This window comes from Marinobacter nanhaiticus D15-8W, assembly GCF_036511935.1.
In the GTDB taxonomy this organism is placed as follows: domain Bacteria; phylum Pseudomonadota; class Gammaproteobacteria; order Pseudomonadales; family Oleiphilaceae; genus Marinobacter_A; species Marinobacter_A nanhaiticus.
Genome location: NZ_AP028878.1, coordinates 57672 through 115342, shown reverse-complemented (window position 1 = coordinate 115342; position 57671 = coordinate 57672). Strand labels below are relative to the sequence as shown.

General features: G+C 59.9%; 51 protein-coding genes (2 of these 51 cut by a window edge). 20 read left to right on the top strand and 31 right to left on the bottom strand.

Going from position 1 to position 57671, the window contains the following annotated elements; translation table 11 throughout:
- From RE428_RS00515 to RE428_RS24390, 4 genes are all read right to left on the bottom strand, one after another.
- Positions 1-979, bottom strand: partial view of a chemotaxis protein CheA gene (locus tag RE428_RS00515; protein WP_004579510.1) — the 5' end (the start) only. It extends 1205 nt beyond the left edge of the window; only the first 979 of its 2184 coding nucleotides appear in the window; it begins with the start codon at positions 977-979; its stop codon lies beyond the left edge, outside the window.
- The gene (locus tag RE428_RS00510) at positions 976-1296 is read right to left on the bottom strand and encodes an STAS domain-containing protein (RefSeq protein ID WP_004579511.1); all 321 of its coding nucleotides are present in this window, start codon (positions 1294-1296) and stop codon (positions 976-978) included. The genes RE428_RS00515 and RE428_RS00510 overlap by 4 nt, the downstream gene beginning before the upstream one ends.
- Positions 1293-1661, bottom strand: a complete 369-nt coding sequence (locus RE428_RS00505; RefSeq protein WP_004579512.1) for a response regulator — start codon at positions 1659-1661, stop codon at positions 1293-1295. The genes RE428_RS00510 and RE428_RS00505 overlap by 4 nt, the downstream gene beginning before the upstream one ends.
- A gap of 71 nt (positions 1662-1732) precedes the next feature.
- Positions 1733-2464: a methyl-accepting chemotaxis protein gene (locus tag RE428_RS24390; protein ID WP_421930573.1), complete on the bottom strand. Its 732-nt coding sequence runs from the start codon at positions 2462-2464 to the stop codon at positions 1733-1735.
- A 721-nt stretch (positions 2465-3185) separates the two neighbouring features.
- Here RE428_RS24390 and RE428_RS00495 point away from each other — a divergent pair.
- Together RE428_RS00495 and RE428_RS00490 are read left to right on the top strand one after the other, a co-directional pair.
- Positions 3186-4775, top strand: a complete 1590-nt coding sequence (locus tag RE428_RS00495) for an oleate hydratase (protein WP_004579514.1) — start codon at positions 3186-3188, stop codon at positions 4773-4775.
- Positions 4776-4846: 71 nt separating this feature from the next.
- Positions 4847-5908: an NAD(P)-dependent alcohol dehydrogenase gene (locus RE428_RS00490; RefSeq protein ID WP_004579515.1), complete on the top strand. Its 1062-nt coding sequence runs from the start codon at positions 4847-4849 to the stop codon at positions 5906-5908.
- Positions 5909-6098: 190 nt separating this feature from the next.
- On the opposite strand, the gene RE428_RS00485 is transcribed toward RE428_RS00490, so the two are convergent.
- On the bottom strand, positions 6099-7667 hold the full coding sequence (locus RE428_RS00485; RefSeq protein ID WP_004579516.1) for a bifunctional GNAT family N-acetyltransferase/carbon-nitrogen hydrolase family protein: 1569 nt from the start codon (positions 7665-7667) through the stop codon (positions 6099-6101).
- A gap of 288 nt (positions 7668-7955) precedes the next feature.
- On the opposite strand from RE428_RS00485, the gene RE428_RS00480 reads away from it, so the two are divergent.
- The 4 genes from RE428_RS00480 (at position 7956) to RE428_RS00465 (ending at position 10664) form a co-directional block, all read left to right on the top strand.
- Positions 7956-9044, top strand: coding sequence for a methyl-accepting chemotaxis protein (locus RE428_RS00480; RefSeq protein WP_004579517.1), 1089 nt, complete (start codon positions 7956-7958; stop codon positions 9042-9044).
- A 4-nt stretch (positions 9045-9048) separates the two neighbouring features.
- On the top strand, positions 9049-9927 hold the full coding sequence (locus RE428_RS00475) for a nitrate- and nitrite sensing domain-containing protein (RefSeq protein ID WP_004579518.1): 879 nt from the start codon (positions 9049-9051) through the stop codon (positions 9925-9927).
- Positions 9928-10129: 202 nt separating this feature from the next.
- Positions 10130-10354 (top strand): hypothetical protein, encoded by a 225-nt coding sequence (locus tag RE428_RS00470; RefSeq protein ID WP_004579519.1) that lies wholly within the window; start codon positions 10130-10132, stop codon positions 10352-10354.
- 43 nt (positions 10355-10397) lie between these two features.
- Positions 10398-10664: a hypothetical protein gene (locus tag RE428_RS00465; protein WP_004579520.1), complete on the top strand. Its 267-nt coding sequence runs from the start codon at positions 10398-10400 to the stop codon at positions 10662-10664.
- Here RE428_RS00465 and RE428_RS00460 read toward each other — a convergent pair.
- The 8 genes from RE428_RS00460 to cyoA form a co-directional block, all read right to left on the bottom strand.
- Positions 10633-11463: a substrate-binding periplasmic protein gene (locus RE428_RS00460; protein WP_004579521.1), complete on the bottom strand. Its 831-nt coding sequence runs from the start codon at positions 11461-11463 to the stop codon at positions 10633-10635. The genes RE428_RS00465 and RE428_RS00460 overlap by 32 nt on opposite strands.
- Positions 11464-11850: 387 nt before the next feature.
- On the bottom strand, positions 11851-14457 hold the full coding sequence (locus RE428_RS00455; RefSeq protein WP_169334052.1) for a sensor domain-containing protein: 2607 nt from the start codon (positions 14455-14457) through the stop codon (positions 11851-11853).
- Between the two features lie 370 nt (positions 14458-14827).
- Entirely contained in the window at positions 14828-15442 is a 615-nt protein-coding gene (locus RE428_RS00450; RefSeq protein ID WP_004579523.1) for a Yip1 family protein, read from the bottom strand.
- Positions 15443-15726: 284 nt separating this feature from the next.
- Complete coding sequence (gene cyoE / locus RE428_RS00445) at positions 15727-16620, bottom strand: heme o synthase (protein ID WP_004579524.1); 894 nt, start codon at positions 16618-16620, stop codon at positions 15727-15729.
- Positions 16620-16946 (bottom strand): cytochrome o ubiquinol oxidase subunit IV, encoded by a 327-nt coding sequence (gene cyoD, locus RE428_RS00440; protein WP_004579525.1) that lies wholly within the window; start codon positions 16944-16946, stop codon positions 16620-16622. The genes cyoE and cyoD overlap by 1 nt, the downstream gene beginning before the upstream one ends.
- A gap of 1 nt (position 16947) precedes the next feature.
- Positions 16948-17574, bottom strand: a complete 627-nt coding sequence (locus tag RE428_RS00435) for a cytochrome o ubiquinol oxidase subunit III (RefSeq protein ID WP_004579526.1) — start codon at positions 17572-17574, stop codon at positions 16948-16950.
- The gene (gene cyoB, locus RE428_RS00430; protein ID WP_004579527.1) at positions 17574-19571 is read right to left on the bottom strand and encodes a cytochrome o ubiquinol oxidase subunit I; all 1998 of its coding nucleotides are present in this window, start codon (positions 19569-19571) and stop codon (positions 17574-17576) included. Before cyoB ends, RE428_RS00435 begins: the two co-directional genes overlap by 1 nt.
- Before the next feature lie 4 nt (positions 19572-19575).
- A complete protein-coding gene (cyoA, locus tag RE428_RS00425) occupies positions 19576-20520 on the bottom strand; it encodes a ubiquinol oxidase subunit II (RefSeq protein ID WP_004579528.1) in 945 nt (314 codons plus the stop codon).
- Between the two features lie 346 nt (positions 20521-20866).
- On the opposite strand from cyoA, the gene RE428_RS00420 reads away from it, so the two are divergent.
- Positions 20867-23695: an AMP-binding protein gene (locus RE428_RS00420; protein WP_004579529.1), complete on the top strand. Its 2829-nt coding sequence runs from the start codon at positions 20867-20869 to the stop codon at positions 23693-23695.
- A 107-nt stretch (positions 23696-23802) separates the two neighbouring features.
- Positions 23803-24834, top strand: coding sequence for a serine hydrolase domain-containing protein (locus RE428_RS00415; protein WP_004579530.1), 1032 nt, complete (start codon positions 23803-23805; stop codon positions 24832-24834).
- Between the two features lie 35 nt (positions 24835-24869).
- Here RE428_RS00415 and RE428_RS00410 read toward each other — a convergent pair whose 3' ends face one another.
- Positions 24870-25946 (bottom strand): M23 family metallopeptidase, encoded by a 1077-nt coding sequence (locus RE428_RS00410; RefSeq protein ID WP_081614545.1) that lies wholly within the window; start codon positions 25944-25946, stop codon positions 24870-24872.
- Between the two features lie 107 nt (positions 25947-26053).
- A complete protein-coding gene (locus RE428_RS00405; protein WP_004579532.1) occupies positions 26054-26230 on the bottom strand; it encodes a thioredoxin domain-containing protein in 177 nt (58 codons plus the stop codon).
- Positions 26231-26323: 93 nt separating this feature from the next.
- Between RE428_RS00405 and RE428_RS00400 the strand changes: the two genes are divergently transcribed.
- A complete protein-coding gene (locus tag RE428_RS00400; RefSeq protein ID WP_004579533.1) occupies positions 26324-26902 on the top strand; it encodes a hypothetical protein in 579 nt (192 codons plus the stop codon).
- Positions 26903-26936: 34 nt separating this feature from the next.
- On the opposite strand, the gene RE428_RS00395 is transcribed toward RE428_RS00400, so the two are convergent.
- Together RE428_RS00395 and RE428_RS00390 are read right to left on the bottom strand one after the other, a co-directional pair.
- A complete protein-coding gene (locus RE428_RS00395) occupies positions 26937-27338 on the bottom strand; it encodes a nuclear transport factor 2 family protein (protein WP_004579534.1) in 402 nt (133 codons plus the stop codon).
- Positions 27339-27538: 200 nt separating this feature from the next.
- Positions 27539-28645 (bottom strand): GGDEF domain-containing protein, encoded by a 1107-nt coding sequence (locus tag RE428_RS00390; RefSeq protein WP_004579535.1) that lies wholly within the window; start codon positions 28643-28645, stop codon positions 27539-27541.
- Between the two features lie 317 nt (positions 28646-28962).
- Between RE428_RS00390 and RE428_RS00385 the strand changes: the two genes are divergently transcribed.
- Positions 28963-29157 carry a hypothetical protein gene (locus RE428_RS00385; RefSeq protein WP_004579536.1) on the top strand — a complete coding sequence of 65 codons (195 nt, stop codon included), beginning with the start codon at positions 28963-28965 and terminating at the stop codon, positions 29155-29157.
- 39 nt (positions 29158-29196) lie between these two features.
- Here RE428_RS00385 and RE428_RS00380 read toward each other — a convergent pair whose 3' ends face one another.
- Positions 29197-29760, bottom strand: coding sequence for a phosphoribosyltransferase (locus RE428_RS00380; protein ID WP_004579537.1), 564 nt, complete (start codon positions 29758-29760; stop codon positions 29197-29199).
- A gap of 131 nt (positions 29761-29891) precedes the next feature.
- Here RE428_RS00380 and RE428_RS00375 point away from each other — a divergent pair, with 131 nt between their 5' ends.
- Entirely contained in the window at positions 29892-30506 is a 615-nt protein-coding gene (locus tag RE428_RS00375; RefSeq protein WP_004579538.1) for a phosphoribosyltransferase, read from the top strand.
- Between the two features lie 24 nt (positions 30507-30530).
- Here RE428_RS00375 and RE428_RS00370 read toward each other — a convergent pair whose 3' ends face one another.
- The gene (locus RE428_RS00370; RefSeq protein ID WP_051079757.1) at positions 30531-32273 is read right to left on the bottom strand and encodes an amidohydrolase; all 1743 of its coding nucleotides are present in this window, start codon (positions 32271-32273) and stop codon (positions 30531-30533) included.
- Between the two features lie 264 nt (positions 32274-32537).
- Here RE428_RS00370 and RE428_RS00365 point away from each other — a divergent pair, with 264 nt between their 5' ends.
- The 4 genes from RE428_RS00365 to RE428_RS00350 all read left to right on the top strand — a co-directional run bounded on the left by RE428_RS00365 (position 32538) and on the right by RE428_RS00350 (position 36574).
- A complete protein-coding gene (locus RE428_RS00365) occupies positions 32538-32945 on the top strand; it encodes a CBS domain-containing protein (RefSeq protein WP_004579540.1) in 408 nt (135 codons plus the stop codon).
- Positions 32946-33110: 165 nt separating this feature from the next.
- Positions 33111-33599, top strand: coding sequence for a MarR family winged helix-turn-helix transcriptional regulator (locus RE428_RS00360; RefSeq protein ID WP_004579541.1), 489 nt, complete (start codon positions 33111-33113; stop codon positions 33597-33599).
- A complete protein-coding gene (locus RE428_RS00355; RefSeq protein ID WP_004579542.1) occupies positions 33586-34329 on the top strand; it encodes a siderophore-interacting protein in 744 nt (247 codons plus the stop codon). The genes RE428_RS00360 and RE428_RS00355 overlap by 14 nt, the downstream gene beginning before the upstream one ends.
- A gap of 295 nt (positions 34330-34624) precedes the next feature.
- Positions 34625-36574: a sensor histidine kinase gene (locus tag RE428_RS00350; protein WP_004579543.1), complete on the top strand. Its 1950-nt coding sequence runs from the start codon at positions 34625-34627 to the stop codon at positions 36572-36574.
- 15 nt (positions 36575-36589) lie between these two features.
- On the opposite strand, the gene RE428_RS00345 is transcribed toward RE428_RS00350, so the two are convergent.
- Complete coding sequence (locus RE428_RS00345; protein ID WP_004579544.1) at positions 36590-37600, bottom strand: DNA topoisomerase IB; 1011 nt, start codon at positions 37598-37600, stop codon at positions 36590-36592.
- A 186-nt stretch (positions 37601-37786) separates the two neighbouring features.
- On the bottom strand, positions 37787-38893 hold the full coding sequence (locus tag RE428_RS00340) for a DUF2855 family protein (protein ID WP_004579545.1): 1107 nt from the start codon (positions 38891-38893) through the stop codon (positions 37787-37789).
- Positions 38894-38982: 89 nt separating this feature from the next.
- On the opposite strand from RE428_RS00340, the gene RE428_RS00335 reads away from it, so the two are divergent.
- Positions 38983-39621 (top strand): TetR/AcrR family transcriptional regulator, encoded by a 639-nt coding sequence (locus RE428_RS00335; RefSeq protein WP_004579546.1) that lies wholly within the window; start codon positions 38983-38985, stop codon positions 39619-39621.
- A gap of 5 nt (positions 39622-39626) precedes the next feature.
- Here the strand turns inward: RE428_RS00335 and RE428_RS00330 are convergent, their stop codons facing one another.
- Both RE428_RS00330 and RE428_RS00325 read right to left on the bottom strand, forming a co-directional pair.
- On the bottom strand, positions 39627-40763 hold the full coding sequence (locus RE428_RS00330) for a glutathione S-transferase family protein (protein WP_004579547.1): 1137 nt from the start codon (positions 40761-40763) through the stop codon (positions 39627-39629).
- 94 nt (positions 40764-40857) lie between these two features.
- Positions 40858-41478 (bottom strand): LysE family translocator, encoded by a 621-nt coding sequence (locus tag RE428_RS00325; RefSeq protein WP_004579548.1) that lies wholly within the window; start codon positions 41476-41478, stop codon positions 40858-40860.
- A gap of 170 nt (positions 41479-41648) precedes the next feature.
- Between RE428_RS00325 and RE428_RS00320 the strand changes: the two genes are divergently transcribed.
- A complete protein-coding gene (locus RE428_RS00320) occupies positions 41649-43349 on the top strand; it encodes an Hsp70 family protein (RefSeq protein WP_004579549.1) in 1701 nt (566 codons plus the stop codon).
- Complete coding sequence (locus RE428_RS00315) at positions 43346-44527, top strand: DUF805 domain-containing protein (RefSeq protein WP_004579550.1); 1182 nt, start codon at positions 43346-43348, stop codon at positions 44525-44527. Before RE428_RS00320 ends, RE428_RS00315 begins: the two co-directional genes overlap by 4 nt.
- 16 nt (positions 44528-44543) lie before the next feature.
- On the opposite strand, the gene RE428_RS00310 is transcribed toward RE428_RS00315, so the two are convergent.
- The 7 genes from RE428_RS00310 to RE428_RS00280 form a co-directional block, all read right to left on the bottom strand.
- Positions 44544-44753: a hypothetical protein gene (locus RE428_RS00310; RefSeq protein ID WP_040882321.1), complete on the bottom strand. Its 210-nt coding sequence runs from the start codon at positions 44751-44753 to the stop codon at positions 44544-44546.
- A 79-nt stretch (positions 44754-44832) separates the two neighbouring features.
- Positions 44833-45015: a hypothetical protein gene (locus tag RE428_RS00305; RefSeq protein ID WP_154660729.1), complete on the bottom strand. Its 183-nt coding sequence runs from the start codon at positions 45013-45015 to the stop codon at positions 44833-44835.
- 281 nt (positions 45016-45296) lie between these two features.
- A complete protein-coding gene (gene hrpB, locus RE428_RS00300; protein ID WP_004579552.1) occupies positions 45297-47780 on the bottom strand; it encodes an ATP-dependent helicase HrpB in 2484 nt (827 codons plus the stop codon).
- A 96-nt stretch (positions 47781-47876) separates the two neighbouring features.
- Complete coding sequence (locus RE428_RS00295) at positions 47877-48656, bottom strand: MipA/OmpV family protein (RefSeq protein ID WP_004579553.1); 780 nt, start codon at positions 48654-48656, stop codon at positions 47877-47879.
- Positions 48657-48730: 74 nt separating this feature from the next.
- Positions 48731-50176 (bottom strand): efflux transporter outer membrane subunit, encoded by a 1446-nt coding sequence (locus RE428_RS00290; protein ID WP_004579554.1) that lies wholly within the window; start codon positions 50174-50176, stop codon positions 48731-48733.
- Positions 50173-53340 carry an efflux RND transporter permease subunit gene (locus RE428_RS00285; RefSeq protein WP_004579555.1) on the bottom strand — a complete coding sequence of 1056 codons (3168 nt, stop codon included), beginning with the start codon at positions 53338-53340 and terminating at the stop codon, positions 50173-50175. The genes RE428_RS00290 and RE428_RS00285 overlap by 4 nt, the downstream gene beginning before the upstream one ends.
- A 4-nt stretch (positions 53341-53344) precedes the next feature.
- A complete protein-coding gene (locus RE428_RS00280; protein WP_004579556.1) occupies positions 53345-54547 on the bottom strand; it encodes an efflux RND transporter periplasmic adaptor subunit in 1203 nt (400 codons plus the stop codon).
- A gap of 159 nt (positions 54548-54706) precedes the next feature.
- Here RE428_RS00280 and RE428_RS00275 point away from each other — a divergent pair, with 159 nt between their 5' ends.
- Both RE428_RS00275 and RE428_RS00270 read left to right on the top strand, forming a co-directional pair.
- On the top strand, positions 54707-55345 hold the full coding sequence (locus RE428_RS00275) for a TetR family transcriptional regulator (RefSeq protein WP_004579557.1): 639 nt from the start codon (positions 54707-54709) through the stop codon (positions 55343-55345).
- Between the two features lie 104 nt (positions 55346-55449).
- On the top strand, positions 55450-56208 hold the full coding sequence (locus RE428_RS00270; RefSeq protein WP_004579558.1) for a FadR/GntR family transcriptional regulator: 759 nt from the start codon (positions 55450-55452) through the stop codon (positions 56206-56208).
- Here RE428_RS00270 and RE428_RS00265 read toward each other — a convergent pair.
- A protein-coding gene (locus RE428_RS00265) for an IlvD/Edd family dehydratase (RefSeq protein WP_085988676.1) crosses the window boundary here: on the bottom strand, positions 56205-57671 show its 3' portion. 339 nt of this gene lie beyond the right edge of the window; the window shows 1467 of its 1806 coding nt (coding positions 340-1806); its start codon lies off the right edge, out of view; its stop codon occupies positions 56205-56207. The genes RE428_RS00270 and RE428_RS00265 overlap by 4 nt on opposite strands.

Sequence of the window (57671 nt, the reverse complement as noted above, 5' to 3'; positions counted from 1 at the left end):
GCTTCTTGCTGCGGCGGGCCTTCACCTGTTGCTGCTTGGCCAGGGCGGCGTCTACCTGGCCCTGTTCGACGGCGCCCTGTTCCACCAGGATTTCGCCGATGGGTCGGCTTCCCTGCATCACCTTGCCGAAGTCCTGCAATTGCAGGCACTGGGCCAGGGCGGATTCGCTCAGTACGCCGGTCGCCACCAGAATCTCGCCCAACCGCTCAGGGCCTTCGGGCAACGCTTCCAGCAACGCCATGAATTCGTTCAGTGAACTGCCCGGCGGGACCAGGTGTAGTTCGTAGAGATCGCCGGCAAACTCGAACACGTCCTCGATGGCAGCCTGGCCGGCATCGGTCTTCAGATCGATTTCGAAACCCAGGTAGCAGGCCTCCGCGTCGAAAGCGTCAGGGGCCGGCAGGTTGTCCTGCAGCGTGGTAACGGAAACCAGCTCGCCCAGCGTGCCGAGAAAACGGATGAAACCCAGTGGGTCCATGCCGTGGCGCAGGGCGTCCTCATTAACGCGAATGGAGATATGCCAGGTACCTGTCGCAAGACTGCTATCGGTTTCCGCTCCGATGCCGCTGGTGGCCCCGGGCACCTGGGCAGACAGGGACTGGTAGGGCTCCAGTTCGGACAGCAGTTCGTCGCCTGTCGGCTTCAGGTCGTCGGCATCGGCCGGGTTCAGCACCTCGACCAGCAGGCTGATATGGTCACGGCAACGCAGCAGCAGGTCCGCCAGCGCGCTGTCCAGCTCGATCTCTTCGGCCCGCAGCCGGTCCAGTACGTTCTCCACCACGTGGGTAAAGTTCACGACGTGGTCAAGGCCGAACATGCCGGCCGAGCCCTTCACCGTATGAACACAGCGAAACAGGGCATTACGCAGTTCCTCGGCATCGCCGGGGTTCGACTCCAGCTCCAGCAGGATCCGCTCCATGTCCGAAAGCAGCTCGCGGCTCTCGTCCAGGAAGGTCTGTAGGGCCTGATCCATATTCATCGCTGGCTCTCCATCGCTGGAAGTAGCTCTGCCTTGGGCGCGACGCCAGCGAGGGAAAGCATGTCCCATACCGGCTGGCTGTAGTTGAGCACTTCGATAGCTTCATCACGGGGCGTGCGCAGGCGCTTGGCCAACAGCAGCAATTGCAGTCCGGCGGTATCGAGCTCGGTGACGCCGGACAGATCGATGTGACGCAGCTTGCCGGTATCGAAGGCGTTACGCAGGGCCTCGCTGACTTCACTGGCCTGGTAGATGGTCAGCTCGCCCTCAATCACGAGGCAGCCTTTATCCGCGTCGAAACGCGCCGATCCGTTCATGGGCCCACCAGCTTGGTAACGGCCGCCAACATCTGCTGCGGCTGGAACGGCTTGACCATCCACGCCTTGGCGCCGGCGGCCTGGCCCTGCATCTTCTTGTCCTCAGCGGATTCGGTGGTGAGCATGATTACCGGGGTAAACTTGTACTCCGGGCGGGACTTCACTTCCTTGAGGAAGCTCAGGCCGTCCATATTCGGCATGTTCACGTCGGAGATCATCAGGTGAACGCGCTGACCATTCAGCTTGTTCAGGGCGTCGCGCCCGTCACACGCTTCGATGACGTTGAAACCGGCCCCTTTCAGGGTGAGCGACACCACCTGCCGGATGGAGGCGGAGTCATCAACGATCAGAATACTTTTGCTCATAACAGTTGGACTCGCTTGTCTCTGGTCATGGCCCGGCCAATTGGCCAGGGTGGATTTGTGGCCTTACCGGCTCAGAAAAAGGTGATATCGCCTGCCGCTGCCTGACTGGGCTGCTTGCTATCGTGGGTACTGCGCTCTTCCGCCATGGCATAGGTCGCCTCCATGTCGCGCAGTGCGGTCGCCACATCGAGACTTCCCCGCCCATCGGTCATGCCCGCAGCGACACCATCGATGCTGTCGCGGACATGGCTGAGCATCTGGCTGATGCGGTCCTGGAACTGCAGCTCCACCAGGGAGCCTTCCACATCGGACTGGATGCCGGCATTGGTCTGCCGCAGGGATTCGGCGGACTCCACCAGGCGCTGGGCCAGCCCCTGGAAATCGGCGAGCACCCGTTCGATCGTGGCCTGCGAGGTTTGTACCGCCTCGCTGTCGCGGCCGCGGGAATCCTGGGCAGCCGTTACGGCCGCGCGAATGGCGTCGCCGATGTAATGCACCTTGGTACCAATGCGTTCACCGGTCTCCGCCGACAGGCGGGACAGTTTGCGTACTTCGTCCGCAACCACGGCGAAGCCACGGCCGTGCTCGCCAGCGCGGGCAGCCTCGATCGCAGCATTCAGGGCGAGCAGGTTGGTCTGGCCGGCAATGGTCGCCACGTCCTTGGCCATGTCGTCGAGTTCGTCGACAAAGGTATCCAACCCGTTGATCTGGCCCAGTAGCCCGTCCCGTTCTTCCAGTGACTTGCGCAGGCTGTCGACGACAGCGTTGAGATCCGTGCCGGCTTTGCCGAAGGTGGTGCCCATACCGCCTTCCAGGGAACCGGCGACGTCCGCCGCCATCCCGGTGGAGCGGCTAAGGTCTCCGGCCAGATTACTGAAGCGTCCGGTCAGGCCGACGATGGCCGACTCGGTCTGGGCACGGGCAGTCTCGATGTGCCGGGACCAGGTGGGCAGGAGCTGTTCCCCGGCGGCGGTGACGTTTTCGCGCAGCGTGTACTCATTAGGGGGATAGGCCGTGTTCGTCTCGGCCTGCTGATGAAATACGTTGGCCTGGCGGGACACTAGGCGCCGGACAACAACGGCTGATGCAGCGCTGACCAGCAGCATCGCTACTGCGACGAATAGTCCCGTGGTCAGTACAGGTATGAACACCAGCGCCGCCAGCGCGCTCGCCAGGCCGGGCGCCATGATCGCAGCGCCAAGGTATCCGGTTGGGAAATCAGGTTTCATGGTCAGGTACGGTCCCCTTAGTCTGGACCGTCATGATTCCCTTCCAGCCCGTCTGCAACAATCGGGCGCCACCGAGTTTCGTCTAGGCCGGGGCGCGGTCGCCGTAGTCCTGGGACTACCCCTGCGTCGGCGGCTTTCCAGGCCCGAATACCCCGAAAGATGTAGGTTTGCGGTTGTCTGTCCGGTGGGGCCCTGGACAGTTGGCCCACCATTGACCTCTATCAACATGCGGTGGGGGAGCTTCTTCTAGACTGGATGTCCTGTTTAGCCTGCTATTGGCATGAAGGAGCGTCCCATGTCCCCGCAATCCCCCCGGCTATCCCCTTACGCTTATTTCGTTGGCGGCGGCATCGCCGCCCTGGCAGGCGCCGCCTTCCTGATCCGCGATGCCGGGTTGCCCGGCGAGAACATCGTCATCATGGAAGAGCTGCCGGTTACCGGGGGCAGCATGGATGGCGCAGGCTGCCCGCGGGACGGATACGTCATCCGCGGGGGCCGCATGCTCAACCTCTCCTATCTGTGCACCTACGCCCTGTTCCGCTCGATACCATCCCTCGAGGAGCCGGCAAGGTCGGTCTACGAGGAGATCATGGATTTCAATGCCCGGGTCAAAACACACGCCAAGGCGCGACTGATACGGGACGGACAGATCCTGGATGTCTCGTCCATGAGTTTCAGTGCCGCCGACCGGATCGACATACTCAACCTGCTCACACACGAGGAAGCCCGTTACTACGGCCGCCGCATCGACGACTACTTCTCGCCCGCCTTCTTCCAGACCCATTTCTGGTACATGTGGGCCACCATGTTTGCCTTCCAGCCCTGGCACAGCCTGCTTGAATTCAAACGCTACATGCATCGTTTCATGCATGAGTTCCCACGCATCCATACCCTCGAAGGCGTGGACCGCACGCCCTACAACCAGTACGACTCGATGGTCCTGCCCTTGCTGACATGGCTGGAAGCCCAGGGCGTGAAGATCATGAATCACGCCCGGGTTACCGATATCACCTTCGAACCGACCATTACCGGCAAACGCGCTACGGCAATCCACTACCAGCATGGCGACGAGGCTGCCGTGCAGACGGTCGGCGCCAATGACCGGGTTTTTATTACCAATGGATCCATGACTGAAGGTTCGAGTCTGGGCGGCATGGAACGCCCGCCAACGCTGAACGACAAGCACAGCGGCGGTGCCTGGGCCCTTTGGGAAAAGCTGGCTGACAAGGACCCGGCCTTTGGCCGACCAAAGACCTTTACCGACCACCCACAACAGTCGAAGTGGGAATCCTTCACCATCACCTTCCGCGACACCACGTTCTTTGATCGCATGGAAGCCTTCACGGGCAACACCGCCGGAACGGGCGCGTTGGTGACCTTCACCGACTCCAACTGGCTCTTGTCCATCGTGCTGGCCCACCAACCACACTTCCTCAATCAGCCCAAGGACGTGCAGGTATGTTGGGGCTATGGTCTGTTCCCGGACCAGCCGGGCAACTTTATCCGCAAGCCGATGGCCGAATGCACGGGCGAGGAGATCCTCCGTGAGCTGCTATGTCACCTGCAGTTTGAAGACGACGCCGACACCATCGTCCAGACCGCGACCTGCATTCCCTGCATGATGCCTTTCATCACCAGCCAGTTCCTGGTGCGTGATCCCGGCGACCGGCCGCAGGTGGTGCCGGAGGGCGCGACCAACTTCGCCTTCATTGGTCAGTTCACCGAGATTCCGGACGATGTGGTATTCACCGTGGAATATTCGGTGAGATCGGCGCAGATGGCGGTCTACCAACTGATGGGGCTCGATCTTGAGATTCCGCCGATCTACCACGACCCGCACCCGATCAGCGAAACCATCAACGCCGCCAAAGCCCTGATGAGTTGATAACGCCGACACTGGAAAAGCCAGGCCCAGACACGCCAGACTGAATGCTCACGTGTTGGCAGGAGGTTGGTATGACATTACAGCCCGTTCGCGCAGCCGTAGCCGGCGACAACGGCCGCCCTTTCCGTATGGCCTCGCTCGAGTTGGAGGCACCGCGGCCCGAGGAGGTGCTGGTTCGATTGGTGGCGTGCGGCATTTGTCATACGGACGTCGGCATGACGGCCGGGTGCGCGGCACCCACGGTTTTCGGGCATGAAGGCGCAGGCATCGTGGAGCAGGTGGGGGCGAACGTTTCGAGGCTGGCTCCAGGCGACCCTGTGGTCCTGAGCTTTGATAGCTGCGGCAACTGTTCTGCCTGCCGGGCCGGTATGCCTGCAGCCTGCGATCACTTCATGGCCGCTAATTTTTCCTGCGCCCGACTGGATGGGAGCAACGCCCTGAGCGACGGTGTGAACGGGCACTTTTTCGGTCAGTCCTCCTTTGCCACGTATGCCCTGGCAAGCACTCGAAACGCCATCAGGGTAGACCGCGACCTGCCCCTCGATGTGCTTGCGCCCTTGGGCTGTGGCCTGCAGACCGGTGCCGGGACGGTAGTCCATTCGCTGTCGATCGGCGAGGATAAGAGCCTGGTCATTACAGGTGCCGGTGCCGTGGGGTTGGGTGCGCTGATGGCGGCCAAACGGGTTGGGGCCCGCCCACTTATTGTTGTCGAACCGGTGGAAGAACGGCGCGAATTGGCTTTGGCGCTGGGCGCAGATTACGCATTGACACCCGAAAATGCACTGGAGGGAGGCATTGCCGAACGCCTGGCAGATGGTGCCTCTTTCCTAATCGACACCGCCGGCGATAGTGCCGTCTTCCAGGCAATTCCGGATTGGCTGACCGACGACGGCCAGGTCGCGTATCTCACAGGCGCTGAGGGTGGTGGCCTGAAACCCAGCCAATCCGGCCGCTCGGTGATCCAGGGCGATGCCGATCCCCAACAGTTCATTCCGCAGATGATCGAATGGTATCGGGCCGGAGAATTTCCAGTGGATCGTCTGGTGACCCGCTATGCCTTTGAGGATATTGACCGTGCTTACGCAGATGCCGCAGCGAGCCGGGTGATTAAGGCGGTTTTGGTGATGGGCTAGAAGGTATTGGTGGCGGGCCAAAAACGATAGGCACCTTCGGCGCCTCAGAAGCTGAAGCTTCTGCTACACACTCGAGTGAGCCGCGAAATGTAGCCGATGCTTCAGCTTCGGAGCAGCCTGCAAGGCTGCCGAGACGTGCTGAGACTCAAAAAGCTCCTGGACCTCCCAATACAAGCGATGAGCGACGCACCTAATTGCCCCGCCAATTCACGCTATACAACTCATGCCGCCGATCATGCAGGTTCTTCACCGTACCGCTATTGCGGGCCGTGGTAATGACCTGGGGCCGCAGGTCGGCGAACGCCACCGTCTCTACGTTGGGTGTCGTATCCGCCGCGATACCGTCCCGGGCAAAGGGAAAGTCGCAGGGTGTCAGGATACAGCTCTGGCCATACTGCAGTTCCATATTCGGCACGTTGGGCAGGTTGCCAACGTTGCCAGACATGACGACGTAGAGCTGGTTTTCTACGGCCCGGGCCTGGCAACAGTAGCGCACCCGCAGGTAGCTCTGTCGCTCGTCCGTACAGAAGGGCACGAACAGCAACTGGATGCCCTGGTCCACCAGGTGACGGGTGAGTTCGGGGAATTCCGCGTCATAGCAGATCAGCACGCCGATCGGACCACAGTCCGTGTCGATAGCGCTCAAGCGATTGCCTCCCGAAATGTTCCACCAGTAGGCCTCGTTGGGCGTAGGGTGGATCTTGTCCTGGATATGCACCTGGCCATCGCGCAGGAATACGAAGGCCCGGTTGCGGATAAGCCCTTCGTCATCCTTCACCGGCGTCGATCCACCGATAATATTGATGTTGTGTCGCAGGGCCAGGTCGCGCATCAGCTCCTGGTAGGCGTCGGCATATTCGGTAACCGCTTCGATGGCCTCGGCTGGCGAGCCTTCGCGGCTTTCGATCGAGAGCAGTTGCAACGTGAACAGTTCGGGGAAGACCACGAAATCGCCCCTGTAGGTCGACACCACGTCTACGAAATAGGTGACGATATCGCTGAATTCCTCGAAGGATTTCACCGGACGCTGCTGGTATTGCACGGTCCCGATCCGCACCGTGTCTGGTGCCCGCTTACCATAGCGTTTCTGCTTGCCGGTCGCGCCGTTGCGCTCGACCTTGGGGTTGCGCCAGATCAGGTGGATGCCGTAACCCAACGAAGCATGATCGGCATCCAGGTAGTGGGGGATGATGCCGTGGATCTCGAACTCGTTGTGCAGTTGGAACGACAGCACCGCGTCCTTCTGCTTCTTGGCCTTGATCGCCTCCACATAGGCCTCGACCGTATCGAATTTCTTGATGCGCCGACTCAAAGAAGGCAGGCGCCCGGCAAACACCACACCCTGCAGTTCCAACGACTGGCACAGGTCCTTGCGCTGGTTATACAGCCGCTGGCCGATGCGGTAGCCGCGGTAGTCCGGATCGACGCAGACTTCCATGCCGTAAAGCCAGTCGCCTTCCGGATCGTGCCGTGAGGCATAGCCGTTACCGGTTATGGACGTCCAATCGTGGGGCGCCAGCGCGATCTCTCCGGCGATACGGAACGTGGCGCAGTAACCCACCACTTTCTCCCCGACCATCGCAACGAACTGGCCCTCGGGGAAGTTGTTCATCTGGCCGATCAACGGCCCCTCCGTATACCCATACATCCCGGTGCCTTCGTAGACCCGGCGACTGAGCGCAATGATAGCGGGCACATCCTGAAGCGTCGCCTGACGCACGATCAATCGCTCGTTGGGATCGGAAAAAGGAGGACTCATAGGCACCTCGAAAACGCGATGGTTGTGAGGTCATCGTTCGTGGAAAGGCGGTTGCGAGTCAAGCAGATTAGAGCCTTCAGCGAATCGATTAGAGCCGTCAGCCGGTTGCAGGACTCCTCAGGTTTACAAAAAGCAACGCATAAACGATTTCGGCTGGTATCGGAGTTGCTTTGATCTACCCATAGAACACGATATGCGGGATCTCACCGCTCGGCAAAGGCGCCGACATCCGGTCTGGAAACAGACTGGGTGCCGGCGCCTTTCTGCTTTTGGAGGCTGGAGAAAACAATGATGGCACTGACCTACCCGGCGGCAATGCTGGTGCAGGAAATCGGGCTTAAGGGCATGCTGCGGCTACTTGCGGCGCTCGGCGCGAGCAGCACCGCACTGGCGTTCCTGCTACCGGGTCCCTTGTCGGCGCTTGCACTGGGGATTTGCACCTACATGGCACTCGCCACGCTACATCGTGTGCAGGGAGAACTGGAGGCGCTCGGCACCAAGCGATCGACGGTCCTGATTGCGCCCTACCTCCAGTCCTTGCGAGAGGAACTGACGCGGGAAAACCGCCGACAACAGCTGCTCCAACAACGTCTTGACGAGATCGCCCACGCCTCCCGTGAAGTGGAGCAGAGCGCCGAACTGGTGACCCACAACGCGGAACAGCAAAGCGAGTCGGCGGATGTGGCGGCGGCTGCGGTAGAAGAGCTGAATGTCGCCATCGCCGAAGTCGCGCGTCTGGCAGATGCCTCCCGCGCCAGCAGCCTCGAAGCCAGTGATCAACTGGCCGAAGGTCTCCGGCAACTCGCCATTTTGGTGCAGGAGGTCGCCAACATGGCGCAGCAGACCCAGGTGACTAACGACCTGATCGCCGAATTGGACGGCTATTCGCTCAAGATCAACGACATGTCGAGCACTATCCATGGTATTGCCGACCAGACCAACCTGTTGGCCCTCAATGCAGCCATCGAAGCTGCGCGGGCCGGAGAGCATGGGAGAGGTTTTGCTGTCGTCGCCGACGAAGTGCGCCAATTAGCTCGTCACAGCCAGGACTCCGCCAACGAAATCAGCCTCAACAACCGGAAAATTCAGGATCACATTCGTACCGCCACCGCACAGGTTTCGGCGCTGACCCAAGCGGCCCAGACCGGCGTTGGTCATTCGGAGGCCGTTTCGACATTGCTCGAACAAATCCAGGGACGCATTGCCGAATTGACCGATCAAGTGGCCCAGGTCGCCGTCAGTACTGACCAGCAGGGCCAGGCGGTGGGGGAAATCGCTAACCTGGCCGATCGTGTCCGCACCGGAAATGCCGACAACCTGGAAGCAGCCGCCCAGGCGCGCACCATTGCTCACCACCTTTCGCAACTGACGGGATAACCTCATGGCAACGGTAGACCTCGGATTCAGCTTTGTGATTTTCCTTGGCGTGACCTTGGCCCTCCTGCTCACCTTGCTGCATTTTCGGCAGCACCGACAGAGTCTCGCCCGACAGGTACAGCAGGTCCAGCAACTAAAATCGCTCCGTGCTCTGGTGGCGGGTCTTCAGCGCCACCGCGGACTAAGTAACGGTGTGCTCGCTGGCGACGAAAGCATGCGACCCGGGCTGGAGAAGACTCGCCGGGAACTGGATGGCCTCATAAGTGACATGCCGCTGGCACAATCGATCTACCAAGAGCGCTGGGTAGCCCTCGTGGACCATTGGCAACGGTTGCGGGAAGACCGCATCAGGGAGCCGGGGGACAACCTGGCCCAACACCACACGATTATTCGAAACGCCATATTCCTGCTGCAGGACGTGGCGGCTGCTGAGGGTATGCCCAGCGGCCACGAGACCTACGCCTGTATCTGGCACGACGTTATCCAGGCCGCTGAATGGGCAGGTCAGGCCCGGGCCCTTGGCACCGGTATGGCCGCTGCAGGGCGGAGTACGGCGGCGCAGCGGGTGCGGCTGCGTTTTTTCCACCAGAAGATCCGCCAACTCTCGGATAAGGCCTTTGCAACGCTGTCGTCCGGATCCGTCGCTCCCGAACCACACCTCGCCAGAGCCCAGGCCTTGGTCAACAGGCTGCTGGGCGATATCGAAACCGATCTGCTGGGCGACAGTATCATCGTCATCCCGGCTCAAACCTACTTCAGTAACGCGACCGCGACAATCGATACGCTGTTTGTGCTGGTTGATGACGCGCTGCACAGACTTGAGACTACAGGGGTGCGGCGCACCAGCGGTAAACCCGCCGCACTCCAATTGAATCCAGCTTAAACGCTTGTAGTGGCAGGTAGTCGCAAGGCCACCCTAAAGTACTAAACCGTTTGAGCCCTCCTCCCCTGATTTATTGCCTTGATGGTCGATTGTCCGGAATCACTGCAACCGTAGCATGGATACCGTGAGTTGCCGGCGAGGAACGCAATTCGTTTCCAGCGCCGGCGTTGACGGTGTTCGTCAGGATATCAAGGAGTGAATCATGCAAAACGTCAATGCACTGGTCGAAGAGTTGCGGGCAGCATTGCTGTCCGCCAATAGCCTCTTTATCAACCAGTTCAGTTCGGTCCAGGACAACATCGAGCACTTGCTGCAAAGCAACAGCCCACTCGATGGCGAGGTCAAGCAACTGCTTGAGCGTATGGACGATCGAATCGACGATCTGGTCAAGAAGGTCCGAGAGTTGAGTGATGAGATCTCGCAGTAGAGCCAGACAAGACAGCACATCCAGGACAAGACAGGGAGGCATCATGCCGGTGAGTACGGAAATTTCATTGGAACAGTTGATAGAGTCGCTGATCGGTTTCAACAAATCGACGCTCAAAACGCTGATTGCGCTGATGGAAAAGCTGGAGTCCGATCTGGTAACGCTCGACAGCGGAAGCCTGCAAGGAGAGGCGGAGGAATTGCTGCGCACCATTCTCGATGGCATCACCAAGACCATGGAATCGGTGCTGGCAATCCAGCAGGAGCTGCAAACGCGGATTATTGAGAGCTTTTTCCCGGCCCAGGACTAGCTGATGGCTTGTCGCTGTCACGAATCAACGTCGGATGGGGGCCGACATCTTGCCGGGGCGGGACGACGCCGTAGTTGCGGAAGATCGCGTCAATCTCGCCCCGGCCGCGCATCAAGTCGATCTGGTGGACAATCTGGTCGTAGTAGACTGCCTTCTCCGAGTGTTTGGGAATACTGAAGTACCGATCGTTGACGAAGTACTCCACATAGGCAAGCTGGCGCAGGTTTTTATCCTGGCGGAATTGTTCGATCTCGTGGATGTTGGAGGTGACCGCCACATCCAGGCGGTCATAAGCAAGCATGGTGCGTAGCTGATCGTTGTGGGTCGCATGGAATACGTCCAGTCCCACAGCGTTGTTGAATTCGTTGGAATAGAAGCTGTCGCGCAGGGCGCCGACCCGGTACCTGCGCAGGTCGTCAAACGCGTCCACTTCCACGTCACTGCCAACATGGGCGAAGTAGGCGATGGTACGCACCCGGTGGCCGTAGAGGATGGGTAAGAGGAAGGTTCTGCGCTTGGCATCCAGCGAATGCATTGGCAGGATATCCAGCCCGCCATGGCGCGCCATATGCAACGACCGGGCCCATGGATAGGGATGCCAGGTTACGGTGTGGCCGGCGTAGCGCAGCGCCCGTTCGATCATTTCCGGAACCGGCCCGTTACAGCCGCGCCCCTCTGGCGCCATCAGCGGCAGACGCTGGCGACAGTGACCCACGAAAGTATCCGCCGGAGCCGATACCGGTATCCCCGCCAGCGAGAGCAGTAGGGCCATAACCCGACCGAATTGTCTCAACGTCATCCTATACGCCCGCCTTTACGGCACCCAACGTGCCTGCTTTCCGCTGGCTGCCAGTATATCGATTAAGGTGTGGGGGCCACCGTTGTCGGTTTGTTACTGTGCTGCTTCGCACGTCTACCGCAGGGGCCTTCATTACCATTACACGACAAATGCCCATCAATGGTTCAGCCCAAAGCCTCGATTGCGCTGATAGTCCATCGTTCCATACGGCACTGGTTAGCGCATGGCGGCCGGAATCAGCTGAGGGCAATACGGGTGAAAGATATACTGCAGAAAGCTGTAGAACCCAAAGGTCATAAGCCGAATAAGAAACAACGGGATCAAAGGGTCAACGTGTAAAAGCCGCAAGGGAACGGATTGCCACCCGGACGCCTGACACCAGTCTCGTCACGACTGTTCGGCTGTTGAAGGATGAGTCAGCAGCGAAGCCAGTTTACTGCGGTCCATGGGATGAAACAGGCCGTACCCCTGCCCCCAGCGGAAACCGAGCGCCCGGATTTCCGCCAGTTGCTCCGGCGATTCCGCCCCCTCGGCCACGACGTCCATCCCCAACGCCGTTGCCAACCCGAGAACGGCTCGCAGGATTTCGCGGCTTTGCTGCTTGTCGGAGAGGCCCTGGATAAAGGAACGGTCGACCTTGATCACATCGAAAGGTAACTGCTGCAGGTAACTCAGGGACGAGTAGCCGGTGCCAAAATCGTCCAGGCAGGTCCGGACCCCAAGCGCCTGTATCTGGCCGAGGATAGCCGCAGCTTCGCGATCATGCTGGATAATGACGTTCTCGGTGATCTCGAGCCGCAGGTTGGCCCCGCGCAACCGGTATTTGTCCAGCATGGCGCCGACGAAGGGTACCAGGTCGCCAGAGTAGAATTCCTTGGGCGATACGTTGACGCTGACATAGAAATCCTGCGGCACTTCGGGTCGTTTCAACCACTCGCCCAGGGTCGCGCAGGCTTTTTCCAGGACGAAGCGTCCCAAGGGTGTGATCAGCCCGGTATCTTCCGCGACCGTGATGAATCTGGCCGTATCCACCCGCCCCATGACATCGTGCTTCCAGCGGGCCAGGGCTTCACAGCCGACGGGTTCGCCGACATCCAGATCGACGATGGGCTGGAACTGGACCGTAAGCTGATCCTGCTGCAGGGCAAGTCGAAGTTCCGATTCCAGGTACATGCGAGAAACTTCTTCCCCGCGCATACGGGCGTCGAACACCACATACTGGTTCTTGCCCTGGCGCTTGGCTTCGTACAGGGCAACGTCGGCATTGCGCACAGCCTGGTCGGCGCTCTGGCAGGCGGTCTCGTCGAGCACGATACCGATGCTGGAGCTGACATTAATCTCGTGCGGCCCCAGTTGGAACGGCTGATCCAAAGCACTGAGGATACGGTCGGCAATCTGTTCGACAGCGGCCTTGCCCTCCGTTTCCTCAAGTAGAAGCGTAAATTCATCACCACCAAAACGCGCCAGCGTATCGACCGGTCTCAGCAGAGACTGGATTCGCTCGACAAAAGCGCAGAGTAGCTGGTCACCCACCTGGTGCCCGAAACTGTCGTTGATCAGCTTGAAGTTGTCCATATCCATGACGAAGATGGCGAATGGCTCGCCAAATCGGGCGGCCCGGGCAACGACATGCTCCAGGCGATCCATGAACAAAGAGCGGTTTGCCACCCCGGTGAGACGGTCATGGAAGGCATCGTGCTGCAGCTGCTCTTCCATGCGTTTACGCTCACTGATGTTGCGATCGATCTTGGCGGCACCGCGCACCCGACCGTCGGCATCGGTGATTGGCGTCACCGCTACCGACACGTCAACCCGCTCGCCCGCCTTGTTAATCCGGACCGAATCGAAGTAGGTGACCCCCTGGCCCTTGGCAATGGCCGTCAGGACCATGCTCAGCTCGTCCTGGCATTCCGGCGGCATGATGACGGAAATGCTCTTGCCGATGATCTCATCTTCCCGATAGCCGTACATGCGCTCGGCCCCGGTATTCCATGAGGTGATCTTGCCTTCCATGTCGGTACTGACAATGGCATCGGGCGAGGCTTCGACGATGGCCGCCAGTAGGGAGCGCTCAGTTTCGCTGCGTTTGCGGTCACTGATGTCGACGCTGACGGAAACGCCCCCGGCGATATCTTCCCGCCTGTCCCGCAAGGGTAAGGCATAGTTGAGGACGGTTCGACGGGAGCCGTCAGGGTGCTCGATCCCCATCTCTTCACCCAACACCGATTCGCCTCTCACGATGGCGCGGGCCAATCCCATTTCGTAATCCTTGACCGGTCGCCCGGGTGACACCAGCGCGTCGCCCCAAAGCGCTTCAGCAGCTGCATTGACCTGGCTTATCCGGCCATCGGCGTCGGCAATCACGACGGCTAGCGGGAGCGCTTCGAGGACGGTGGTCAGGCGCCGACGCTCGAGCTCCTTGGCTTCCACTTCGCGACGGAGGGCTTCCTCGGCGAGTTTGCGGTCCGTGATATCGGTAAACGACGCCACAACCGGATAAGGTGGCGTATCGGTTGGTTGTTTGAGTGCGCGGGTATTGACGGACAGCCAGGAGACGCGCCCGTCGGCCCGGGGCATGCCCATCACGACGCCATTGCGCGGCTGACCGGTGTTGCGGGTGGTCTGCGTAGGATAGTCGTCCACCGGAAAGATGCTGCCGTCTTCGCTCAGGACGGTTCCGGCAATCTGGCCGGAAACGGCGCCTTTTTTCAGGGGGATATTCAGCAATTGCTCGGCACTACGGTTCCAGCCCGACACGCGGCTATGCTCATCATAAACGAGCAGCCCCTCTGCCAGGGATTCGGCGAGTGTGCGCCAACGGTTCTCGCTGTTGCCCAGTGCGGCCTGGACATCTTCACGCTCTGTCGCCCGTCCAATGGCCAACGCATTCTCGCACTCATGGCGGAGCACTGAGGCATCGGAAGTGGGCGAGGCGCCCTGCTCGTGGAGCTTGTCTACAACAGTCGACTCTCCGGTCGTCTTTGTTATCTTCATTTTTGCAGGCCTACGGCCCTCGACGGGGCCTAAAGGGTGAATGTCACCGACTACTGAACGAGACAACACTGTGCCTAACAACGGGAGGTTATCGAAAAGCGATTCATTTCGCCTACGTAAATGTAAACAGAAAAGGCGCATAGCACCGTTAAGAAAAGGCAATCCCGGAGACGGCTATCGCCCCAACCAGCAGCTGCAAGCCGTGGTAGGCATTCCGTTACATGTGACGGAAACGTAAGAGGCCGGCGAAGGAGGGGAAAGAGCTCCCGGGCGGGGAACCGGCCTTGGAAGCGCAAAAGCACGGCGTCATTTCCAGCGCCCCACGGAGTACGCCCAAGGCCTTATCAAGCTGTTATCCAACGGGCATCGACTAGCCGAACCGGAACAGCCAGGGCAGCAGGATCTGACCATAGCCCCAGAGCATTACCGTGATGGCCAGCAGCGCCTCGAGCACCAGGACGCCGACAGCCAGCGTCGCACTCGAGACGATGAAGCCCTTTTCGCTACTGATACCCAGGAAGTGCGGTATCCCCTGGTAAAGCACATAACCGGTCACACATAGACCGATGGTGCCTGCCAGCAGACATAGCCAGATCAGGGGATAGAGCGCCACCAGGCCGCTGAGGAACATGGGCGTAGCAATATAGCCGGCGAAGATAACACAACGACGACGGCTGGGAGGCGGATCGGAATAACGCTTGGCCATAGAGCGGATCATGCTGCCAACCGCGAATACAGCCGCAAGGATTGTAATATAGAAGGCTATACCCGCGTATAGCGCTTCAAGGTAGTTCAGCTTGATGGCGTGCTCGCCACCAAAGCTCCACCCGACCTGGGTGGTGCCGATATAAGCACAGATGACAGGCACTGCAGCCAACAGGAGGACATGGTGCGCATAGAGATGCGTGACCGTTTCCTCTTCCTTGCTGATCTGCGTCCATTCAGTACTCGGATGGGCCAGAAGTCCCCAGACATGTGTCAGCATACAAGCACCCCTCTCACCGGCGATGATCGCTTTCAACATTCAGAACGCTTCGAGTAACCCTGCAAGTCTCCGTCCGACGGGAGGATACGTTTCGGAAGCTTGTTAGAGTTGTTATCGCTTTCGGAGCCCCAAACGCCCGAAAAATACGACGCTTCGTCAACGGCTCTTACAGAATAAAACTAGCACAAGGATGGCGGGAAGGGGTTTGCTTAGATCAATTTGTCGATTAAGGAAAGGAAAGCCGGGCCAGGAGTCTGCGCAATCGAACCCGCAGACTCCCAATCTCAGGCAAGCGCGGCTGGAAGCAAGGATGAGACTGACATCATCACACTGAGGACCGTGATGGTAAGGATGGAAAAACCAAAGTTCTTCCTTGCCCACCTAACCTCATCCCGGGCCTGATAGCCTTGGAAACCCAGATAAAGCCAGTAGAGCCCCATGCCAAGCGCAACCACGAAGTAGCCCGCACCGGCGTAACCCGCCAGGCTCAGGGACAGGGCCGCTGCAATGAAGGCGATGGTGTAGCCGACGATGTGGTTCTTGGCCGTCTTCAATCCCTTGACCACCGGTAACACGGGAATGCCCGCCGCCTGGTAATCGCGGAAGCGGAAGATGGCGATGGCGTAGGAGTGCGGCATCTGCCACAGGCAGAAGATGATCAGCAGGGTTAACGCTCCGGTATCGAACTGACCGGTGACGGCACAATAGCCCACGACAGGCGGTACCGCGCCGGAGAGGCTACCCACCAGGGTCCCGTAGACCGATGTGCGCTTCGTCCAGAGGCTATAAAGCACCACATAGACGAAGAAGCCAAAGGCCGCGAGTCCCGTGGTCAACAGGTTGGTGCCGATCAGCAACAGGGCGAAACCCGCCAGGCCAAGCACCGAGGCAAAGCCCAGTGTCGTGGCGGGGGTAATGGTGCCCTGCACCAGCGGACGGTTGCGGGTACGCTCCATCAACGCATCGATATCGCGATCGATCACGTTGTTGAAGGCACAGCCGGACGCGATCACCAGCCCCAGTCCCAGCAGGGTCACCAGGAACAGGGCGGGATCGAACGCACCCTGGGCGGCCAGGAAAAAGCCGCCCATCACCGAGATCGTATTGCCGAAGATGATCCCGGGTTTGGTGAGTGCCAGGAACTGCCGAAGCACGTCGCCGACCGACGCGCCCGACATCACATCAGGTTGATGTGCAGGTGATACATAATCCACAGCGAACCACCGATGACGAGGGTGAGTATCACAGCGGTGAAGAACACGACGGAGCCCGAATCACGGCCTTCCTCAGTCTTCAGGTTCAGGTGCATGAACAGGATCAGTTGGAGCAGGACCTGCAGCACCGCCATGACGGCGATCGCGACGACAGTCGTCGCCTCGGAGAAACCACCAGTCATCACCATGCCGAACGGGATGACCGTCAGGATAATGGAGAAGACCAGCCCCCAGATGTAGGACTTGACGCTACCGTGGCTCTGGGCGTCGTGAGATGTGGAGGTGCTCATGTTACAGGGCTCCCATCAGGTAGACGAAGGTGAATACGCAGATCCACACGATATCCAGGAAGTGCCAGAACAGGCTCAGGCACATGATGCGCGGACGGGTCATATCGTTCAAACCCTTGCGCGGGAGCTGGATAAGCATGACCGCCAGCCAGATCAGACCAAAGGTCACGTGAAGACCGTGAGTACCGACCAAACCAAAGAAGGCTGACAGGAAGCCACTGCGGTCCGGACCGTACCCTTCATGAATCAGGTGCTGGAATTCGTAGATTTCCATACCCACGAAGCCGGCCCCCAGCAGGAAGGTCACGATCAACCAGCCCATCACCTGCTTCAGGTTGTCCTTATGCATGGCCAGCATCGCCATACCATAGGTGAAACTTGAGAACAGCAGCAGGAAAGTTTCGATCAGGACAAAATCCAGCTCGAAAATATCCTTCGGCCCCGGCCCACCGGCAGTACCGTTGTGGAGAACACCATAAACCGCGAACAGCGAACCGAAGATGATCAGGTCTGACATCAGGTAGATCCAGAACCCGTACATCTTCATGCCAGTCGCATCGTGGTGCTCATGCTCGTGGTGGCCGCCGTCGGCGGCCCCATGTTGACTATGTAGAACGTCGGTTGTCATTACGCCTGCATCTCCACCCGTTTGTGGTGCTCGCTCTCGATGCGCTCGACCTCTGCAGCGGGCACGTAGTAATCGATATCGTCATTGAACACGCGGCCAATGAAGGCGGCGAAGATACCCAGGAAGCCTACGCCTGCCAGCCACCAGATATGCCACACCAGCGCAAAGCCCAGCACAATGCTGAAGGCACCCATGACCGGTCCGGCCACCGTATTGCGCGGCATGTGGATATCCTGGTACTCGGTCTTGGCCGGGTCCGGGTTCTGCGCACGCCCTTCGTTCTTCTGCTTGTGTTCCCAGAAGGTATCGATATCGGTCACCTCGGGCAGGTGGGCGAAGTTGTAGAACGGGGGCGGGGAAGAAGTCGCCCACTCCAGGGTGCGGCCGTCCCACGGGTCTCCGCTGACATCCGCGTACTCCGGCTTATTGCGATTGCGGATACTGACGTAGAACTGGATCACGGTGCAGACGATGCCCAACAGGATGATGAAGGCGCCGACCCAGGCCAGCTGGAACCAGATCTGCCATTCCATGTTCTCGTAGGACTGCATCCGGCGCACAGCACCGAAGAACGCGAGAACGTAGAGCGGCATGAAGGCCAGGTAGAAGCCGACGATCCAGCACCAGAAGGAGCGTTTGCCCCATTTTTCGTCCAGTTTGAAGCCGAACGCCTTCGGGAAGTAGAAGGTCAGGCCCGCCAGCATGCCGAACACGACGCCGCCGATAATGACGTTATGGAAGTGGGCGATCACGAAGAGGCTGTTATGCAGCACGAAGTTCGCCGCCGGGACCGCCAGCATGACGCCCGTCATACCGCCCAGGGTGAAGGTGATGATAAAGCCCAGCGTCCACAGGACGGCAGAATTGAACTCCAGGCTGCCGCGGTACATGGTGAACAGCCAGTTGAAGATCTTCACGCCCGTAGGCACGGCAATGATCATCGTCATGATGCCGAAGAAGGCGTTGACGTTTGCGCCGGCACCCATGGTGAAGAAGTGGTGCAGCCAGACCACGAACGACAGTACGCCGATGGCCAGGGTCGCCCACACCATGGTGCCATAGCCGAACAGGCGCTTCTTGGCGAAGGTGGAAATCACCTCGGAGAAGATACCGAACGCCGGCAGGATCAGGATGTACACCTCAGGATGGCCCCAGGCCCAGATGAGGTTCACGTACATCATCATGTTGCCGCCCAGATCGTTCGTGAAGAAATGGAAGTCCAGGTAACGATCGAGGGTCAGCAAGGCAATGGTCGCGGTCAGGATCGGGAACGCGGCGATGATCAGCACGTTCGCCACCAGCGAGGTCCAGGTGAAGATTGGCATGCGGAACAGCGTCATGCCCTTGGTCCGCATCTTCATGATGGTGACGAAGAAGTTGATCCCCGTCAGCGTCGTACCAACACCGGATATCTGTAACGCCCATATCCAGTAATCCACCCCGACCCCGGGACTGTAGGCCGTACCCGACAACGGGGCGTAGGCCAGCCAGCCGGTTTTGGCGAATTCACCCACGAACAGCGAAACGTTTACCAGCACCACGCCGGCAGCGAAGAGCCAGAAGCTGAGATTGTTTAGGAAGGGAAAGGCAACGTCGCGGGCGCCGATCTGCAGCGGCACCACGAGGTTCATCAGGCCGATCACCATGGGCATCGCCACGAAGAAGATCATGATGACACCGTGGGCGGTGAAGATCTGGTCGTAGTGCTCCGGCGGCAGGTAGCCCTCCGCCCCGCCAGCGGCCATGGCCTGCTGGGTACGCATCATGATCGCATCGGCAAAGCCGCGGATCAGCATGACCAGGGCCACCAGGAAATACATGATGCCCAGTTTCTTGTGGTCGACAGAGGTAATCCATTCATCCCACAGGTACATCCACTTCTTGTTGAACGTAATCCATCCAACAAGCGCGGCGCCGGCCAGCGCCATAACCACAACGACCGAAACAATAATCGGCTCGTGGTAGGGAATCGCTTCAAGGGTTAGTTTTCCGAACATAGCTTTACTCTGCCGCCTCCGCGTTCACTGACTCTTTACCGTGTGCGCCATGACCGTGTGCGCCGTGTTTCTCCCCCCCGAGCCCAAGCTCTTGGGGTTCGCCGCCACGGAAGCTTTCGAGGATATTGTTGTAAAGCGCATCCGAAACATTCGAAAAGTACTGTACCGGGGCATTCCGGCTTGGCTCGGCCAATGCCGGGTAGCCGTCTTCATAACTCAAGGAATCCGGCGAGGTCTTCACTTCGTCGACCCAGTCCTGGAAACCTTCTTCGGAAAGGGCGTGGGCCTGGAATGTCATACCCGAGAACCCCGCACCGCTGTAGTTGGTCGAGCGACCGTCGTACGTGCCTTCCTGATTGGCGATCAGGTACAGATTGCTATCCATGCCCGCCATGGCGTAGATCTGGGTGCCCAGGGTCGGAATGAAGAAAGCATTCATGACCGAGCCCGAGGAAATACGGAAACGGATCGGACGGTCGACCGGCATGGCAACCTCGTTGATTGTGGCGACACCCTGCTCCGGGTAGATGAACAGCCATTTCCAGTCGAGGGAGACTGCCTGGATTTCCATGGCGTCCGCATCCGCTTCGATGGGCTTCATCGGGTCGAGATCGTGCGAGGTGTGCCAGGTCAGGATCGCCAGCACGACGATAATCACACAGGGGATGAACCAGACCACCACTTCGATCGCCGTAGAGTGGGCCCAGTTCGGCTTATAGGAGGCTTCCGGGTTGCCGCGACGGTAGCGATAGGCGAACAGTAGCGTCATCACGATGACCGGGATAACGACAATCAACATCAGCACAAAGGCTGTGATGATCAGGGTACGCTGTTCCTCCCCGATTTGCCCTTTGGGATCCAGCAGGGCCGAGCTGCAGCCTGACAGCAATAGCGGCAGCGCCAAAAGCAGCAACGCACCCAGGGCACGCAAGTAGCTCTTCTTTCTCATTTCTCAACCTCATTAGAGCAGGGCGGCTACACCCTGGTAACCCAGTATCCCTGTGGGTAATTCGCGGAAAAGTCCTAGCAGTCCAGTGAGGAACAAAGCGGGCCGGTCAGGGTCTCCAAAAGCAGGGATGCCTGACTCCTTGCGGAAATCGCGGCCAAATAGTGGAGCAGGCAATGGCCGGATACCAGTCGGCGCTTGAGCCAAGTCAATTTGCTCACCTTTGGCAAAACGGATTTCCGTTGAAACGGGTCCACTAAAGGCAGCTTTAAACTATTGAAAGACCAGCTAAACTGATCAAATAGCCATCAAACTCGAAGCCCCGCGCCTTCGCACGGAGCCGCATTCTATGACAAAACAGGAAGATCATGACACCCTCGAAGGTGTAATGATCCGTGCGGTCAACGAAACCCTGCAGCACAGTGCTGAGGGTGCCTCACGCGCTACAGACGCTACTCTCGACAGTCAACTCGATGCCGATCTCGGTCTGGATAGCCTGACCCGGGCCGAGTTACTGGTGAACGTCGAGCGGGCCTTCTCAGTTCAGCTTCCAGAAGAATTGCTGAACGATGCCGATACCCCGCGGGACATCCTCGATGCCGTAACCCGCCTACGCGGGGAACACCCCCGGGAGCAAACTCGAGGCAGCGCCGCCAGCCCTATCGGGGAAGACGCCAAGACCTCGGACAGGGAGCACTTCACCGCACCGGCGTTCCGCACCTTACAGGAAGCGCTGCTGTGGCACACTCGTGAACATCCCTTACGGACGTACCTCCACTGGGTCAAGAGTTACGAAGACATCCGTCCGCTAACCTTCGGCGACCTGCACAAGGGCGCCCTGCGTGTGGCCAATGGCCTGTTCCAGAATGATGTCAACCAGCGCGATACGGTCGCACTGATGCTACCCACCGGCCATGACTACTTCTACGGCTTCTTCGGCACGCTCTACGCCAACGCCATTCCGGTACCGCTTTATCCGCCTATGCGCGCCTCCCAGCTTGAGGAACATCTGCGGCGCCAGGCCGCCGTGCTCAACAATGCGCAGGCCAAGGTAATGATCACCGTGCCTGAAGCCAAACGCCTGGCCACGCTGATTAAAGGTCTGGTGCCGAGCCTGGAACACGTACTGACGCCCGAAGACGTCTGGGCCCACCACCCCCTGGATCGACCGGTGACGGGTGTCGATCCCGAGGACATCGCCTTCTTGCAATACACCTCCGGCAGTACGGGTGACCCCAAGGGCGTGGCCCTCACTCACACCAACCTGTTCGCCAACATCGGCGCCGCCAATGCCGTGGTGAACGTGAGCCAGGACGATGTCTTTGTCAGCTGGCTGCCGCTCTATCACGACATGGGACTGATCGGCACCTGCCTGTCCAGCCTCTGGTACGGAATGCACTTAGTCATCATTGCGCCGCAATTGTTCCTGACCCGACCACGTTATTGGCTTTGGGCGATTCACCAGTTCGGCGGCACCCTCTCTCCGGCGCCCAATTTCGGTTACGAACTCTGCCTCGCCCGGCTGGAGGACGAGGATATGGAAGGCCTGGATCTCAGCTCCTGGCGCGTAGCCTTTAATGGTGCTGAGGCGGTCAGTCCGGATACGGTGAAGCATTTCAGCGAACGCTTCGAGCGCTGGGGGTTCCGTCCCGAAACCATGTCACCGGTGTACGGTCTGGCGGAAAACTGCGTGGCGCTGACCTTCCCGGAAAAACCGCGGGACCCGGTAATCGACGTTATCGACCGGGATCGTTTTCAGGAACAGGGCGAAGCGGTGCCGGTCGATCCGCATAACGAGACGGCTCTGCGCTTCGTCTGCTGTGGCAAGCCGGTGCCCAATCACGAGATCCGCATCGTCGACAACGACGGCACGGTGCTGCCCGAACGTCATGAGGGCTCACTGCAGTTCAAGGGGCCGTCGGCAACCCGGGGCTACTATCGAAACCCGGAGAAAACAGGAGAGCTATTCGACGGCGACTGGCTCAATACCGGTGATCGCGGCTATCTCGCCGATGGCGAGCTCTACCTCAGCGGGCGAAACAAGGATCTGATCGTCCGCGCTGGCCGCAACATCTACCCCGGCGAGATCGAGGAGGCGGTCGGAAAACTCGACAAGGTGCGCAGCGGCTGTGTGGCCGCATTTGGCGCCGGTATCGGTGGACGCACCGGTGAGAAGCTGGTGGTCGTGGCGGAGACCCGTGAGACCGACGAGGCGATCCACCGGCAGTTGCGTGAGGCTATCGGCCGTATCGCCATGGACACCCTCGGCATCGATGTTGACGAGGTGGTCGTCGTCAAACCTCACAGTATTCCCAAGACATCGAGTGGCAAGTTGCGCCGCAACGACTGTCGGCAGCGTTACGAACGGGGGGAGCTGGAACAGAAGACCTTACCGGTCTGGCGCCAGTTGATCCACTTGGCCCGCAGCAGTTGGCGTCAGCAGGCCGCGTTGGCCGGCCGCAACGTTGGTCGCTGGCTCTATTCCGGCTGGTGTTGGTTGACACTCGGGCTGACGGGCATTCCGGTCTGGTTGTTGGTCAACATCGTGCCCGGTCGCAGGGCTCGCTGGCAGATCTCGCGTTACGGTGCACGCCTGCTGGGGCTGCTGACAGGCACGTGGCTGTCGGTCGACGGCGAGGAAAAACTGCGGAACCTGCCCGCAGGCTGCGTGATCGTCGTCAATCACGCCAGCTATACGGATGCCCTGGTGACCACCGCACTGTTGCCGGTACCGGTCAGTTATGTCGCCAAAGTGGAATTGATGGGATTCCGCCCCCTGGGCCGCTACCTCAAACTGCTCGATGTGGAACCGGTGGATCGCACTAGCGATGAGACAAGCGTGCGCGCATCCCGCCGTATCGCAGACCGTGCCCGCAATCGCCGACTCCTGTTCTTCCCCGAAGGCAGTTTCGACGCCGCGCCCGGTTTACGCACCTTCCATATGGGTGCCTTCATGACTGCTGCCGTGCTCAAGGAACCCGTCATTCCGGTAGCATTGAAAGGGACCCGGCAGAAACTCCCCGCAGACCGCTGGAATCCCCGCCCTGGCCGAATCGAGGCCATCGTTGGCGATCCGATTATGCCGGAAGGGGATGATTGGGCTTCGGCGGTCAAGCTGCGGGACGAGGCCCGGCGAGCAATCCTGGAGATGACGGGCGAACCGGATCGGCTGGGCTAATGGCCGGCTGGTGCAGAACCTACGGCTCGTCCCCATAAGGGAACCCGAGGCTCCCTCGGAGGTCTTTCTTGCGTATATCGCCTAAAAAACAGACGTGCGACACATCCATGACCCGACGCCTTTTGCTCCTGGCCGGCAGCCTGTTGTCAGTACTGCTATATCAAAGCGGGCTCGCCCAGGCTCAAGCCGTCTCGGCGCCCATCGACAAACTCAACGTGTCCCAGGCGACTCGCGCAGCAGCTGACCTTGATCGCCTGCATAGCGTACTTGTCGCCGTCGAAGGCGACGTGGTTTACGCCCAGGTCTTCTCAGGCCCAGGCCTTGATGAACCGGTCAACATCAAGTCGCTGTCGAAAACGGTCCACTCGATTATTATCGGGGCCGCGATTGACCGGGGCATTATCGACAGCGCCGACCAGCCCATTACCGAACTTGTCGCGGTGCCGCAAGACGCCAGCCCGCGGGTCGCCGAGGTGACGGTGGGCAATCTGCTATCGATGCAGGCCGGACTGGGACGGACCTCCGGTCCGAACTACGGAGAGTGGGTCACCAGTGACAATTGGGTGGACTACGCCTTGAGCCGCCCGTTCGTCGCCGAACCCGGTGGCGAGATGCTCTATTCCACCGGCAGCTACCACATCCTCGCTGCGGCACTGACCGAGACCACCGGCCGCAGTCTGTTGGCCCTGGCCCGGGAGTGGCTGGGCCAGCCGCTCGATATTCGCATTCCGCCCTGGCAACAGGATCCCCAAGGCATCTATTTCGGCGGCAACAATATGCAACTGTCGCCGCTGGCGTTGTTGCAAATCGGCGAACTCTATCGCAACCGCGGCCAGCACGAGGGCGAGCAGGTGATCTCCGAAGCCTGGATCGAAACCGCTTGGGAACCCCGGGGTACCTCCCGTTACACCAGCGACCGGTACGGCTATGGCTGGTTCACAACCGAGCTGGCGGGGTACGACACCTACTATGGCCGCGGCTATGGCGGGCAGATGCTCTACGTGATCCCGGCACTGAAGATGACAGCAGTAATGACTGCCGATCCTACGCCGCCCTCATCGCCTTATTTCATGCGCAAGCTGGATGGCCTACTGGTGGATTACCTGATTCCGTCCATCCAGAAGATGGCCCTCAAATAACATTTAGGCCTCGCCCTCCAGCGCTCAGTCACGGCTTACTCCCTGGGCAGTACAGGCTCCGGCTGGAGGAACGGTTCCGGATCGACGGGGCCGGAAGCGGTGTAGATGCCGAAATGCAGGTGCGGCGGCGTAGTACGGGCGTTACCGGTATTGCCGACATAGCCAAGCACATCACCCGCGTCCACATCGGCACCGGACTCCACCTCGAAGGCATCGAGATGGGCGTAATAATAGCGCGGTGAGCCGAAACCGAGCAGGCTGCCCGACAACCACACATGCTTGCCACCCAGGTTGCTAGTGCCGGTACGGACGCGTCCGTCGGCCACAGCCGTAACCGCCGTACCGCGGGGCGCGAAGATGTCCACACCATGATGCGACCGGGCGCCGCCATCCCGGGGCGCGCCAAACGGGCTGCCGATATCCCGCTGCGAGGCGCCTGATACCGGCATGCCCAGGGACCCGCCGCTCGCCAGCGCCAGATTATATTCCACGGACGCAAACAACTCGGGCTGGAGCACGATCCGGTAGATGCCATCTTCTCTCACGACCCGGCGTGTGGACTGGCCAGAGGCGTCCAGCTCGGCCACTGTCTCCCAAGTGCCCGTGCCGAATTCACCGTCACTGTCCCGTCGTTCCAGACTGGCGAACAGCTCGCCGCCTGAGTCGGCTACGCGGTCAAGCCGCCAGACCAGCTCGGCACCTCGTTTCAGCGTCACCTGGTAGACATGGGCCTCCACGACATCCGCCACAAAACCGCGTTGCGTTTGCAGCTGACGGTCCAGGGAAACCGGATCGCTGCCCGCCACCTGCGCGGCCTTCTGCCATTGCTGGCCCAGCGGACTCTCCGCCAACCCCGCAATTTTCAGGCGCCAGATGAACAGCTCCCGTGGGGAAAGCCCGAGGCCTTCGATCGCCAGCGTCCGGATGGCTTCAGTGGTGCTGCCGATAGCCTGACGACGCAGGTCATCCCGGACAAGCAACACGCTTACGAGAGCCAGGAGGATCAGGAAAAGCCCCCAGGGCCGCCACTTGTGAGGCCGGGATTTTCCCCCAGGGCATGACTCGCCTTCTGACGTCGACTGGGAATCTGCTTTGTGTGAAGGCTCAGTCATCGAATGGCAGGTTCTGGCGGAATGTGTCGTTCGATGGATAGATGGAGCACGCGGCCGCTGTATCGGCCGCGTTGAGCTTTGAGCCCCCCGGTTACAGCGGTTATCGTCTAGCGAGGCCGATCGCTTTCGCGGGACGGGTTCTCGTCATTCTCTTCCGGCGCCACGTAGTAATCCCGTTTCTCGATGGTTTTCGTTTCAGGATTTTCCAGGGCGTTCTTCCGGCGACCGTTATACAGCCAGTAACCGACGGCAGCGACGATGATCAACAGGATGATCCATTTCATGATGGCCCCCTCTTTTCAAGAGACATGTCTTTGTTCTAGCGGCTGAGCTCATGGAACGTCAACTTAACAGCTGTCCATAAAAGGGAGGGAAGGATGGCCAGGAGCCTCCTCCTGCTGCTCTGTATCGGCCTACTGGCCGGATGCAGCAATCGATTGTTACCTCCGGCAAACGTCGAGGATCCGGTCCAGGTTCACCTGATGGATCATGGCCGTCATCCGAGTCTGCTGCTGCCCAACAAGGAAGGTGGCTGGATCCGCTATGTCTACGGCGAGTGGCGTTGGTACGCGGACGATGACACCGGTTTCTGGCGCGGTATCCAGGCTATGCTCTGGCCCACCCAGGCCGCCATCGGGCGCCTTTCCATCGACCACCTGCCCCGGCCGGGACGCTCCGAGGCGATCCCCGAGGGCTTCCTGAGGTTGTATTCGTTCGAGGTGGCGACGCAGCGGGCAGCAACTCTGCGAAAACGCCTGGACAGCCACTTTGAAGAGCCGGAAAGGCAGACTTTCCAACCCAGGTACAACCTGTATTTCGTGCCTTATCCGGAAAGTTATTGGGTCTTCAACCAGTCGAACCAGGTCATGAAACGTTGGCTGGAAGAGCTGGGCGCCGAGGTTCATGGCCCCGGCCTGTTCTCGGAATGGCAACTGGAAGGTCAGGACGGATTGTGAAAAACGACACCCGAAGGCGCCGTTTCCAGGAATTCTAAACCACCGGCTGTTTCATCCTTTCCAGCATCGCGCCCATCATCTCGTGGATCTTGTTGACTGCCTTGAGGGGGCGAACCATCACCTTGAAGTCGTCGATCCGGCCTTCGCCATCGCAATGGATGATGTCGACACCATTGAGCTGTACACCGTCGAGTTCGGTCGTGAACTCCAGCATGGCATTGTTGCCATCCAGGATTTCGCGCCGGTAGCAGAAATGCTCGTTATTGAGGGTATGCAGGGCGGCGGTGAGGTAGAGCTTGGTGATGGCTTTGCCTTCCTGGGGCGTGTGCACGACCGGGGAGTGGAAAATGACGTTATCCGCCAGGAGCTCGTCGAGAGCCTGGGCGTCCTTAGTCTCTACCAGTTGGTGCCAGCGCTTTATTGTTGTCTGGATCATGGGTGCGTTCGTCCCTTCCGTTCAGGTTTGTCGACCCCATCAGGCTGCCGAGCGGGTGTCAGCGCTCTTCAGCTACTTCGAGTCCTATCGATCATTTAGCGGCTATCCGCTTTTCTTACATCCTCATAATAGTGGGGAACGAGAATAACCACCATCCAGGCTTAATCGGTCAGGTAGGGTGCCAGTCGGTCGCACGGTGTTTATACGCTACGCAGCTTCCCGCCACTATTACGGGTCATCCGCCGACGCTGCTTTTCGCGATACATGGCCTCGTCGGCCTGTTCCACCATCTTTTCCAGGGACACAGTGTCGTCCGGCTCGCACACAACGACCCCTACGCTCAGGGATAGCCTGTAGCGGCGCCGGTTGTCGCTGTTGAAGCGCTCCACGGCGTCTTGTATACGCTTGACGACGATTTCCGGCTGCTCGCACTCCATGGAGAAGACGACGAACTCGTCACCGCCCACGCGCGCCACCACATCGGACTGGCGAAGCACCATCTTCAGCACCGCTCCGGCATCCACGATCATCTGGTCACCGTCGCGGTGGCCGTAGGTATCGTTGACCACCTTGAGCCCGTCCAGATCGGCGAATACCAGGATACTGGGGCTCGCGTTGCGGCAGGCCAGCTCGTACTGTTTCTGCGCCTGGAGGAAGAAACCGCGCCGGTTGAGCAGACCGGTCAGGGAGTCGCTGATCGCCATCTGACGCACGGCTTCTTCCGCCTTCTTGCGCTCCCGGATTTCGCGAACCAGTGCCTGGGTCCGTTGTTTGACCCGCTCTTCCAACTCCGCGTGGATGCGCACGTTTTCCATGGCCATAGCGGTCGAGTTAGCCAGCGTTTCCAGCAAGAAAATCTCTTCCGGTGATGGCGTATGGGCCTGTGCCCAGTAGATCCCGATAGCACCCAGGGCATCGGCGTTGCGAATCGGTATCGTCAGCAGGCTTCGCACGAAGGTACGGCGATAAATATCCTGGGGAACACGCGGATCGAGCGTAATATCCTCGATCGCCACGGACTCGCCACGTTTCATGGCCCATCCGCTAATGCAGGCGTCCATCGGAAAACGCGACCCCTTCCAAAGAGGCTCAATGGCATCTTCATCCACGTAATAGCATTGGTTGCCATCGCGCAGAACAAAACTGGCACCGTCTGCCTTGCTGATTTCACGGGCTACGGTGCGGACAATTTCGACGATCTCATTCAGATGGCGCGCGAGGGAGAGCTGCTGAACCGCAGCGACTAACCGCGTCATTTCAGAGGCAAAGAGCGGCTGGTTTTCTGGTTGGTTGAGCGACTCGCTCATAACCCTATCCTTGGCCGAAACCACTAGGGTGTAGACGTTTCGGAATTGTCCATGAATGAATCGATAACTTGCAGAATGCGGGGCTGCCGTCCGACTTTGCGTTTAATCCCTGTGTTAGACCAACCTAGCATATTACCTCTGCCAAACACCATGTCGGAATGCGAACCGTTCCAGAAGCTCACGATGACTTAAGCACGACAGGTTTCAGGGTACGCCTAACCGGTCACATTCCCCATCTCCTGCAAATGACGATGTTTTAACTGCAAAAACCACCCCTAATTGCCGTATAACGTCGCCGTGATTCAGGAGGAGGTTACATGACGGAAGCATTCAAGAAAGCGCAGAAAACCCGACCCGCCGTCGTGTGTCGCCCGGCGCCGAAGCCTAATCTGCCCGAACGCCGGAAATCACTGCGCCAGGGCGACCAGCTCGTAGTCGCCGGTAGCCACAGTTCGTTCGTGCTTGAGGTCAGCTCGTCGGAAGCCCAAGATTCCGGGGAAGGCCGGGACTAAGCCAAGGCCCGACCGAATCGTCCGCGCCCTGGTCTTACTCTACTTGAGGTGCGGCTCGAGGATGGCAAAAAGCTCCGGTCGATGAGCCGCAATCTCGTCGGCCGAGAGTCCTTCCAGCGAGTGCGGATATTTCAGCCACTCCGCCGTTTCGTGCAGATAGTAATCAGGCCCCCAATCCAGTTCGTTGCGATCCGGCTTGTAATAGGGCACCGCAACGCGGATATCACGCGGCGTATTGAGACGGGCACGCTGCTTAAGCTCATCGATAATGGCTTCCACCGACCGCCCGGTGTCGAACACATCGTCGACGATCAGCAGCGCATCTTCGTGGGTGACGTGCTTGACCAGGTAGTTAAGGCCGTGGACGCGCACAGTCTTGCTCTGCTGGTCGATCCCCTTGTAGGACGAGGTGCGGATGGCGATGTGGTCGGTATGTAGACCGTGGTAATCGAGGAATTCCTGCACGGCGATGCCGATGGGCGCGCCACCGCGCCAGACCGCAATCATGAAGGTGGGCCGAAAGCCGGAATTGAGGATCTGCGCCCCCAGGCGGAACGAATCCTCCAGCAGGCTTTGCGCACTGATGTATTGTTTCTCTGCCATGACACCGCTACTGTTCAGACAAGACGTCGTTCAATCGATTGGGCATAATCCCATCTACGTTATGTTCCAGCAAACCTTGCGCTCCATCAAATCTATCGCTCCACCAAACCTTAACCCTAAGCCAAACAAACATGACTGACGCCTCCGCCACCAACAAGACCGCCCGCACCCGCCGCTTCCTGCAGGAGGCCGACCTGATCGAAGATGCTTTCCGCCTGGGCGTGCAGGTCTACGAGAGCGGGTTCCGGCCCAACTTTATCGTCGGTCTCTGGCGCGGCGGCAGTGCTATCGGCATCTACGTCCAGGAATGCCTGCAGACCCTGGGCGTGGCCACCGATCATATCGCCTTGAGGACGTCCTACCGCGGCATGCAGGATTACGACAAGATGGTTGCTTCGCCGGAGGAGAACATCCGGGTCCATGGCACCCACTACCTGCTGGACAACCTCAACCGGGACGACCGCCTGCTGATCGTGGACGACGTTTACAGCACCGGCTACAGCATCGCCGCTGTACTCCAGCGCCTCAACGGCCAGCTCAAGCGCAACATGCCCACAGACACGCGCATCGCTACACTCTACCAGCGCCCCAGCGCCAACAAGACCGGTCGCCAGCCGGATTTCTGCCAGCACAGCTCCGAGGATTGGCTGGTTTTCCCCTACGAGTTGAACGGTTTGAGCCGCGAGGAGATCGACACGCACAAGCCCTACGCGGGGGAGATACTGGACAGCGTGCGCCAACCGTAGCGCTGCTTCAGACTCCGTCGCTAACTAGTGCCGATAGATCGATTGCCCCTCCTTGATCGTCTCCAGTACCGTGATCTTATGAATGCTGTATTGCTCCACCGTTAGCGGGTTATCCGAGAGCACGACAAAGTCCGCCAGCTTGCCGACTTCCAGTGAACCTTTACTGTCTTCCTCAAAATGCTGGTAAGCGGCCCATAGTGTCATGGCTTTAAGTGCCTGGCGCGGACTGACGCGCTGGTAGTGCCCCAGCACCCGGCCGGCCCGGGTAACGCGGTTGACGGTCGCATCCAGCACCCGCATGGCGTCCGGCAACACTACCGGCGCATCGTGATGCGAGGTAAAGCGCAGGCCGGCACCAAGGACCCAGCCAGTAGGCGAGATATGCTCCGCGCGAGAGGGTCCCAGCACAACCTCGCGATGCCAGTCACCCCAGTAGAACGTATGCATGGGAAACAGTGACGGGAAAATACCCATTTCCTTCAGCGCCGGCACTTGATCCCGGCGCAAAGTCTGACCGTGGACGAGCACGGGGCGCACATCGACACCGGGTACGGCCGCCTCGGCCTCGCGCCATGCCGCAATCATCTGGTCGATGGCCTTGTCGCCATTGGCGTGGGTCAATGTCTGCCAGCGATTGCGCAAGGCCCGGGTGTAGATTTCCGCCACCGCCTTGTCGTCGACAACGCCGTAACCCGCGTAGCTACCGGGCTCGCCCGGCGGCGGCCTGAAGTAAGGCTGCGATAGCCAGGCGGTACGGCCCTGGGGCGAGCCGTCGAGCGTCAGCTTGATGCCGCCGATGCGGAAGCGGTTGTGATATTCAGGCGGCGTTCCCGCGGGCTGGAAATAGAGCGGTCGCAGCAGGGCTTCCGTTCCCTCGACCAGAATATCCGGGTAGGACACGATATCCGCCTTCAGTTGTCCTGCCTCCGCCGCAGCCATCGTCAACCTGACCTGATCCGGCGCCGAGCGGCCATCCTGCAGCGTGGTATAGCCGTAGCGGGTGTAAAGCGCCTCCCCCTGTTTCAACATGTCGATGGCCTGTTCGGTATCCATGTCTGGATATAGCTTGCCGAGGGCCATGAAGAAGGCATTTTCCTCCAGTACCCCGTTGGGCACACGGCTGTCTGCACCGCGTCCGATACGCCCGCCCGGGGGATCCGCTGTATTCTCGTCGATGCCATCCCGTTCCAGGGCCGCACTGTTCAGCACACCCAGATGACTGGACTGGTGAATGACGAAGATCGGCGTGTCGGCGCTGACGGCGTCCAGCTCGTCCCGGGTGGGATGACGGCGCTCCGCCAATTGGGAGTCGTCGTAGCCGAAGCCATAGATCACGCCAAAATCCTCGAGGAGCCGCGATTGCGGCGCAAAATCTCGCAAGGTTTGCTGCAGCTGGGCGATCGAGCTTACCTGGCCGTCCGGTGGCGGTAGCAGGTTGGCGCTCAGGGCCTGGAAGCCGACATAGGAGACGTGGCCGTGGGCATCGACGAAACCCGGCAGGAGGGTGCGGCCCTGCAGATCGTGGACACGGGTCTGCTCGTCCCGAAGAGCCATAACCTCAGCCTCACGACCTACGGCCTGTATCCGGCCCTGGGTGACGGCAATCGCCTCCGCCTGGGGCGCGGCATCGTTGATCGTGATGATGATTCCGTTATGCCAGATCGCGTCCGCCGACTCCGCCGCCCGGCTGGCGGATGTCAGACCTGCGAGGATCACAAGCAACGCGGCGAACCACGCCGCCCACAACCCGACACCTGATCGTTTCATGGGGCCTCCCAGCCGAATGACGGGCATGCTCGAAGGTGGTTTGAAAAGCTTAGTGGGTGGCGGAAAGATCGGCTATTCACAAAATTTGAAAGAGGTCGATGCCACGTTTGGATCAGCCCTCTTTAAATTAAAAATAGCGATCAAGTTATATAATTTAATACTTAAAAGTTATAGAAGGCATTGGAATGTCCGATTGGGCGCACTCGCGTTCTCTGCCGATACTACGGCGATACCGCAAATGGCGAGCACCAAGGAGGCCCACCCATGCGTACCGTTGCAGACCTGATGACCAAGTATGTGCCCACCCTCAGGGCAGACGACTATCTAACCCGCGCCGTCGACCAGTTGCTGTCGATCGGCTTCACCGGCCTGCCCGTGGTGGACGAACAGCGTCGCCTGGTTGGCTTCCTTTCCGAACAGGACTGTATCCGCACGCTCGCCAGCAGCAGCTACCACTGCGAATCCTGGGTACGCATCAGCGACATCATGTCCAAGGACCCGCTGTTCGTGTCGCCAGACCTGTCGGAGATGGAGATCGCCACCCTGTTCGGGAAGGCCAAGCCGAAAGTTTACCCGGTCGTGGACGAAGACCGCCGCGTGCTGGGCGTGATTACCCGGTCCCGTGTGATGGAGGCCTTGAACCACCAACTCAAGACCTGCCGCGTCGCCTGACGATGATTGAAGCGCAATTCCTGGCAGCGTGAAAAAAGCGTCGTTCAGTCATGGGGTACGCCGAATCCATTTCGCGCAGCCTGTAGGCAATAGCCGAGATCTTGGTTGACACTATCAACCTTTAAACTTAAGGTTGATAGTGTCAACTAAAAAAGTATTATGCTTATGCCTCGATCACCCAGCGAACCGCTCCAGCGACTGACCCACGCCTATCGGTCCCGGTTGCGCCAGACCATCCTGGAGCACCGTATCCCACTGCCCTCCACTCACATACGCGTACTCAAGGGCGTATGCCGCAATCCGCAATGTACCGCCCAGTCCATCGCCGAGCGCATGTTTCGGGATAAAGCCCAGATCACCCGCGTCATCAAGGATCTGCTCGATCGCAACCTGATCATCCGTATCCCCAATCCGGACGACCGCCGCAGCCAGTTGCTCAGGCCTACTGATCAGGGACAGGCTCTGATGGAGCGGATCGATGCTATCGAGGGGCAGGTCACTGCGGAGATGACCCATAACATCGGCAAAGACGAGTTGGAGACCTTCGTCCGGCTCGCCCATAGGATGGTCGACAACCTGGGCCAACAACCGGACGCATCATCCCCCCCGCAAGGGGCCCACCATCACGGAGACCCATCCCATGGCCAGACCTGAACCCCGCACCCTGGAAGTCCTGCGCACAACCCCGATCACACCCCACATGCAACGCATCACCCTGGGTGGCGCCGGCCTGGCAGGTTTTCCCGACGACCAGGCCAGCGCCTACATCAAGCTGGCCTTCCCGGCGGAGGGGGATCGCCCGATGACGCGCACCTACACGGTACGCCACCACCGCGCCGGCGAGATCGATGTGGATTTCGTACTGCATGATACCGCTGGCCCGGCATCCACCTGGGCCGCCACCGCCCGTCCCGGCGATCGCATCCGTGTCGGCGGCCCAGGGCCGCGCAAGCTGATACAGCCGGATGCGGACTGGTTCCTACTCGCAGGCGATATGACAGCGCTGCCCGCGATCAGCGTCAACCTCGAGCTACTACCCGACGACGCCCGTGGCTATGCCGTGATCGAGGTGATTGACGAGTCGGATATCCAGTCTCTGGCGCGGCCGGAACATGTCGACGTGCAGTGGATTATCAATCCCGAGCCGGATCCCACGGGGGGCACCCTCGTCGACCATATCCGCCAGCTCCACTGGCCGGACGGACAGCCCGCCGTCTGGGCCGCCTGCGAATTCAGCGGCATGCGTAAGCTCAGGCACTACTTCAAGCAGGAACGCAATGTACCCAAGACCCACCTCTACATTTCCAGCTACTGGAAAATGGGCAGCAGCGAAGACCAGCACAAGCTGGCGAAGCGGGCCGATGCTGAGAAGGACGGTGCTTGAAGCGCCGAATTTAAATCGTTCGGTTCGCCCAACATCACTGAAAGCCGAGCAGCAGGACCGGCTGTATATTCGATGGTAATGCACACCCTTCGCCAAGCTCTGCTATATCTATATCAACCGCAAACTTAAGGTCCTACGTTATTCGAGTTACATCCATACCTTGTTCAAGCAGATGGCCGGATGACGATGGTGAGGAATGGCTGATACGTAGCCGCCTGACAAAGACCGCTACACCCTCACCATTAATTTCATTCAAGCCGTTCGGTGGGCCTTTGGAAGATGGAGAGGTATCTGAATGGCCGGCAGTTTCAAAAGAGTGGTCCCTCGCGTCCGGGAGCACCTATCAGACCATGCAGTTTTCTACTCGATATTTTTGCCTTTCGTACTTGTTATCGCATTAGCTTCGGTCGTTCTCTACATGGTGCTGGTGGAATTGCGCCTGGCTCCAGTGAAGATGGAACAGCTGGATAAGGTCGATGCAGCCAAGAGTGAAATACTCCGCGAACTCGGCCAGATTGAACGCGTACCAAGCCTGATAAGGAGGAATCCTGACGTCCGTGAAAGTCTGGAAGCCAATAGTCCCTTGGCTCTCGATACGCTTGTCAGTGAATTCAGCTTTTTTAGCCACGTCTCCCCTCTTATCTCACAGGTTCGCTGGCTGGACAGCACCGGGATGGAACGAGTACGGGTGAATGTCGAGCGGGGTGTAGCACGGGCGGTGCCGGAAGAGCAGCTTCAGTCCAAACAGCACCGAGACTATTTTAAAGACGCCTGGCCTCTCGGCCCGACGGAAACCTACCTGTCCGCGGTGGACCTGAACATGGAGGGCGGGTCCGTAGTCTGGCCGCTCGAGCCCACGGTGCGCGCCGCAGTGAGGACGGGAGAAAACGACAACCTGCGTGATGGCCTCCTGGTGGTTAATTTTGATCTGTCTCCTCTCTTCTCCCGTTTAAGACGCCTCTCCGACGAAACTCAGCAGTTGGAGATCGTCGACCAGAATAGCTTTTGGCTACTTCACCCCGACACCTCGATGGAGTGGGGCTTTCTCAGTACATCCGAGAGTCACCGACTCGTGAGTGCAGATCCGGGGTTTTGGAACGACATCCAGAACAATGAAGTCGGTTTGGGGGCGGTCGATGACACGCTCATGCGTTCCTTTTCCAAAGTTCGCTTTTCGTCTGGCGAGCGCACCAGCCGGACGGAAGCACTAGCGGATATGATCGTTATCGTTCAAACCCGGCAAAACATCGTCGGCGCCATCAAAACGAGCAGTGCCCTGTTTGCCGCTGCTTGTGGACTTCTCCTTGTTATGGGGGCGGGTGCCCTCGGCTGGAATCTGTCCGCTGCGTACAATCGTGAGAACGGCCTCAAGCGCGACCTGCAACGGGAAGGAGAAGACCTGAAGCGTGCATACCGAAGCTTGTCGAGCGCGCACGAGAGAACGGTCCTGTTACAGAACGAGCTCGTTGAAAGCCGAAAATTATCCTCACTGGGCATGGTGGTGGCCGGGGTGGCCCAAGAACTCAATACGCCAACCAGCTCAGCGATTCTCAATCTGGACTGGGCCCGAACGCTTGAGAACGATATCGAGTACCGGCTTCGGGATCACGATACATGGCCGTCGCTGGAAAACGATTTTCTGATTTGCCGCGAACGCCTCGACTCCGCAAGCGCCGATGTACGCCACGTCGACGAGCTGATCAACAGCTTCAAGCGCCTCGCTGTTGACAGGACACTCCAGGCACCTGAGCTTTTCGAACTGCGCGGCCGCATTGACGATGTACTCGTCACGATGGAGACGAGGCTGAACCACCACGGAGTAGATGTCATAACAAACGTATCCGACGACATTGCCCTGGAATCCTATCCCGGCATATTCTCCCTGGTTATCCAATATATCCTGGACAATACACTTGAACATGCGTTCGAAGGCGCCAAGTCAGGCAAGTTAAAGATCCATGGTCGTGTCGATTCCGGCAGGCACATTATCCTTGAAATCAGTGACAATGGCCGCGGTATCGATGCGCACATTGCCGGAAAGGTATTCGATCCCTTCGTGACGTCCGCCCGCAACAGGGGTCATATCGGACTGGGTATGCACTTCGTGCATCAATGGGTACACAACCTGCTACAAGGCGTTATCGTGCTGGAGTCACAGCCCGGCCTTGGCACCCGCCACATCATCACATTACCCGTAACGCTGCCACAACCCGGACGCACCACAGCCGCCCGGTTAAGCATTTAGAGGCTGCGCTTTTAGCTATACCTGTTTCCGCTCCTGCTCAACCAGTTGGTTGAGCAGGTTAAGCGTGGCCTTCTCGTCAAGACTCACCAGCTTGCCGCGATAACGCTTAAGCTGACGACGGAAATAATCCAACGTGCGCCCGCTTTCATAGTGAAGAATGACATTCGGATGGATGTAGCTGCTACGACAGGTGGCCGGGGTATTACCCAATTGCTCGGCCACGCTCTTGACCGCTTGAACGACATTGCTCTTGCTGATCTTCTGGTCGGCAGCCGGGCCCAGCTGATCCAGCGCCACAGCCATCAGCACGGTGCCGGCCCAAGTGCGGAAATCCTTGGCGCTGAAATCCTCGCCCATGACGTCAGAAATGTAGTGGTTCAGGTCCTGGGCGGTGATTTTTCGGCGGTTGCCATCGGGCAGTGTGATATCGAACAGCTCGTATCCGGTCATGCCTTCGAGCTTCCTCAACACCTCTCGCACCTGCCTGTCGGTCACCGTCCGGTGTTGGTGCTGGTGGCTCTTTCCTTCATAGTCGAACTCCACACGGTCCTTCTTGATGTCCATATGCTTGGCACGCAGCGTGGTCAGGCCGTAGGTCTTGTGGTCTCGGGTGTAGGCACCGCTGCCCGGTCGGAAGAAGGCATCGTCGAGCATCCGGGTCATACAGGCCAGCACCGTTGTTTCGTCGATGGGGCGCCGTTGGATGTGCTGGCCGGTTACCCTGCGCATGGTCTCCAACTGAGCGCCGAAACGCAGGATGCGCTGGTATTTCTGCTGGCTGGCTTCCTCGGTCCAGTCCGGGTTGTAGACGTATTGCTTGCGCCCCTCACTGTCGCGGCCGGTCGCGAGCACTTTGGCATCCCGGTCCAGTTCTATCTTTACATCGCGCCAGGCTGGCGGAATGACCAGGTTGCGGATCCAGCGTTTAAGTCCGGCATTGCGGACGGTCCTGCCGTTAGGGTAGCGGTAGGTGAATGATTTGCCGTGAGGCTTCCTGAGTACGTAGCGGTCCATGGCGTCTTCCATTCAGTCCTTAAGCGATCCTTCCTTTATCGCATTCTCACCTCTCTCTATAGAGTCGTCGTCGGTAAATGGATCAAATCCAAGCGTCCTGCGGGGCGCCACCAGAACAGCGCCCGCTATCGGTAACCGCATCAGAAGAAATCGTGATGGCTTAGCTGCGAATCTACTTCTGTGCAGAAAGGGTTCCGTTCAGGCCATCACCACCACATGGCCCACCCGTGGATCGACCCGTCCGTCCACCAAATCCCGGATCAACGGCTGGGCCGACACGAGACCATGATGCGTCTCTACGGTCATCCAGGGCCGTTGTGGATCGCTGATCCGGTCGATGAAGGCCAATTGGGCGGCGTTGAAACGGCGGGTCACCTCGGCCGGGCCCCAGTCCGCATTGCGCTTCCTGATCTGGTCGGGCGCGAAATACGTTTTCGGTTCCGGTCCGGGCAAGTTTTGTCGGTGGGTGCTGATATGGTCCTGGCTGTGGGCGGAACCGGCGTAGCAATCGTGCACCAGCGTATCGGGAAAATGGCGATGGATTCGTTCACGCAGCTCGGCATTGCCGGAGAAATCAACGTACAGGGTGGGCACCGTGTCGTCGAGCTGCTCGACGTCTTTGTAATCCAGGGCCCGGCCATAGCAGCCAAGACTATCGACGAAAGCGCGGTTACGAGCAGACGTCAGGCCAACAATATCCATATCGTCGTGCTCCTGCAGGCAGAATGCCGTGCCATAAGCCGTCTTACTGGATGCACTGGAAAAGATGATGCGCCGGGCCCCGAAGAAGCCGTTATCCTGCAGGAAATCGGCCAGCATGAACGAGGTGATGAACAAAGGGCGGACCAGCATCTGATAGTCCTCCTTCTCGGGACGATAGGCGTCGTCGGTGGTGACTCGCTGGTATTGATTGTACGCCGACACCAACGCCTGGCGGTGCGGGGTTCCGTCATAGAACCCTCGTTGGGACACCCGCACCGGCTCCATCATCACATGGGTCGCCAGCGGCCAGAATCCGTAATACCGTTCGCCGACCTCCACGCCATCGACCGACGAGGCCATTACCTCGGCAAACCCCCAGGCAGGCATCTGGCCCCAGCCGGTCTCGCCGGTCGGGTAGAAATCCCAGTAGCGCAGATGCGGCGTGTCACCGAAGGCGGCGTAGGTGATATTGTTGGTGGTTACCGCGAGTCGCGCGATCTTCATGAGCACCTGGCCGCTTCCGACCTCGGGTAGGGATTGGGTCACAGGCTGGGTCACGCCCAGATCGCTCCTGTCGGTATACAATCGCGTCAGTTCAGTCATCGGCCTTCTCCTAAGTACGCTGCTCTATCGTCATTAACGCTGTTCGACGATTCTAGCGCCAGGCCCACCGGACGGGGTTCGGAAACACCATGCGCAAACCGACATCTTCGCTCGCACCACGCACCAAGCCCCTCAAGCGGCCGACCCAGGCCCGGGCACGGTTCACCGTGCAGGCAATTTTCGACGCCTATGTTCGGATTTGGCAGCGCGACGGATGGGAAGGTCTCACCACCCGCAAGGTCGCCCTGGAAACCGGAATTGCGGTCGGCACGCTCTATGACTATTTCCCGAGCAAGGAGGCACTGCATTCGGGCTACGTGCGCCATTGCATCGAGCAACTGATCACCCGGGTCGACGCGCAGGTGGTCGCGCCGGAAGACATGCCCTGGCAGGCACGGATCCGGCACTTGATCCAACTACTCTGCGGGCAGGAGACCCCGGCCTGGTTCCATCCCGATATGCTGGACCTGGAACCCCGGATCGCCGATCCACGACTGCAGCAACGGGCCTACGGCGAGCTCCTGGCCATGTGGCACCGGGTGTTCGCGGCCTGCGGGGATTTGCCGCCCGTCTCCAGTGAAACCATCGAGGCCCTGCACCTCGCGATCTGGGGTGGGCGGCGCTACGGGCTGCTGGTCAGGCTGGACGACGCCCGAATGAAAGCCTGGGCCGCCGCCATGGAGCGGCTTTGCCTGAGCCTGATCGAACACGACGAACAACGGCCCTGACCGATTCAGCCCGGACGCGACCAGACCTCGATATGGCTACGCCGGTCTACGCTGTAGCCGCGATCGCCCGGCAGGGCGGCTTCCAGCCCACGAGCGGCCAGCTCTGAGCGCACCTTCGCCCGCTGGTCCTCACCACATCCGGCCAACACCTCATCGGCACGACGCAGGATGTAGAGCAGGTACGGTTGCACGCCCGTTTGTACCGACACGCCACGGAACTGGGTCTCCGCCAGGCCGACATAGCGCTGGTGCGGCTTGGGCGCGACCGGCTCGCCATCCTTTGGCTCATGCTTGGCGATCAGGGCGTCCAGTACCGAGAGTTTGTCGGTCAGCATGGGGAAGATCTCAGTCGCGATATGCTGAAACAACGGCTCCAGTGTGTCCGGAATCTGGTCGTCCGGCAGGAAATCGGTGCCGTAGCCGGGGAAGTCTGGTGTATCCAGCCCCGGCGCGGTCATGCGCTCGACCCAACGGAAAACCCTGGGTGCCCGGGTTTTCATGATACCGGCGGGCACCGGGTCGCGACCCAGGTGGGCGAACATCGGCCCGATCAGTCCGTAGTCGCCGATGGAGGGCCGGCCGCCGAACAGGTACGGGTGCTCGGCGAAGTGCGCGTTGAGCACATCCAGTAAAGCCTCGAAAGAGGCCTCGATGGCGGGTATCGACTGCTCGGTTACACCGAGTTGCGGCAGGTAAGAATTCATCCGCCCCATGATTTTCTCGGCCATTTCCGCACCGGAGCCGGAGGCAAACGCATCCCGCAGGAAGCCTTCCTGTTGCTCCCGGTAGCTCCAGCGGTAATGCATGGCGTGGGGGAGCATGGCCTGACAGCCATAGTACTGCACGATGATCGCCAGGACGCGTTGCAACGGGCCTGCTGGATAGGCGGAATAAGCCACGCCCTGGCGCTCGAAGTGATCGATGATGTCGAGACTGTCCTGGATGATCTCGCCGTCGGGGGTCTCCAGCACCGGAATAATCGCCCTCTGGGTCACCGGCATGATTCGCTGGGCGTAATCCGGATCACGAGTGGGGATCTCTACGTAGGGAATACCCTGGGTCCGCAGGTAACTGCGGGCAATGCCGGTGAAAAGCGAGTGGGGTACTCCGTAGAGTCGGTGACCGTGTAAGGTGTCTGTCATGAGTATCGTCCTTTCTTGTATTGTTAGACGTTTTTCAGAAAGGTCTCATGGTAGAGGAAGTCGGAAGTTCAGGCGATGTCTCTCCCGCGAATCTTTACTCGCGTACCAGGCGAACACCGAAGAAGATGAAACAGCCTCCAGCGACTCGATCGATCCAGTGCCCCAACCGCGCATAGGCACGCGAAATTCGCCGACTGGCGAACAACCAGGCTACTACCGAGTACCACACCAGGGAAATCGTCACCATCAGGGCGATGGCCATCAGACCCAACGCCGCCGGCGCTTCGGGAGGCATGGCAACAGCGAACAGACCGGCGACGAAAAGCGCGGTCTTCGGGTTGGCGATATTGGTAATGAAGCCCAAGCGAAACGCCCGCCAGCCATGGGTCGATATGACATCCTGTGTGGAAGACGTGACCGTACGATCAACGCTGCCCCACAACAGCTTCAACCCGAGCCAAATCAGGTAAGCACCGCCGGCCAGCTTCAGGAAGAGATACATCCAGGGCGCCACGTTAAACAACGAATGAATGCCCAGGAAACCGGCACTCGCCCAGAGCAGCGTGGCCAGGATTATTCCCGCGACGGTGTGCAGACCGGCAACGCGGCTTTGCGTCACTGCAACACGAACCGTCACGAGGAAGTTGGGGCCGGGTGTCACTGCCGCGACGACCCAGAGGGTGGCTACCGAAAGCAATGCGGCGTATTCATCCATGAGAGTTCCTGCGATAGCCCGTCTTCAACTGTTCAATTTGTATACCAAAAAGCCGGTCATGAAGTCATCAACGGTGACAAAAAACCCCAAGAACCTACCTTGTGCGAACAGATGTCATCCGATATAAACCGTCTAAAAAGTAATCACCCTTATAAGGTCAGGGAAGATCAATGGCAGTTATCGGTATTGACCTGGGCACCACTAACAGCCTGGCTAGCATCTGGCGGGACGATGAGTCGGTCCTTATCCCCAATGCACTCGGGGAGTTTCTCACGCCATCAGTAGTCAGTGTCGATCACAAGGGCATTGTCCTGGTAGGCAAGGCTGCGAAGGAGCGACTGGTTACCCATCCGCAGTCTACGGTCTCGCAGTTCAAGCGTCTGATGGGCACCGCCGAAAAACTTTCCCTCAATGGCAAGAGCTTCTCACCGGAAGAGCTGTCCGCGCTGGTGCTGAAGCAACTCAAGGCTGATGCCGAATCCTTCTTGGGCGAGCCCGTTGAGGAAGCCATCATCAGCGTACCGGCCTATTTCAACAACAATCAGCGCACGGCGACGCTCAACGCCGCCCGCCTGGCCAACCTGCACGTGGAGCGTCTGATCAACGAGCCCACCGCCGCAGCCCTGGCGTATGGTCTGAAAGAACACAGGGACGAGAGTACCTTTATCGTGGTGGATCTGGGCGGCGGAACGCTGGACGTTTCCATCCTCGAGAAATTCGATGACCTGCTGGAAGTGCACGCGACCAGCGGTGACAGTTTCCTGGGTGGTGAAGATTTCACACGTGCCCTGATGGCCGGCGTGCTCGCCCGCTGGGAACTGGGCAGCCAGGCCCTGAGCCGCGAGGAACGAGCCCACGTCTACCGTGTATGCGACCAGGCGAAGAAGGTGTTGTGCGAGGAAACCACCGTTGCTGTCAGCGCCAGCATCCAGAACCGCACCCTCACCACCACCATCAGCCGCGAGGATTTCCTCGGCTTTTGCTCGAGCCTGATCGAACGTCTCCGTACCCCGTTGGAACGGGCTGTAAGAGACTCCGGACTAGGCCGTGACGGCTTCGATGATGTGATTATTGTGGGTGGTGCCTCGCGTATGCCCGCGGTGAAAAATACCGTGGGCCGTATGTTCGGCCGGATCCCTTCCGCGAACCTGGACCCGGATCTGGTGGTGGCCATGGGCGCCGCCATCCAGGCCGCCTTGAAACAGCGCAACCAAGCCCTGCGGGACACAGTCCTCACCGATGTGTGTCCATTCAGCCTGGGCATCGCCTCTGCGCAAACCTTGGAGCACGGGATCCGCTCCGGCTTCTTTTCGGTGCTGATTCCCCGCAACACCGTGATACCGGCCAGCCGCAACGACCGCTTCTACACCGTAGAAGATTATCAGGCTGCCATACGCATCCAGGTGTACCAGGGGGAACAGCGGCTGGTTAAGAACAATATAAAGATCGGCGAACTTACTGTTCCGGTACCGCCAAGGCCAGCTTCCGAAGAGGCCGTTGACGTGCGATTTACGTACGACATTAACGGCATTCTGGAGGTACTAGCCGAAGTGCCCAGCACCGGTTTCAAGGACCGGATCGTCATCCGGAATACCGATACCGAGCTCTCTGACGGCGAAATCGAGAGCGCCCTTAAACGGCTGGAATCACTCAAGTTCCATCCCCGTGAGGATATCGCCAATATCGCCGTCATGATGGAAGCTGAGCGGATGTTTGCCGAAGCCCTGGGCGAGGAGCGGGAGCACATTGGCGCGCTCATCCTGGAGCTGGAAAACGCCATGGACTCCCAGGACCGGCAACGGGTCGACACCGTTAGAGTTGCGGTGGAATCGCGGCTGGATACCATTCGAACGCATTGGGGAATGTGGTGAACGCCTGGGTTATTCTCGGCATCGCGCCAGGCAGCGACAAGCGAACCATCAAGACGGCCTACGCGCGCCGGGCCAAGGAGTGCCATCCAGAAGAGCAACCCGAAGCCTTCATGGCACTGCGCGAGGCATACGAAGCCGCATTGGCCAACGCGACGCGCCAGACAACGCGTCCGTCCGCACCGCTGCCCCCTGTCGAACCAGAGCCGCCGCCCAGCAGCCCCCGGTCGTCAGTTTCTCCCGTGATTCCCATACCCCCACGGGTAGAGATTCAGGAGACGCCACCTACAATCGGTCACCGACCGATCATCAACGGGGATGCCGTCAGAAAGCTCAACGCTGAGTTCAAGGCATTCCTGAATCGGGCCCGGGCCGAGCAAAAGCCTGAAGACCTTGAAACATTGCTCGGACACCCCTTGCTCGAATTTATGGAGGTTCGGGACCAGGTGAGTCACGAAACTATGCAGGCACTGGCGGCGACGCTCAGCGAGGCACCAACGGATTCGTGCCCTTTGGGCCGCGAAACCTTGCGGGCACTGGACCGGGTCTTCCAATGGAGTTCGGACTACCAACCTGTACGTGATCCCGGCCTGGATAACGTCTACCTGATGCTCGACGCAGCACATGAAAGTCACTTGAAGGCCCATGATCACCTGGGCTGGAAGTGGCTCGGAGGGCTGTTTTTCAACTTTAAAGGGCGGATTTCCAGAAGGGAATGGTTGTTCGGATTCGTGATCCTCGTTATCAGCACGATCGCGTTCACCGGACTGATCAACGGTCTCTATACGTTCCTGCCGGACTGGCCGTATCGCGGAGCCATGCTGATAGGTACAGCGCTGGCGTTCATGGTCACCTTTATCAGCCTGACCCTGAAACGCAGTACCGACGCTGGCGTCCACCCCGCAGCCACCCTGATTCTCGGCTGCGTATTTCCTATCGTGCTGCTCTTTTTTATCCTGGGCGTCCCCCGCGAACACGAACGCCATGCAGATCCGCGGGAAAAGTTTACCGATCCTTTCGAAAAGGCCTACTGGGATATCCGCAACTACAGTAGGCGTTATTCACTGCGCAAATTCGGCCTGTTATTCCGCAAACTTTCCAGTCGTTTAGTCCGGGAGTTGGGCGCTTTCCTGATTATCGGTATTGTCGTGGTGCCGACGCTTGCAGCCCTGGCCAATTAGCCGTATCCACATCGGCTTACGCCGCCACTTCATCGTCAACGATTTCTTCCCGTTCCTTCCGGTATTCATCATAGGACTTATCGATGCTGTCCAGGCAATCCGACCGCTGGGATGGCGGTAGCTTGAAGCATTCATTGCGCTGGTTAAGCTGGATGTTGTCGTAGACGGCCCGGTTGCTACAGCCGACCAGGACCACGAGCGACAGGAGCACACACAGTAGTTTCATTGCCCGGTCTCGAAGCGAAGAGTGGCAGGGTCAGCCGGAACCGCCGATCCCATTAATCCGGCTGACATGCGGGCGAGATTTATACAGGTTTGTTTACACCGGGATGCGGTGTACCCGGCTGGACGCCGGCCTGGTTACCTGTCGCGCCAGGACGGCCTGGGGGATTAGCCCCCTCATAGCGTCTGACGGACTGGCCCTCCTCACGTAAAAGCCAGTTGCCCACAACAATACCGGCAAGTGCTGCAACGATCCATTTGAACATGTGGTTTCTCCCTCTGTTGCATGAGTTGCAAACTCACCCTCGTTTGTAGGGGGAGCAGCGTGGAGCGTCAAGCAACCTATGATGGGGCCTTTCGTATGGAGAATCCAAGGACCTGTTTTTGCAGGAAACTTGAACACCGAGGTGAACGAAGTTTAAGGCGAATAGGCGTAGGCGTTGGGCCTGGGTCCCAAGGAACCGAATACGCACGTCCCAAATTCCGCCTATTAACCGAATCCGACGAACAGGGATACCTCGCTCGACGCCTTCATGTCACCGGTTCACTATCGTCCAGATTTCTTGGTTCCCACCTTGGCCTCTGCCGTGAGCGGATTATCCGGCCACGGATGTTTCGGGTACCGACCCCGCATCTCTTTCCTGACTTCCGGATAGACCTGTTTCCAGAAACTCGCCAGATCGCCCGTCACTGCCAGCGGCCGCTGCGCCGGCGACAGCAGGTGGATCACCACCGGCAGCCGTCCGCCTGCCAATCTTGGCGTTTGCTTCCAGCCGAACAGGGTCTGCAGCTTAGTCGCCAGCACGGGGCCGTTTTCGGCCGTGTAATCCAACCGAACGCGTTGCCCGGTAGGAATCTCCAGGTTGGCGGGAAGCTCGCGGTCGAGGTACTGCTGTTGGGGATACGCCAACTCAGTTTGCAGGGCGGCGAGCAAGCTGATCTGTTGCAGGCCCTTCCAGTTGCGTACGCCGATGAGGAAGGGAGCCAGCCACCGGTCGAGGTTGGCGAGCAGGGTATCGTCCGAGACGTCTGGCCAGTTGTCAGGTTCTAGGGATTTCATATGCTGGACCCGGGCACGCCATTGGTAAGCCGTGTCCGTCCAGGGGAGACTGTCGATGCCTTTTTGCTTCACGGCGGTGAGCAGGCCAAGCTGGATCTGGTCCTGACTGGGGTCGGGGAGTTGTTTCTGATCGAGGACCAGCGCGCCCAGCCGTTTGACTCGGCGGGCGACGACGGTGCCTTTGGCGTCGTCCCAGCGAGCCTCCTCAAACGTTTGGATATGGCTGGCAAGGTCGTGTTCGAGAGTGGCACGGTCAGTGGCCGCAGCGAGATAGATATGGGCTTCCCGCGCCTGGCCATCCAGTTCGGCGGCGACAATCCATTCCTCGCGCCCAAGTGCATCCTCCTCCCGCAGCCGTGCACCCCGGCCGTTACTCAGTTGGTAACGGCTGCCATCGCCTGGCCTTCGCAATCCGATTCGGTCCGGATAAGCCAATGCAAGCAGGCGGCCTGCGGGAAGACTGCCATCGATATCGACGTCAGCCCTTCCCGACATCAGCCGATCCACGGAGCGCTTCAGTGCATCCAGCCGGGCACGGTCGATGTTCGGAGAGCGGTACTCACCAGTTAGCAATTGCAGACGGTAAGTCACATCCGCACCGTCACGGGGACCGAGCAGGTCGCGCTCCCCCAGCAACGCGGCAACCCGCGCCGCGGTCTGTGGATAACCCAGCTCGCGCCCCAGCAAGACCATATGGGCCAGACGGGGATGGATACCCAGCTCCCGTGCCCGCCTCCCATGGTCGGTGATCGCGCCTTCGGCATCCAGCAAGTCCAGCCATTGCAGCAGTTCGACGGCCTGGTCCCAATGCGCTTTCGGCGGTGGATCGAGCCACTCGAGATCGCCAGGTGTACGCGCGCCCCATTGCGCAAGTTCCAAGGCCAGCGGAGCAAGGTCGGCTTCGAGTATTTCCGGTGGCGTAAACGCAGGTAGGCCCTGTTGTTCGGACTCGCTCCACAGGCGGTAGCAGACGCCAGGCTCCATGCGACCGGCACGACCCTTACGCTGTTCGGCCGCGGCGCGGGAGAGACGACCGGTTTTCAGGCGGGTCATCCCGCTATTGGCATCGAACACTGCCCGACGTTCCTGCCCGGCATCGATAACCACCCGCACACCCTCGATGGTCAGGCTGGTTTCGGCGATGGCAGTAGCCAGCACGATCTTGCGTTCGCCAACGGGTGGGGGCTGGATAGCGCGATCCTGATCGTCGCCCTTCAAATGGCCATACAGTGGGGTCAAGTGGGTGTGGGCGGGCAGGTGCGGTCGTATTAAACGCTCAACCTGCCGGATTTCGCCGGCACCGGGGAGAAAAGTGAGGATCGAACCCGTTTGCGACTCCAGCGCTTCGCGGATCACTGACGCAACATGCTCGAGCAGCCGAGACGGGCGACAGGGCGAAGGCGGTAACGGCCGGTAGTGCACATCGACCGGGAATGCCCGGCCTTCGCTGGTCAACACTGGGGCGTCATCCAGCAATCGGGCCAGGGGCGCGGTATCCAATGTAGCAGACATGACGACCACACGTAAGTCGTCCCGCAACGCCTGCTGGGATTCTCGCACCAGCGCCAAACCGAGATCCGCCTGCAGGGAGCGTTCATGGAATTCATCAAACAGGACGGCGGCGTAGTCCTCCAGCGCCGGGTCCTGCTGGACCAGGCGGGTCAGTATCCCTTCGGTGACCACTTCGATGCAGGTTTGCCCCGATACCCTGGTGTCCAACCGGGTGCGGTAACCCACCGTTTCACCGGGCTTTTCACCCAGTTGCCGAGCCATGAACCGCGCGGCTGCACGCGCGGCGATGCGGCGAGGTTCGAGCATCAGTATCTTGGCGTCCCCGCGCCACACACAGTCCAGTAGGGCGAGGGGCACACGCGTCGTTTTGCCGGCACCGGGGGGCGCCTGCAGCAGGACGGTGTTCCAGGTTTCCAGGGTGGCGCGAAGTTCGGGGATCAGGGTGTCGATGGGCAGCATGGACTGATCATGCCGTGACTGGCGTAAAACTCAAGGGGGAAAGCCCACGCGCCCGTGGGCTCGAACAAGCTCTCGACCATCGCCGACACAAATCGATCAGAAGCTGTAGGACATCAGCAGGCTGCCAAACCACTGGTTGGCATCGCCCACGTCCTTGACGATGGGACTGTCCGCCGCGTCGCCAAACAGGCGGCTATAGCGGGCGATGGAAGAGACGCTCCACTCGCGGGTGAAGTGGTAGGTCAGACGGCCGTTGAGGCTGGCTCGAAGGAAGGCACCGTCCGGATTGTAGGCATCCAGCCCGGAACGCGCAGCGCCTTCGTCGGAAACGCTGAACAACGCGTCGTTCCATTTCTCGTTGGCCCAGGTCGCTCCCGGACCGAACCCGTAACTCAACTGTTCAGTCAGACGGCCGCGGTAGCGCAGGTAGCTCCTCAGGCGAACGCCTTCGAGATCGCCGCCCACCGGCGTGGCCAGTTCGGTATTGAACTGCCACGGCCCGGGTGTCCAGCTCAAAAGGACACCTGCCATGGCGCTGTCGTCGACTTTCTCCAGGTCGGAAATGTCCCCGACGTCGTCGCGGCCACGCTCGTAGGAGATCACCGGAGAAATGGTCAGCTGCTCGGTCTGAACCACCTGCCAGCCGATACCGGTAATGGGGTTGATGAAGAGGCGCCCGAGACGGGCTTCGACGAAGGGTATGGGGATCGCTTCGTAGGTATCGGCACCCCGATATTCCGGCGCGATACCGGCACCGGCGCCGAGGGTGAAGCGCCATTCATCGCCGCTCGGCACCTCCGGCTCGTTGCCCTGGGCCAGCGCGCCGACGCTGAACACGCTCAATACGATTGCCACTAACTGCTTTCGGGTCATCATCGACGTTTTTCCTTGTTGTCGGGGTCCCTTTTCAGGTTCGGCAACAACTTACCACACCCGTATTACACCGGGGGTTATGCCCCCGGCGTTTTTTCCTCGGCTTGCGGCGCCCGGCCAAGGGTGGTCGGCTGATCGGCACTTTCGCCACCACCCAGCGCCCGATACAGCGTTATCCGGTTGGTCAGCTTGCCGAGCTTCACGTCCACCAGGTTCTGACGGGCGCTAAGCAGTTCGCGGCGGGCATCGAGCACCGCCAGGTAATCGTCTGCACCGCCCTCGTAGCGCGCCTCCGCCAGCTCAAGGGACCGCTGGGTTGCATCGACCAAAGCGGCCTGGGCTTCCTCCTGCTCACTCAGGAAGTCCCGGGCTGCCAGGGCGTCGGAGACCTCCTGGAAGGCTTCCTGGATAGCCTGCTCGTACTGGACGACGGACTGCTCCTTACGGATTTCCGCGACATCCAGGTTCGACTGCAGACGCCCAGCAGTGAAGATCGGCAGATTGATACTGGGCGAGAACGACCAGGTACCTGAACCGCTCTCGAACAGGCCGGCCAAATCCGTACTCGCCGTCCCCGCCGAACCGGTCAAGGTAATACTTGGATAGAACGCCGCCCGGGCTGCCCCTATATTCGCGTTGGCGGACTTAAGACTGTATTCCGCCTGCTGGATATCCGGACGCTTTAGCAGCACCGATGAATCCAGCCCCTCCGGTACGCTCGCCAGCAGCGCTACCGCCGGATCGATGACATCCTCTTCCGGAATTTCGGCCACCGGGCCACTCACTAGCACCGACAGGGCATTACGATCCTGGGACACCAGTCGGCGAAACTGCGCGCGGTTGGCGCGGGCGGTTTCCAAGGCAATCTGTGCCTGGCGCACATCCAACTCCGACCCCAAACCGGCATCGTAGCGGCGCTGGACCAGGTCCACGGACTCCTGCTGGGATTCCACCGTGTCCTCACTGATGCGCAATTTCTGCCGGTCCGCTAGCAGGGTGAGGTAAGCATTGGCAACTTCCGATACCAGCGTGATCTGCGCGCTGCGGCGGGCCTCCTCGGTTGCCAGGTAGCTTTGCAGGGCGGATTGCTCCAGGCTGCGGATCCGACCGAACAGATCCAGCTCGTAAGAAGCCACACCCAGACCGACGCTGTACTGGCTGGTGATCGTGCTGTCACCGGTATTGCTCAGGTCTGCTGGCAGGCGTTGGCGGGTGCCATCGCCATTGGCGTCGATTTCAGGGAACAGCGCGGACTTCTCGATCCCATACTGTGCCCGGGCCTCGGCAACGTCTAGCATGGCCAGACGCAGGTCGCGGTTGTTGGCGAGCGCCGTGTGGATCAGCGCGCGTAGTTGTGGATCCGGGAACAGGGATTCCCAGCCTGGCAACACCACCTGGTCGGCACTCTGGTTCCAGTTACCGACTTCCGTGGGCACCGGGGATTCCGGCGCCTGGTAGTCGGGAATCATGCTGCAGCCACCGAGTATAACGGCGGCGGCAAGCGTGGGGACAATCGACTTCATGACGGATTCTCCTGTTGTTCCAATGCCGGTGACTCTTCGCGGTAACGTCCTTCGTTGCTGCCGGTCAGCGGTACGCCGGACAGGCGGCGCACCAGCACGTAGAACAGCGGGATAAAGAAGATCGCGAGCACCGTCGCCGCAACCACACCACCAAACACGCCGGTGCCAATCGCGTTGCGGGCGCCGGAGCCCGCACCGGTGCTGAGCATCAGCGGCGTGACCCCAAGGCCAAACGCTAAGGACGTCATCAGGATTGGGCGTAACCGCATACGGGTGGCTTCGAGCGTCGCCTTGAGCAAGCCGCGGCCCTGCTTTTCCAATTCCAGGGCGAACTCGGCAATCAGGATCGCATTCTTGGAGGACAGGCCCACGGTCGTCAGCAGCCCCACCTGGAAGAACACGTCATTGGACAGACCGCGGAAATTGGCCGCCAGGACCGCACCGATGATCCCAAGCGGCACCACCAGCATCACCGCGAACGGAATCGACCAGCTTTCATAGAGCGCCGCCAGGCACAGGAACACCACGATCAACGACAGCGCATACAACAACGGCGCCTGGTTACCGGCCTGCCGCTCCTGATAGGAAAGGCCTGTCCACTCGAAGCCAAAGCCGCCGGGCAGTTCGGACGCGAGCTGCTCCATCGCCGTCATGGCGCCACCGGTACTGAAGCCCGCCGCGGCGTTACCCTGGATGTTCATCGATGACACCCCGTTATAGCGCTGCAGCTGTTGCGGACCATAGGTCCATTCGCCGCTGGCGAAGCTGGAGAAAGGCACCATCTCGCCGTCGCCGTTACGCACATACCAGTTGTCGATGTCGTCCGGCAGCATGCGGAAAGGCGCGTCCGCCTGGACATAGACCCGCTTGATCCGGCCACGGTCGGCGAAGTCATTGACGTAGCTCGAGCCCCAGGCCACCGACAGGGTGGTATTGATATCCGACAGGGAAACACCCATGGCCTTGGCCTTCTGGCGATCCACGTCCAACCGGTATTGGGGCGCGTCCGGCAGGCCGCTGAAACGCACCTGGCTCAGGGCCGGGTCCTGGTTGGCCTGCCCCAGCAAGGTATTGGTGGCCTCGACCAGGGCATCATGCCCCTGCCCGCCACGATCCTGCAGCTGGAAGTTGAAACCGCTGGCAACGCCCAGGGCCGGTATCGCCGGCGGATTGAGGGCGAAGATGACCGCCTCGCGAACTTGGGAGAAGGCGCCCATGGCGCGGCCGATAATGGCGCCGACGCCGTTCTGCTCCAGGTCACGCTCGCTCCAGTCCTTCAATCTGACGAACGCCAGGCCGGAATTCTGGCCACGTCCGGCAAAGCTGAAACCGGCTACAGTAAAGATGGATTCCACCGCCTCGGCTTCGTTCTCCAGGAAGTGGTGCTCCATGTTTTCCAGCACCTCGATGGTCTGTTCCTGGGTGGAACCCACCGGCAGCTGCACCTGGGCCAGCAGGATGCCCTGGTCCTCTTCCGGCAGGAACGCGGAGGGCAGCCGCATGAAGCTGAACGCCAGCACACCGACAATCACCACGTAGATGAGGACGTGACGCCCCCAGCGCCCGATGATCTTGTCGACCCGGCTCTCGTAGCGGCCGGTCGCCTTCTCGAAGCTGCGATTAAACCAGCCGAAGAAACCTCCCTTGGTGTGGTGGTCGCCCTTGTGGGGTTTGAGCATGGTGGCGCAAAGGGCCGGTGTCAGGATCAGGGCCACCAGCACCGACAGGGTCATGGCGGAAACGATGGTGATCGAGAACTGGCGATAGATGGCGCCGGTCGAGCCGGGGAAGAAGGCCATGGGTACGAACACCGCCGACAGCACCAGGGCAATACCGACCAGCGCGCCGGTGATCTGACCCATGGATTTACGGGTGGCTTCCACCGGTCCCGATCCCTCTTCGGCCATGACCCGTTCGACGTTCTCCACCACGACGATGGCGTCATCCACCAGCAGACCGATGGCGAGCACCATGCCGAACATGGTCAGGGTGTTCACCGTAAAGCCGAAGGCATAGAGCACGCCGAACGTGCCGAGCAGGACCACCGGTACCGCGATGGTGGGAATCAGCGTGGCGCGGAAGTTCTGCAGGAACAGGTACATCACCAGGAAGACCAGCGCGATGCCCTCGAACAGGGTCTTCACCACTTCCATGATGGAGATTTCCACGAACGGCGTCGTGTCGTAGGGATAGGCGACTTCGAGACTGTCCGGGAAATAGGTGCTTAGCTCATCGATGCGCGCACGCACGCGCTCGGCGGTATCCAGCGCGTTGGCACCGGAGGCCAGGTTGATGCCTAGCCCGGCGGCGGCCTTGCCATTGAAGCGCCCCCGGGTGGCGTAGTTCTCTGAGCCCAGTTCAACGCGTGCCACATCGGCCAGACGCACCCTGGAGCCGTCCGACGTCACCTTGAGCAGGATCTGGCCGAACTCTTCCGGCGTTTCCAGCAGGGTCTGGACAACGATGGAGGCATTCATCTGCTGCTCATCCACCGAGGGCGTTCCTCCCAACTGACCACCGGCAACCTGATTGTTCTGCACCTCGATGGCTGACGTCACGTCCGCGGGTGTCAGGTTGTACTCGTTGAGCTTGTTAGGATCGAGCCAGACACGCATGGCGTACTGGGAACCAAACAGCTGGGTCTGGCCGACCCCCTGCACCCGCGCAATCGGGTCCTGGATATTGGCACCGACGTAATCGGCAATATCCGCCCGGCTGAGGCTGTCGTCACTCGAGGTAAATGCGACAACCATCAGGAAGCTGTCGGAGGACTTGGTCACTTGCACGCCCTGCTGCTGCACCACCTGGGGCAGGCGTGGCGTAGCTAACTGGAGCTTGTTCTGCACCTGGACCTGGGCGATATCCGGGTCGGTGCCGGCGGCGAAGGTCAGGGTGATCTGCGCATTGCCGGCGGAGTCGCTGGTGGAGCCCATGTACAGCAGGTTGTCGATGCCATTCATCTCCTGCTCGATCACCTGGGTGACCGAGTCCTCCACCGCCTCGGAGGAGGCACCGGGATAGGTCGCGGAAATCGTGACTTCCGGCGGCGCCACCGTGGGATACTGCTCAACGGGCAGGTTATAGATCGCCAGGCTGCCGGCCATCATCATGATGATGGCGATAACCCAGGCAAAGATCGGACGGTCGATAAAAAAACGTGCCATAGGATCAGCCCTGCTTTGTGTCAGCCGCCGGGATACCGGCCTTGCCGGATGCCGCGGAACCCTGCTCACCGGTCACGTCGACCGGTGTCACTGGGCCACCCACGCCAATCTTCTGCAGACCGTCGACGATCAGGCGGTCACCCGCCCGCAGGCCGTCGCTGATCAGCCACTGGCTGCCCACAGCCTTCTCGGTAGTGACATTGCGCTTCTCGACGGTGTCGTTCTCGCCGATCACCAGCGCCGTAGCCTGGCCGTTGGGCTCGCGGGATACGCCTTTCTGTGGCACCAGGATCGCGTTCTCGCGTTCCGCCTGGGGCAGGCGGGCCCGCACGAACATGCCCGGGAGCAGCGCGCCATCCGGATTGGGGAACAGGGCGCGTAGGGTCACCGACCCGGTGGCTTCGTCCACGGCGTATTCCGAAAATTGGAGGGCGCCCTTGTGCGGGTATACCGTGCCATTCTGTTGAGCCAGCTTAACGGCGGCGCGATCTTCACCGACGGTTTCCAGCTTGCCGTTTGCCATGGCCGAGCGCAGGGTCTGCAATTCGTCGTAGGACTGCGTCAGGTCAACATAGATCGGATCGAGTTGGCGTATGGTCACCAGTGAGGTGGTCTGGTTCGCTGTAACCAATGCGCCTGCGGTGACCGAGGAACGCCCGATACGACCGCTGATCGGCGCTTCGATTGTGGTGTAGTCCAGGTTGATACCGGCGGTCTGCACAGCCGCTTCATTCGCGGCCACCTGGGCCTTGCCGGCGTTGAGCGTGGCGCGCGCCTCATCCAGTTCCTGTTGGCTGACAGCACCCGTCTTGATCAGCTTCTCGTAACGATTGGCGGTGAGTTGTGCTGACTCCAGGCTCGCCTTGGCATTCGCCAGGTCGGCCTTGGCGCTGGCAAGCGAGGCCTGATAGAGCTTGTCATCGATCTTGTAGAGGGCCTGGCCGGCTTCGACCGTCTCCCCTTCCTCGAACAGGCGCTGCTCGATAATGCCGGTCACCTGGGGACGCACTTCAGCCACCTGATAGGGGGTGGTGCGACCCGGGAGCTCGTTCACCAGGGTGAACGGCTTTTCCTGGACGGTAATAAAGCCGGCCTTTGGTGCCGGTTGCTGACCTGCAGCCTGGGCCGCGTCCTGTTGCTGTCCGCAGGCGGTCAGCAGGACAGATGCAATCAACATCAAAAGCAGGGATTGCGTAGAATGACGCATCGGGAAAACCTCAGTCGAGTCAAAAACGCGCCGAGGGCTTGGCAGCCCGCAGCGCGTGTGAATAACAACAGATAACGGTAAACACGATCATACATACATTCATGAATGTATGTATAGTGACAAGTACTGTGCTTGCACGATATTTACACAGGAGCATCCATGGCCCGCCGCACCAAAGAAGACGCACAGAAAACCCGGGAGCAGTTGATCGAAGCTGCGGAAACCGTGTTCTATCGGAAAGGGGTTTCGAAGACGTCGCTCAATGACATCGCAGCGGAAGCGGGCGTGACACGGGGAGCCATCTACTGGCACTTCAAGAACAAGCACGATGTATTCGAGGCGATGATCCAGCGGCTGAAGACACCCCTGGAGATGCTGCACGAGGCAATCGAGCATCCCGATGAACCCGACCCGCTGGGTCGGTTCCGCGAACTACTCCTCTACCTCACCCGGGAAATCGCCCGCGATCCTCGCCGTCAGCGCGCCTACGAGATCGTCTTCCTCAAGTGCGAACTGACGGAAGACAACGAGCCCCTGGGCACCCGGCACAGGGAAAACTTCCTGCACGGATCGGAGCGCATGCGGGCGGCACTCGAAGCCGCACTGAACCGGGGACAGTTACCCGCTGACATCGACATCGAGTGTGCGATCGTCCAGTTGCATGTCCAGTTGACGGGTTTGATCTATCTTTGGCTGTTGCTGCCAGACTCGTTCGACTTCGAATCCGAAGCAAGGCGCGTTATCGAAGCCTATTTCTACTCGCTGCAACACTGTTTTGGCCAATTCGATAGCGAATAACGCCATACTGGCTGCCGGCGCCCCCGACACCTATAATCCAGGCTAGCTTGCCCGTATGTTGGACATATGACAACGTATGGCGGAAATGAACGATAGAGGCATCTGTGAGAGCTAAATCACCCAAGGCAGCCCAAAGGCCCAGCGTTGCCGACTTCCTGGCGGAAGCCATTTTTTCCGGCCGTTATCAACCAGGCGACTTCGTACCCAAGGAAATTGACCTGTGCGAGCAACTCGGAATCAATCGACCTGCGGTACGCAGCGATCTGCGTCAGCTTGTGGATGTCGGCATTATCGAGCGCATATCGGGACATGGTTCGAAGGTCCGCGACTACGATAACTGGCACATCCTCGATCCACTGGTCACCGAGTGGATGACGCGCTACGCAGCCCCCAACCCCAAGGTACTTCATGAGATCCTGGCGTTCCGGCTCGATGTGGAACCCTACGTGGCGATGGTGGCCGCCCGGAATGCCAAGGCACGCGATCTGGTGGCTATTGAGGAAGCATACGAGGGGATGGGTCAAAACATGCATAACGCGAACACCCCGGAGGAGCGACGGTTGCACAGCGACTACGATATCGCCTTCCACGAAGCCATATTCAAGGCCACCCATAACATCGTATGGGCGCAGCTCTCCCATATCCTGCGCCCGTCCATCTATCTGCTGGTTTCGCTTTCAAACGTACAGGCCAATGACCCTGACGATAGCCTGGAAAGGCACCGTCAGGTCATGGAACGCATCCGCGCCCGCGACCCCGAAGGGGCATTCCTTGCGGCGCAAGCGGTGCTCGAGGGCACGGCCGACGCACTGCACATCGAAATGCCGGAGACCGCCCTCGGCCGCAAACTCACTGCCAACTAATGGTTGTCCCGTGGCGGGCTGCGGCGCGCCACGTCCCGGTAGCGTACAGCTGGCCTGAGCGTCATCCCCCTGTCCAGAGGCTCAACAAGCTCCCGCTGGATTTCCTGCCAGGGCGTCTGGTGCGCCGGATAGATGTAGCCACCCCGCGCGGCCTGCTTCTCCTTCCGGCTATTCCAGATCGCCTGGTCCATCAATACATGCGCCTCGCCACGCCCCAGATCGATGCGGATGCGATCCCCCGTTTCCAACAGGCCCAGCCCGCCTCCCACGGCGGCTTCAGGGGAGGCATTGAGGATCGAAGGCGAGCCTGACGTCCCCGATTGGCGACCATCACCCAGGCAGGGTAATGACTCGATACCGCGCCGTATGAGCTTTTCAGGGGGCTGCATGTTGACCACTTCCGCTCCACCCGGGTGGCCGACCGGGCCGGCTCCGCGCATCACGAGGATCGTGCTTTCATCGATTTCCAGGTCGGGGTCGTCTATACGGGCGTGATAGTCCTCTGCACCGTCGAAGACCACAACCCGACCTTCGAAAGCGTCGGGATCCGCCGGATTGCTGAGAAACCGGCGCCGGAAATCCTCGGCAATCACACTGGTCTTCATCAAGGCCGAGTCAAACAGGTTGCCCTTGAGATTAATAAACCCGGCGTGCGCCACCAGGGGACTGTGATAACGGCAAATAACCGCCTCGTCCAGGGTCTCACGTCCCTCCGCGTTCTCTGCGAGGGTCCTGCCGTTAACGGTTTTAGCCTGGCCATGAAGTTTACCGGCAGCCAACAATTCATTGACGATGGCGGGCACGCCACCGGCACGATGGAATTCCTCGCTCAGATAGGCGCCAGCGGGCATGACGTTGGCCAGTAACGGTATCCTGTGCCCCAGGGCCTGCCAGTCATCATTATTCAGCTCGACACCCGCATGGCGGGCGATGGCATTGATGTGGACCGGCGCATTGGAGGAGCCGCCGAGGGCAGAGCAAACCACCACGGCATTCTCGAAGGCCTCACGGGTCAGGATATCCAGCGGGCGGATGTCTTCCCATACCATGTCGACGCAACGCTGGCCGGTCTCATAGGCCACGATGGGCCGTTCCTTATAGGCCGCGGGAATCATCGCCGAGCCCGGGAGACTCATCCCCATCACCTCGGCCAGGGCATTCATGGTTGAGGCCGTCCCCATCGTATTGCAATGACCGATCGATGGCGCTGAATCCGTCGCACGCGCCAGGAAGGTCGCGTAGTCAATATCGCCTGCCGCCAGCCGCTTGCGCAGTTCCCAGATCACCGTCCCCGAGCCCACGCGTTCGTTGCCACGCCAACCGTTAAGCATCGGCCCGCCGGACAACACGATCGCCGGGATATTCACGGTTGCCGCCGCCATCAGGCAGGCCGGCGTGGTTTTATCGCAACCGGTGGTCAGGACCACGCCGTCAATCGGATAGCCGTGCAGGATTTCAACCAG

What these genes read in the sequence shown, in the direction of transcription:
- RE428_RS00510 (WP_004579511.1), bottom strand. Translation starts at nt 1,296, where the DNA reads ATGAACGGATCGGCGCGTTTCGACGCGGATAAAGGCTGCCTCGTGATT.
- RE428_RS00505 (WP_004579512.1), bottom strand. Translation starts at nt 1,661, where the DNA reads ATGAGCAAAAGTATTCTGATCGTTGATGACTCCGCCTCCATCCGGCAG.
- RE428_RS24390 (WP_421930573.1), bottom strand. Translation starts at nt 2,464, where the DNA reads ATGGGCACCACCTTCGGCAAAGCCGGCACGGATCTCAACGCTGTCGTC.
- RE428_RS00495 (WP_004579514.1), top strand. Translation starts at nt 3,186, where the DNA reads ATGTCCCCGCAATCCCCCCGGCTATCCCCTTACGCTTATTTCGTTGGC.
- RE428_RS00490 (WP_004579515.1), top strand. Translation starts at nt 4,847, where the DNA reads ATGACATTACAGCCCGTTCGCGCAGCCGTAGCCGGCGACAACGGCCGC.
- RE428_RS00485 (WP_004579516.1), bottom strand. Translation starts at nt 7,667, where the DNA reads ATGAGTCCTCCTTTTTCCGATCCCAACGAGCGATTGATCGTGCGTCAG.
- RE428_RS00480 (WP_004579517.1), top strand. Translation starts at nt 7,956, where the DNA reads ATGATGGCACTGACCTACCCGGCGGCAATGCTGGTGCAGGAAATCGGG.
- RE428_RS00475 (WP_004579518.1), top strand. Translation starts at nt 9,049, where the DNA reads ATGGCAACGGTAGACCTCGGATTCAGCTTTGTGATTTTCCTTGGCGTG.
- RE428_RS00470 (WP_004579519.1), top strand. Translation starts at nt 10,130, where the DNA reads ATGCAAAACGTCAATGCACTGGTCGAAGAGTTGCGGGCAGCATTGCTG.
- RE428_RS00465 (WP_004579520.1), top strand. Translation starts at nt 10,398, where the DNA reads ATGCCGGTGAGTACGGAAATTTCATTGGAACAGTTGATAGAGTCGCTG.
- RE428_RS00460 (WP_004579521.1), bottom strand. Translation starts at nt 11,463, where the DNA reads ATGACGTTGAGACAATTCGGTCGGGTTATGGCCCTACTGCTCTCGCTG.
- RE428_RS00455 (WP_169334052.1), bottom strand. Translation starts at nt 14,457, where the DNA reads ATGAAGATAACAAAGACGACCGGAGAGTCGACTGTTGTAGACAAGCTC.
- RE428_RS00450 (WP_004579523.1), bottom strand. Translation starts at nt 15,442, where the DNA reads ATGCTGACACATGTCTGGGGACTTCTGGCCCATCCGAGTACTGAATGG.
- cyoE (WP_004579524.1), bottom strand. Translation starts at nt 16,620, where the DNA reads ATGTCGGGCGCGTCGGTCGGCGACGTGCTTCGGCAGTTCCTGGCACTC.
- cyoD (WP_004579525.1), bottom strand. Translation starts at nt 16,946, where the DNA reads ATGAGCACCTCCACATCTCACGACGCCCAGAGCCACGGTAGCGTCAAG.
- RE428_RS00435 (WP_004579526.1), bottom strand. Translation starts at nt 17,574, where the DNA reads ATGACAACCGACGTTCTACATAGTCAACATGGGGCCGCCGACGGCGGC.
- cyoB (WP_004579527.1), bottom strand. Translation starts at nt 19,571, where the DNA reads ATGTTCGGAAAACTAACCCTTGAAGCGATTCCCTACCACGAGCCGATT.
- cyoA (WP_004579528.1), bottom strand. Translation starts at nt 20,520, where the DNA reads ATGAGAAAGAAGAGCTACTTGCGTGCCCTGGGTGCGTTGCTGCTTTTG.
- RE428_RS00420 (WP_004579529.1), top strand. Translation starts at nt 20,867, where the DNA reads ATGACAAAACAGGAAGATCATGACACCCTCGAAGGTGTAATGATCCGT.
- RE428_RS00415 (WP_004579530.1), top strand. Translation starts at nt 23,803, where the DNA reads ATGACCCGACGCCTTTTGCTCCTGGCCGGCAGCCTGTTGTCAGTACTG.
- RE428_RS00410 (WP_081614545.1), bottom strand. Translation starts at nt 25,946, where the DNA reads ATGACTGAGCCTTCACACAAAGCAGATTCCCAGTCGACGTCAGAAGGC.
- RE428_RS00405 (WP_004579532.1), bottom strand. Translation starts at nt 26,230, where the DNA reads ATGAAATGGATCATCCTGTTGATCATCGTCGCTGCCGTCGGTTACTGG.
- RE428_RS00400 (WP_004579533.1), top strand. Translation starts at nt 26,324, where the DNA reads ATGGCCAGGAGCCTCCTCCTGCTGCTCTGTATCGGCCTACTGGCCGGA.
- RE428_RS00395 (WP_004579534.1), bottom strand. Translation starts at nt 27,338, where the DNA reads ATGATCCAGACAACAATAAAGCGCTGGCACCAACTGGTAGAGACTAAG.
- RE428_RS00390 (WP_004579535.1), bottom strand. Translation starts at nt 28,645, where the DNA reads ATGAGCGAGTCGCTCAACCAACCAGAAAACCAGCCGCTCTTTGCCTCT.
- RE428_RS00385 (WP_004579536.1), top strand. Translation starts at nt 28,963, where the DNA reads ATGACGGAAGCATTCAAGAAAGCGCAGAAAACCCGACCCGCCGTCGTG.
- RE428_RS00380 (WP_004579537.1), bottom strand. Translation starts at nt 29,760, where the DNA reads ATGGCAGAGAAACAATACATCAGTGCGCAAAGCCTGCTGGAGGATTCG.
- RE428_RS00375 (WP_004579538.1), top strand. Translation starts at nt 29,892, where the DNA reads ATGACTGACGCCTCCGCCACCAACAAGACCGCCCGCACCCGCCGCTTC.
- RE428_RS00370 (WP_051079757.1), bottom strand. Translation starts at nt 32,273, where the DNA reads ATGAAACGATCAGGTGTCGGGTTGTGGGCGGCGTGGTTCGCCGCGTTG.
- RE428_RS00365 (WP_004579540.1), top strand. Translation starts at nt 32,538, where the DNA reads ATGCGTACCGTTGCAGACCTGATGACCAAGTATGTGCCCACCCTCAGG.
- RE428_RS00360 (WP_004579541.1), top strand. Translation starts at nt 33,111, where the DNA reads ATGCCTCGATCACCCAGCGAACCGCTCCAGCGACTGACCCACGCCTAT.
- RE428_RS00355 (WP_004579542.1), top strand. Translation starts at nt 33,586, where the DNA reads ATGGCCAGACCTGAACCCCGCACCCTGGAAGTCCTGCGCACAACCCCG.
- RE428_RS00350 (WP_004579543.1), top strand. Translation starts at nt 34,625, where the DNA reads ATGGCCGGCAGTTTCAAAAGAGTGGTCCCTCGCGTCCGGGAGCACCTA.
- RE428_RS00345 (WP_004579544.1), bottom strand. Translation starts at nt 37,600, where the DNA reads ATGGAAGACGCCATGGACCGCTACGTACTCAGGAAGCCTCACGGCAAA.
- RE428_RS00340 (WP_004579545.1), bottom strand. Translation starts at nt 38,893, where the DNA reads ATGACTGAACTGACGCGATTGTATACCGACAGGAGCGATCTGGGCGTG.
- RE428_RS00335 (WP_004579546.1), top strand. Translation starts at nt 38,983, where the DNA reads ATGCGCAAACCGACATCTTCGCTCGCACCACGCACCAAGCCCCTCAAG.
- RE428_RS00330 (WP_004579547.1), bottom strand. Translation starts at nt 40,763, where the DNA reads ATGACAGACACCTTACACGGTCACCGACTCTACGGAGTACCCCACTCG.
- RE428_RS00325 (WP_004579548.1), bottom strand. Translation starts at nt 41,478, where the DNA reads ATGGATGAATACGCCGCATTGCTTTCGGTAGCCACCCTCTGGGTCGTC.
- RE428_RS00320 (WP_004579549.1), top strand. Translation starts at nt 41,649, where the DNA reads ATGGCAGTTATCGGTATTGACCTGGGCACCACTAACAGCCTGGCTAGC.
- RE428_RS00310 (WP_040882321.1), bottom strand. Translation starts at nt 44,753, where the DNA reads ATGAAACTACTGTGTGTGCTCCTGTCGCTCGTGGTCCTGGTCGGCTGT.
- RE428_RS00305 (WP_154660729.1), bottom strand. Translation starts at nt 45,015, where the DNA reads ATGTTCAAATGGATCGTTGCAGCACTTGCCGGTATTGTTGTGGGCAAC.
- hrpB (WP_004579552.1), bottom strand. Translation starts at nt 47,780, where the DNA reads ATGCTGCCCATCGACACCCTGATCCCCGAACTTCGCGCCACCCTGGAA.
- RE428_RS00295 (WP_004579553.1), bottom strand. Translation starts at nt 48,656, where the DNA reads ATGATGACCCGAAAGCAGTTAGTGGCAATCGTATTGAGCGTGTTCAGC.
- RE428_RS00290 (WP_004579554.1), bottom strand. Translation starts at nt 50,176, where the DNA reads ATGAAGTCGATTGTCCCCACGCTTGCCGCCGCCGTTATACTCGGTGGC.
- RE428_RS00285 (WP_004579555.1), bottom strand. Translation starts at nt 53,340, where the DNA reads ATGGCACGTTTTTTTATCGACCGTCCGATCTTTGCCTGGGTTATCGCC.
- RE428_RS00280 (WP_004579556.1), bottom strand. Translation starts at nt 54,547, where the DNA reads ATGCGTCATTCTACGCAATCCCTGCTTTTGATGTTGATTGCATCTGTC.
- RE428_RS00275 (WP_004579557.1), top strand. Translation starts at nt 54,707, where the DNA reads ATGGCCCGCCGCACCAAAGAAGACGCACAGAAAACCCGGGAGCAGTTG.